Consider the following 47,284-nt stretch of genomic DNA (forward strand, 5'->3'; position numbering starts at 1 on the left):
GCACGGCCGTCGGGCTCGCCGATGTCGCGCCCGGCGTCCGGCTGGCCGGCTACGAGCCGGGCGCCGGCTGGGTGGATTGCCGGACGCGGGCCGCCGCGTCGCGTTCGGCCGTTTCCGTCAGTCGCTAGTTTCACCCTGTCATTCAACCTGCTTTATCCCCTTCGAAGGAGATTGGCCTTGAAGAAGCTTTCCTGGATTGACCTGCGCAACATCGGCGAGCTCGCGGACGAGATCACCGAGGAAGCGCTGCATGTCGGCGTGTCCGCATTCGTCGTGAAGGATGCGGAGCAGGCCGGGCGGCTGCCGCCGAGCGCGTGCAAGGTCGCGGTCGTCGATCGGCAGCCGGCCGATGCCGCGCTGCTCGAGCAGGTGCAGATCGTCCTCGTGAAGGATGGGCTGCCGGTCGATTTCGCGGTGCCGGACGGCGTCGAGCTCGGCGTGTTCATCGAAGTGACGGGCGAGGCGACGCTCACGCGCGCGTGCGAGCTGTCGGTGTCCACGCCGTGGCTGCTCGTCGAATTCCTGCAGGACCCGAGCAAGATCCCGCTCGAGATCCTGCTGGCGGCCGCCGATCGCGCGGCGGGCGAGCTGATCACCGTCGTCGCCGACCTGGAGGATGCCGAAGTGACGCTGAACGTGCTGCAGCGCGGCCCCGAAGGCGTGCTGCTCACGCCGACGCAGGTCGGGCAGGCCACGCAGCTCGTGTCGATCTGCAGCGACACGGTCGAGGATCTGCAACTCGAGGAAATCGAGATCGTCGGGCTCACGCACCTGGGGCCGGGAGAGCGCGTATGCGTCGACACCTGCTCGCGCTTCGAGCAGGACGAGGGCATCCTCGTGGGTTCGTATTCGACCGGCATGATCCTGATCAGCAGCGAGACGCACCCGCTGCCGTACATGCCGACGCGCCCGTTCCGCGTGAACGCGGCCGCGCTCCATTCGTATGTCGTCGCGCCGGACAACCGCACCCGCTACCTCGCCGAGCTCGAATCGGGCGCGGAGATCCTCGCCGTCAACGTGCAGGGCAAGGCACGCCGCGTCGTGGTCGGGCGCGCGAAGGTCGAGACGCGGCCGCTGCTGCTGATCGAGGCGAAGAATGCCGCGAATCGCGCGATCAACATCATTGCGCAGGACGACTGGCACGTGCGCGTGCTCGGGCCGAAAGGCAGCGTGCACAACATCACGGAGCTCAAGCGCGGCGACCGCATCCTCGGCTATACGCTCGATGCGCAGCGCCATGTCGGCTACCCGATCCGGGAATTCCTGCACGAGCAGTGATCCGCCTGCTTCGTTGACGATGCGATCGCCCGGTGCATCACGTGCCGGCGCGGTCGAACCCTGTTCAGGAGTGCTTTATGGAAAATGCGGCAAAACAGGTGCTGGATACGCTGTTCGGGCGGTGGTGCAGCCGGATCCTGTATGCGGGCACGCGGCTCGGCGTGTTCGATGCGGTCACCACGGATGCACCGGTTTCGTCGGCCGCGCTCGCGGCGACGCTCGACGTCGACGAACCGCTGCTGTACCGGCTGCTGCGTGCGCTCGCCGCGCTCGGGCTGCTCGACGAGGACCCGCGGCGCGGCTTCCGGGCCACCGCGTCGGGCGCGCTGCTGCACGCGGATGCCGCGAGTACGTTGCGCGATTTCGTGCTGTTGCAGGAGGGCCCCGAGCACTACGCGATCTGGGCGCACCTGCCCGACATGGTGCGCGAGGGGCAGCAGAACGGTTTCGTCCGCGAGTTCGGCGCGATGGCGTTCGACTATGCGAAGGATCACGAACGTTACCGAAGCGATTTCAAGCGCGCGATGTCGAGCTTCTCGACCGTGCAGTCGGAACAGGTCGTCGATGCGCTGCGCGACGTCACGTTCGCGCCGGGCACGCATGCGTGCGACATCGGCGGCGGCCAGGGGCACATGCTGTGCAGCCTGCTGCGGCGGTTCGGCGCGCTGACCGGTGTCGTGTTCGACCTGCCGGAGGTGATCGACGGCGACGCGGACGACTGGGCGCAGCGGATGGGCGTGAGCGCGCGCTGCAGCAAGGCGGGCGGCAACATGTTCGACGCGGTGCCGGCCGCCGACGTCTACCTGCTGAAACTGATCCTGCACGACTGGAACGACGACGAATGCGTGGCGATCCTCAGGCGGGCACGCGAAAGCGCCCGTGACGGCGCGCGCGTGTTCGTGATCGAGCGGGTCGTGCCGGCGCCGGGCGTCGCGCATTTCTCGAAGCTCTACGACATCCACATGATGTGTTGGGGCAGCGGCCGCGAGCGCACGCGGAACGAATACGACGCGCTGCTCGCCGCCGCCGGCTGGCGGCCCGTGGGGCTGCGCTCCGCGCCGGACGGGCAGATCGACGTGATCGAGGCCGTCGCCGCGTAGCGCGTACCTGGCATACCGGACGTGCGGGGCCCGTCAGGCGGCGGGCGCCTCGCGCGTCTCGAGCCAGGTCATCTGCGGCTTGAGGATCGCGAGCGTCGCGCGCACCGCCTTGTTCTCGTCGCGTTGTTCGATCGCGTCGAGCACCGCCTGGTGCGCCCGCATGTCCGGCTCGGGGATCTCGGCCTCGTCGAGTTCGACGAGGATGTCTTCCACGTTCGCGAGGATCGAGCCCGAGAAGTAGCGATACAGCGCTTCGAGCGCGTGATTGTGCGAGGCGGCGGCCACGGCGATGTGAAACGCGCGGTCGCGCTCGACGAACTTCTTCACGTCGCGCGACGCTTCGCGCTCGCCGCGCGCCTTCAGCAGCTTGCGCAACGTCACGAGATCCTCGTCGGTGCGCCGGCGCGCCGCGTAGCGCGCGCATTCCGTTTCGAGCATGCATTGCAGTTCGAGATGGTCGCTGCGCGCGGCACGATCGACGTTGCGCATCGTTTCGGCCGGATCGACGTTGCGGCGCACATAGGTGCCGTCGCCCTGGCGCACTTCGAGCACGCCGGAATACGCGAGCGTGCGAACCGCCTCGCGCACCGTGTTGCGGCCGACTTCGAGCTGCTTCGCGAGATCGAGCTCGGTCGGAATGCGCTGGCCGACGCGCCAGATGCCGGAAGTGATGTTGGATTTGAGGATCTCGATCGCGGAATCGACGAGCGAGTGTCGGGTGGCCGGGGGCAGGCTTGACATTAAGTGTGTCGCTTGAAACTTGAGGGTGTCGCTATCCTATCATCCGATCATTCATTTGGTCGTTCAGGATAACGATATTCAAACGTGACATTTTGTTAACGTCAGACGAATAAACCCGCGGCCGATCGATGCATGCCGCACATTCGTCGATTGCGTCCACCGGCATTTACCCGCGTCGCGTCGGCGTAAATGATTCGCATTCGCCGTTCAGTCGAGGTCGCCGTTGCAAGAGCGGCCCGACTCCGTACCCAAGGGCGCGACGTATCCGCCGACGCCCGTCTCCGCTTTCCGGATAACCCGACATGAATCGATCACACATCGGCCGCGATGCGCGGCCTGGATTTCCGTTGCCGTGCGCGGCGTTGCGGCGCGTGCCGGGCTGGGCGGCCGTACTGGCCTGCGCGGCGACGATGCCGATCGCCGCTTCGGCTGCCGCGCAAGATGCGCCGGACGCGGGCGAGCCCGCGGATGCGCCGCTGCTCGCGCCGATCGTCGTCGACGGGCGGCGCGAGACGGGCGTCGGCCTCGTGAACGGCATCGCGGCCGACGTGTCCCGCGCGGGCACCAAGACCGACACGGCGATCGTCGAGGTGCCGCAGGGTCTGTCGGTCGTCACGCGCGAGCAGATGGACCGGCAGGACGTGCACAGCGTCGGCGACAGCCTGCGCTACACGCCGGGCACGTACGCGGACTCGCGCCCTGGCGGCGTGCTCGAGAGCGTGTTCCTGCGCGGCTTCGGCGGGTTCGCGGCGGCGGCGATCAATCCGCAGATGCTCGACGGCCTGCCGCTGCCGAAAGGCGTGAACTGGGCCGCGAGCGTCGTCGATCCGTGGACGCTCGAACGCATCGACGTCTTGCGCGGCCCGGCGTCGGTGCTGTACGGGCAGGCGAGCCCCGGCGGCATCGTCGACATGGTCAGCAAGCGGCCGACGCGCGACGCGCAGCACCTGCTCGCCGTGCAGACCGGCAACCGCGATCGCGGGCAGCTCGCGTTCGATTTCAGCGGGCCCGTGACGCAGGACGGCACGTGGCGCTACCGGATCGACGGCCTCGCGCGCCGCGCGGACGAGCAGATCGACTATTCGCGGCAGCAGCGGATCGTCGTCGCGCCGTCGCTGACGTGGCAGCCGAACGCCAATACGAGTTTCACGCTGCTGGGTTCGTTCCAGCGCGATCCGCACAACAACTTCGCGGGCTGGCTGCCGGCCCTCGGCACGCTGTGGCCCGACGCGGGCCGGCGGATACCGACGCGCTTCTATCCGGGGCTGCCCGGTTTCGACACGTACGACCGCACGCAGGCGATGATCGGCTACGCGTTCGAGCATCGTTTCGACTCGACGTGGAAAGTCCGGCAGAACGTGCGCTATACGCATCTCGATGTCGACTTTGCGGGCGCGGCCGTCAATTTCGTCGCGCCCTACCTGGCGCCGGGCGTGCTGAACCGTTCGCTGTCGTGGTCGCGCGAGCACGTGAACCATCTCGCGCTCGACAACCAGGCGGAGATGCGCGTGATGACGGGACCGGTCGAGCATACGGTGCTGGCCGGGCTGTCGTACGAGCATGCGGTGGCGAACCTCGTCGGGTCGGGGTTCGGCGCGGCGCCGCCGCTCGATACGCGTGCGCCCGATTACGGGCAGCCGTTCGCGGCGCCGCCGATCGGGCAGCAGACGCGCCAGACTCCCGACCGGATCGGCGTCTACCTGCAGGATCAGGTGCGCTGGGATCGCTGGGTCTTCACGCTCGGCGGGCGCGAGGAATGGTCGCGCACGACGACCGACGACCTGCTGCGCTCAGCGAGCGTGCGGCAGAGCACGCGTGCGTTCACCGGGCGCGCGGGGGCCGTTTATCTGTTCGACAGCGGCTTCGCGCCGTACCTGAGCTATTCGACGTCGTTCGAGCCGGCGCTCGGCACGCGCTTCGACGGCCAGCCGTTCACGCCGACGAAGGCGAAGCAGTTCGAGGTCGGGCTGCGCTACCAGTCGCCCGACCGGTTGCAGAACGCGTCGATCGCCGCGTTCGACATTCGCCAGCGCAATGTGCTGACCGCCGATCCCGAGCATCCGTTCTTCAACGTGCAGACGGGCGAGGTGCGTTCGCGCGGGATCGAGCTGGAAGGGCGTTCGCGCATCTGGAAGCAACTGGACGTGATCGCGGCGTACACGTATCTCGACACGACGGTACAGGCCGATACGGACGCGGCCGTCGTCGGCAAGCGCGTGGCGGCGGTGCCGCGCCATCTGGCGTCGCTGTGGCTCGACTATGCGGTCGACCGGCCGGGCCTGCGCGGGCTGAGGGTGGGCGGCGGCATGCGCTATGTCGGGCGCAGCGCGGGCGACAACGTCAATACGTTCGACGTGCCGGCCGTCGTGCTCTTCGATCTCGGGCTGTCGTACGACCTGGGTGTCGAGCGGCCGGCGTGGAAGGGGTGGCGCGTCGCGGCGCACGTGAACAACCTGTTCGACCGGACTTATGTGTCGTCGTGTTTTTCGGCGGGAGGGTGCTTCTACGGCACGCGGCTGACGGTGACGGGGGATGTCAGTTATCGGTGGTGACGGGGCGGGTGACGATCAGGATGCCGGTGCGGGCTGTACGCATGCGGACGGCCCGGTTGCGGCGCCGCACGGATACACTGTCGCCTTCGCGGTACGCATCGCCACAGCCTCGCCCGTCATCCCTGGATTCGTGGAGAGATTGCCCATGAGCATCGTCGTTCGTCGAAACCGGATCGCCATCCCCCTGTGCCGGGTGCTGATCCCGGGCGTGTTGATCGCTTCCGTCGCCGGCTGTGCGGCGACGGCGGTCGAAGACACCGCCATTGCTCCCGATCTGCATGAAACCGTCGTCAAGGTGCCGGTCGACGAAGGCGGGCACACACGCGACATCGTCGCCACGACCTACATGCCGGACGGCCCCGGGCCCTTTCCGCTGATCGTGCTGAGCCACGGCAGCCCGCCCGAGCCGCGCGACCGGCCGAAGGTGGGACGCTACCGCGCGTTGCCGCAGATCCGGACGTTCGTACAGCACGGTTTCGCGGTCATCGTGCCGATCCGCCGCGGGTATGGTGCGACGGGCGGTGTCGACGAAGAGGATGCGGGGTCGTGCCGGCATCCCGATTACCTCGCTGCCGGCCAGCAGGCCGCGCGCGATGTGCTCGCGGCCGTGCGCTATGCGCAGACCTTGCCGCAGGTGGATCGAAGCCGCGTCGTGCTGGTCGGGCAATCGGCGGGCGGCTTCGCGTCGCTGGCGGCGGCAAGCTACGCGCCGCAGGGCGTGGTCGCGGTGGTGAACTTCTCGGGCGGGCGTGGGGGCAATCCGACGACGCATCCGGGCATGCCGTGCGATCCGCGGCAGATGGCCGACACGATCGGGCATTTCGCGAGCACGACGCGCGTGCCGGTGCTCTGGCATTACGTGCAGAACGACAAGTATTTCGCACCGGAAGTCGTGGCGACGTGGTTTGCCGCGTTTCAGGCGGCCGGCGGGCACGGGCAGATGATCGTCGAGCCCCCGTTCGGCAAGAACGGGCACGGGATGTTTGCGGTCAAGGACGCGATCCCGATCTGGTTGCCGCATTTCGAGGCGTTTGTCGAGCCGCTTGTCGCGATGAAGTAGGGGGGGTGGGGGGATCGGTTTGGGCCGGCGGGGATGACCGTTGGCGACCCGTTTCAGTCTTCCACTCCATTCGTACGAACGTCATGACTGACCTCAACAGCAGTCAATCCCAGCCTCGTTCACGCTCCAAATTACTCGACGGGGCGGCGCTTTCTGTTTGAAATTTATCAAACTGATCACCTACTATTGAAGATCGGCATGTCTTCTGCGAGGGGACGTGCTCCGCAAGCGACTTCCATCGCGGTGCCAATCGTGGAAGCCGCGTAACAAGGCGGCGAATGCCCGTCGCCGATCAGCTTCGCTTCATTGATTCGGGGATAACAAAACGCCACGTGCCACGACGGCACGAGAGCGGGCGTGCGCGTGCACATCGACGTGTTCGTTTGCGGCCAGCGTACGCGAGACGCTACGAGGCTCGAAAGTGAAGAAGGTGCTTCTCGCGGAACGTCATGCGATTACGCGTGACGGAATTCGGTACATACTTCAAAGAACTGGTGAGTATCAAGTTGCTCGCGAGTTGTCCGACGGCGATGCACTAATTGCGACAGCGAAAAATGAAACATTTGATGTTGCGATTGTTGACCTCACTAGCATTGGCGTCAGGTCCATCGAACTGATTAGCCAACTCGTCGCTTGTGCCCCGAAGATGCGGATACTCGCGCTATGCAGCAAGGCCGAACCGACTCGCGCAAAGTCAGTGTTCGGCGCTGGTGCGTCTGGCTTCGTCACGAAAGACAGCACCGCAGTCGAATTGGTCCAGGCAGTGCACGCCGTGCTTGCCGGGCACAAGTACATGAGCGCTCAGGTCGCCGAGCGCATGATTCGTACGATTGACCTCCCTCCCGATGCACCATTGCATGCGCGTTTGACTGTTCGAGAGAACGAAGTGCTCAAACGCCTCGCATACGGTGATGGCATCTCGGATATCGCCAAGGATCTGGGTCTGAATTCCAAGACGGTCAGTACATACAAGGCGCGCCTGCTCGCAAAGCTAGACCTCCGTAGTGACGCTGCGCTGATCCGCTACGCAGTTCAACAACAAATAATCGAGCCGGATTAACAGTGTCTCCTTCGAATCTGCACTGCCATCGGGTCCCGAACTGCCGTGGCATCAGCCGGAATCTATCTTTTGAGCCAGATCAAATGCGTCGTCCAGGCGTCGCGGCACCATCGCCCAAAAAACATACTCGGGGCATGTATGAACTGGTACAACACAATCGAAAAAGAACTTGATCATGTAAGTAACGCAATTCAGATCCTCGAAAAAAAGCGGGGCCAATTCCCGCCCGGAACCGTAGTCGGCGATCCGAAGTACTGGAGCATGAGACTCCAGGACATCCGTGACAGAGCCGAGCGGAACAACCAACGCATGCTCAAAGCCCGAGCGGACGACCTGCTTGCCGAGGTCGAAAAGCTTCAGCGTTAAGGCACGCAGTCGACTGGGCGTTGCGCATGGCTTTGCACAAGGTCTCTCGCGCGCCCTCGCGCTGCTCGTTGAGGAACCACTCACGTTCGAGTCTGGGCGTCCGGCAAGAACGGGAATAGCACGGGCCGCGGCTCAGTGATTGAAATTGGGCAATGCGCACTTCACCGGCACCATGAGCGGGTTCGATGTCCGAATGTATGGTCAACGTTGCGGGCGAATGTCGCTTCGTGGCCGAACGCGGCCGGCCGCCGCTCTGTGACGCATGACCGGCGCAGATCGACCCGAAGCGGCCACGCGTAGATTTCCAAAGCGGTCGTTTAGCGCGCGCTCGCCTGACAAATACCACTGTCGATGTGGCGAAGTACGCCGATCCCAACTCCGTTGGCACCGAGCGGTTGACTGGACCGAACACCGGGCTGGACCGTCGCAAGCTTGTTGCCGGCGCCCGCGTTGCGCTGGCCGGCGGTCGCATCGAGGGTCACGTTCGCGGCCTCTACCGGATGCGAAATGAGCACGAGGTGACTTGTCTTGGCCTCGACTGCCTTCGCGAGCGTGCGGCTTGCCACGAAACGCACGGGATCCGAATGGGTGGCGCGATCTTCTTTCGATACCATGAGCCGGCTTCGATCACTCCACCGATGTCGGATCAATATCAAGCCGATATCATTCGGATTACATATCTATTGCCGTATTCGCACGGCAACGGAAGCGTCGCCTCTTGCCCGTTCTCTAGATTTCCATCGAACGGGTACCCTGCGGTTTCCTGCGAAGATAAAGCGTTTGAGCGATCAACCCCAGAACGAGCGCGACGAGGAGCGCGGCTTGGGCACCGAGAAGCAGTGGCGACCTCGGATCGCTGACCAGCGGATGTCCGTCGGGCACACGCTTCAACGTTTCGGTCACCGTGGGAACCATCAGCACGAATGCGGTCAACGTCAGACAGAAGGTTTCCAGGTAGATACCGTCTCGACCGGGCAGGGGCAGATACGCAACGCCATATCCAGCCAGTAACAGCACGACGGCTCCGACTCCGATGACGTAGCCGGTACCTTGATGCGCTATGGCGAACACGGTCAGGGAACCAATCAACATGGTAACGAAGTACACCCTTCCGGCAACCGAGCGCGGAACGATCCTGCCGTAACGCGCGAACATGTACACGGCCATGGGGATCGCGGGTAGACTGCCGAGAGTGTGTATCCAGCCGAGCGGCGAAATTCCAAACATGGTTTCAATCCTTGCCTTGCGTGATTTCGTTGGTGATCGACGCTTACTTTAGGCTCACGAAACCCGAATTGACATGACTGAACCTGGGAAAAACTTGACCATTTTTCCGGATCGGGCGCTTGCTGGTCTTGCTAACGGTGATCTCCTGTCCCAGGTTCTTGCGCGTATGCGCATGACGGGCGACCGCATCTTTTCGTCGATGCTGCAGCCATTCGCGCAGTTGGACATGTCTGCGCGGGCGGCGCACGCGTACGCAGTCATGGAAGGCGTGGTGCAAATTTCCGGCGATGAGGCAGGCGCTTCCGAGATTCGGTCCGGCGAACTGCTCTTGTTGCCGCGCGGGCCTGGCAGCCTGCGCATTTCCGCCCTGGACCAACCGGCGAACGTCGTCGTCTGCCACTTCTGGTTTGATCCGGCGAGCCAGCCGGATCTGCTTCTGACGTTACCCGCCATGATCCACCTTCGCCAGGCGGAGACATGCGACTGGCTGCCGAACATCATGCAGTTTCTTCTGCATGAGGCGGACAATGACGAGGCGGGGTCCGCCTTGATGGTCTCCCGCATGATTGATCTCGTGGTGGTGCGTGCGTTGCGTGCCTGGGTTCATCATGGTCATGCATCGAACTGGTTGGGCGGATTGGCGGACAAGCGTATTGCCCGCGCTTTGAAGGCAATCCATGAGCAGTCGCCACGTGGTTTGACGATCGATGGTCTCGCTGCCGTCGCGGGCATGTCCCGCTCCAACTTTTGCGAACGTTTCAATGCGCTCGTTGGCAAGTCGCCGTTACGTTACCGCAATGAGTGGCGCTTGAGTGTCGCCCGCGACATGCTGGCGAAAGGTGACGCGCGCGTGGGCGAGGTTGGACGGTCGGTGGGTTACGAGTCGGAAGCCGCTTTCAGTCGTGCCTACAAGGCCTACTTCGGCCATGCCCCTCGAGAAGCGAAGCCATCCGTCACGCCCGCTGAATGACGGCGCTGCCCGCGACGCCATGAACGATACCGCGGCGAGAGTGCAAGACAGCCGCCCCGTGCCTGATTGTCGCGGACGCCACAGACGGAGCGTTTCAGCCAACCGCATCGGGACATCGAGCGAGGCAACTGTCGAAAGCCCGGCCCAATGTCGACCGGGGTTCTAAAAGGCACTTTTTATAACGCCCCCGTCGGCTCGCAACGCGGCTCCCGTCGTGGCCGCCGAAAGCGGACTGGCGATATAGGCCACGAGCGACGCAACCTCCTGCGGCGAACCAAATCGCTTGATGAGCGATGTGGGGCGGACTTTCTCGAAGAACTCCTGTTCGAACGCTTCAAACGATTTGCCCTCGGCGCTTGCAAGCGCCTCCACGAACTCGCCCACGCCACGCGATTTCGTCGGCCCCGGCAGCACGCTATTGACCGTAATTCCAGTCCCGGCAACGGCTTCGGCGAGCCCGCGCGACACGGCAATCTGCGCGGCTTTCGTCATCCCGTAGTGGATCATTTCGGCGGGAATCTGCACGCCGCTTTCGCTCGAAATGAAAATGATGCGCCCCCAGTCTGCACGCTTCATCGCGGGCAGAAACAGGCGAGCGAGGCGTACACCGCTCAACACATTGACGTCGAAGAAACGCGACCAGTCGGCGTCGGGGATCTCCTCGAACGGCTTGGGCTCGAAGATACCCAGGTTGTTGACCAGGATTTCCACGTCCGGATAACGCGTTGCCAGTTCATCAGCCGCCGCGGCTGTGGCGAGATCGCCCGCAAAACCCGTTACGTCGCTGCCCGTCTCGGCTTTCAGTTGCGCGACCACGTCATCCACTGATGACTGGGAGCGGCCATTCACGATCACGCGCGCGCCTTCCTGCGCCAACGTCCTGGCGATAGCGAAGCCAATGCCGGCGGTGCTGCCGCTGACCAATGCGAGTTTGCCTTGCAGATTCAGATCCATGATTCATTTCCTTTGCATGAGTGAGGTGGAACTGGCGGCATCGGCAGGTAGAAGCGGATGCCGACAATGAGGGATCAGGTCCGGGTAATGGACGCGCCACCGTCAACCAGTGATGCCGTACCGGTCACGAATGACGAATCGTCGGAAGCGAGATACAGCACCGACCGGGCAAGCTCTTCCGGCCTTGCAACGCGCTTGAGCGCATGCAGGCCCGTGACGAACGCCTGCGATTCGTGGGTGTCGTTCATGCCGCGATACATGTCCGTGTCGACAGCGCCCGGCAACACCGCGTTCACGCGCACGCCTTGCGCGCCGTACTCGGCGGCAAGTGCCTGCGTCAAGCCGATCAGGCCCGCCTTGCTCGCCGCATAGGCCGCAGTACCGGGAAACGCGAACGAGTAACCGACGAACGTCGACGTGAAGATGATCGACCCACCGCCTTGCTTCACCATTTCCGGAATCTGGTGTTTCGCGCCCAGGAAGGCGCTCGTCAGATTGGTCGACAGCGCGGCATTCCAGCCTGCTTTGGAAATACCGGTGCTCGGCCCCATCTCGCCGAGCGTACCGGCATTGTTGTAGGCAATGTCCAGGCGGCCGAACCGGCTCACCGCGAGCGCGACCAGCGCCTTCGAAAAGTCTTCCGATTGCACGTCACCCGCCAGGTATGCTGCTTCGCCGCCTTCGCTGACGATCTCCGCGGCGAGTGTTTCGAGTTCCGCCGCGCGCCGCGCCGCGATGACCACCTTGGCGCCTTCCTTCGCGAACAGCTTTGCCGTCGCACGCCCAATCCCTGCGCTGGCGCCTGTGACTATGGCGACTTTTCCTTTCAAGCGTTGCATTTTCAATCTCCTGATGCACTTCGTCGGCCAGTGCCCCATGCATTGGCGCGTTGAAAGCAATATAGGCCTCAGTTTTGATTGTGGAAAGGACCAAAATGTGCTTCTATCATTCAGCTTTTGTGAATGAACCGAGGTAATGATGGATCGTCTGCGCGCCTTCGAGGTTTTCGTGACGGTGGTGAGCCGTGGGGGCTTCGCGCGCGCCGCGGATGCGCTCGGCACGTCGCCCGCCAATGTCACACGCTATGTGAATGAACTGGAGGCGCATCTGGGCACGCGCTTGCTGAATCGCTCGTCGCGTACGCTTTCTCTTACCGAGGGCGGCGAGACGCTTTACGCCCGTTGCAAGTCGATCCTCGACGATGTCGCCGAGACGGAGGGGCTGGTCTCGTCGGCGTCGGTCGAGCCGCGCGGGCGGCTGCGCATCAATGCCCCCGTGAGCTTCGGTATTTTGTATCTGGCACCGTTGTGGCCCGAGTTCATGCGGAAATACCCGGGAGTCGAACTCGATGTTGGACTGATTGACCGCGTCGTCGATATCGTGGATGAAGGCTACGATCTCGCCATTCGCATCTCACGCGCCGGTTCGACCAGTCATGCGGCCCGCAAGCTGGCGACGTCGCAAAACATTCTGTGCGCATCGCCGGCCTATCTGGCTCGCTTCGGCGTTCCGGCAGCCCCGGCGGAGCTGGGCGGGCACCGCTGTATCGGCTACACGTATGCGTCCACCGGCGACGACTGGCAACTGATCGACGAGCGCGGCAAGCTTCATTCGGTGAAGGTCGACTGTCACATGCATACCAACAACGGCGATACGGCGCGTGCAGCGGCCCTTGCCGGACACGGCGTGATCCAGCAGCCCACTTTCCTGATCGGCAAGGATCTCGGCGAGGGCCGGCTCGTGCATGTGTTGCCCAGGTACCGCTTGCCGGATATCGACATTCTCGCGCTGTATCCGAGCCGTCGGCACCTGAGCGCCAGGGTGCGCGTCATGATCGATTTCCTGGTCGACGCGTTCAGTGGCGTGCCTCCCTGGGACCGGAACGACGGAAATTGGGCAGGTGCCGCGCCGGCGACGGATTGAAGACGCAGCCGCATCCAGTACATGCGCCAGCCATGTTCGGACGTTCGGGTTCAGGGCGTGCGCGATTGTTCTGCACCTTGGCGCACAGACATTCGGACGGCGGCCCCGGGCAGCCTTTGACTACTGCCGGCGAGTATCTGGGAGTGCCGTCGCTCGGGACCGTCAATAAAGTCGTCAATCCGCGGGACGGAGGCCTTGATCCATGAGAATTCTGGAGTGGTGGAATTATTTGGCTATACGAACTTTCAGGGCGAGTGAGGACACCTCTGTTTGCGACGCCTGGGGGGCGCATCACACCCTGTCCGATGCCAACGGCACATTCCTCGCCGTGATCCTGACCTGCGCGAACGCCAACGCTACTCGACGTCCGAGGGTACACGGCGGCTGTCCAGGTCCTTCAATGCCGGAAACGCGTCGCGGTCCCACGAGTGCAAGCCATACGACCTCCAAATGATATTGCGCCTGACGAATATTTCGAAGGTGGGTGTTCCTGGCGACAAGTTGCCCAGTCGCTGGCGTCGCTCAAAAAGCCATTGGACAACCGGGGGATAGCTGTCGATGGTTTCTGGCACGGCGATAGCCTCGCGCTCGACTATGAATAGATGGACATCGGGATGCGTCTTCGCCCACGATTCAAAATCACCTTTGCCGCCTAATGAACCTTTCCAGCGCTGGCAATAGACGCAGTCCTTTGCCGAATGCACGATCAGTACGATTGGCTCGCCCTTTCGCACTTTTGCCTGACGAATTCGATCTGCCCAAGAGAGCTTCGGTGATGGCTCCGGCGTGTTCGCGGTCGTTTCGTCGCCGGCTAGGACGACTTGCGGTGAAACAGGTGGCAACGACAATGACGCTGTAGCAACCCATGCCAGGAACGGGACCCACCTGCGACGTGCCATTTTGTGCTCCTGCGAAGAATCGCGGACGTCGATTGACGAAACGACAGGGTCCGCAACGCAAAATATAGTAGTGACTGCGTGTCGGTGATAGGAAACTTTGCACCTCTGTTCGTTCGTGTCGAGGCGCCAGCCATCCCCGCATGATCACCCCTCGCCAGGCATATGCGGCTACGCATGCAATCGGCCTCGGGGCCGCCGAACGCGCGGCATGGTCAAGATTGACTATTTACGTCTTGCGCGTCGTGGACGATAAATTCACTGACGCACGGCGAACACCAGACTTTGCGCCTGTTTGATCGGCGAAGACATCATGCGCGCTGCTCAGCCTCATCCGGTATCAATCGACTGCGAATAATGGAGTGGATCAGGGGACAGGGAAATCTGGCGACACCGATTGTCGTCGCAACAGGAATCGCAGTTGCGCTACTCGGCGGATGTGGCGGCGGCAGCGACGGTGTCGCATCATCCGGCAGTCAAAACGCAGCGGTCTCGGGAACGGTTGCCGGGGTTAATCCGGTGGCCGATGCGACGATCACCGACACCGGCGTTAACGGGAAGACCGCAACGACCCAGGGCGGGTCGAATGGAGCGTATACGTTGAATGTTGCCGGACTGTCGCAGCCAATCGCGCTCGTCGCGACTGATCCGTCCGGCCAAGTCAGCCCTCTCGTCATGGCGCTCGCCCAACTACCCGCGAGTGGACAGACCGCGATTGCGAACGTCACCATGCTGATCACGGCACTGGTCGCGTTGTTAACGCCCGATGGCAATCCGATGGATTTCGTCACGTCCGGGGCGCCGGTCGCGCTTGCCAATACGGTGATCGCGGCAAGCGTGTCGAATGCGACCAGCACGCTCGATACCTACCTCGCCAATCTGCTTGGTGCGGTCGGCTTGCCCGCAACCGACGATCCGGTGGCCACGGCATTCACGGCCGACCACACTGGAGCCGACGCACTGATCGATTTGCTGCACGACGCCTCCCTGGCGTGATTCGAATGCAGCGCGACGGCAGCTGATGGCGCTGAGCGCCGGGATACTTCATTTCGAGAGTTGCGCCGTAACGAAATCGACGAATACGCGCGCGCGCGTCGGCATGTTTTTTCCGAAAGCGTGGATAGCGTGCACGGGGACGCACGCGAGCGCCTGATCGGGTAGTACAGCCTGCAGCCTCCCGGCGGCGAGATCGTCCCGTACGGCAATTTCCAGTATTTGGGCGATACCCAGTCCGTTCAATGCCGCTACGCGCATTGCCTCACCGTTATCAGCGTCGAACCTGCCTTCGATGGAGCTGGACGTTCCATCGGCGAAGTTCAAGGGGTACGGTCGGCCATTGAGCCGGTAGCGCACATGCCGATGTGCAGCGAGATCCGCAGCAACACGCGGTGATCCCCGCTCGCGCAGATATGCAGGCGCCGCAACCAACACCAGCCGAAGACTAGTGATCGGCAGCGCATACAGGCCGCTGTCTTCCAGCCATCCCGCCCTGATCGCGATATCGATGCGATCGCGGATCAGGTCGGCATGATGGTCGCTGACGCTCACGTCGAGTGCGAGTTCCGGGTGGTTTGGCAGGAGTTCCCGCGTGACGGGATCGAGCAAAAAGCGACCCAGTTCGCCAGGCAGGCTTACACGCAGTCTTCCTGCTGCGGCGGCCGGCGATCGCAATACTTCTTCGGCGTCCTCCAGGCCGCGCATCAGCGGGGCAATGCGCTCATAAAACGCCTGACCTTCAATCGTCAGAACGGAGGCCCTGGTCGAGCGCTGGAATAACGTGACACCCAGGCGCTTTTCGAGCCTTGCCACGCTCTTTGACACGGCCGACGTCGTTGTACCCAAAGATTGCGCCGCAGCCGTGAACGAGCCCGTCTCGACGGAGCGAACGAACGCGGGAAAGCCGCTGAATTTATCCACGGACATGATGACAAAGTGGAAAGAGTGAAATGACCTGCGAGTGACTTCAACCCACCAGAAGCCGTTGCTAAATTCTGGCTCTACGCCGGACAGGTGGAATATGACGGAGAAAACATGAATCGACTCGCAAACAAGGTTGCTGTTGTTACTGGCGCAAATAGCGGAATCGGATTGGCCACGGCCAGGCTGCTGATTGAAGAGGGCGCGAATGTCATTATGGTGGGCCGACGTCCGGATGCCGTCGATGCGGCCGTGGCCGAACTTGGCGACCGGGCGATCGGACTGACGGGAGATCTCGCGAACCCGAAAACGCACGACGAAGTGGCCGCGCTAGTGTCGAGGCGCTTTGGAGGAGTTGACATATATTTCGCGAACGCGGGAGTGAATACTATCGAAGCATCGAACGAAGTGAGCGAAGAGTCCTATGATCGTCACTTCGCGACAAACACCAAAGCAATTTTCTTCGGGGTGCAGAATATCACGCCACTCATGAGAGATCGTGGTGCCATTCTATTGACGAGTTCGATCGCGAGTTCGAAAGTGTTCGAAGGACATGCTGTCTACGCGGGTACGAAGGCCGCAATCGAGGCCTTCGCGCGGAGTTGGGCTTTGGAGCTTCAGACGCGTGGCATTCGTGTGAATGTACTGAGTCCCGGGCCGGTCGACACGCCAATTCTGACGAAGCTGGGTATCGCGCATGACGAGCGGCCGGCGTTCGAGGCTGCCGTGGCAGGGCGTATTCCGCTAGGCCGCCTCGGACTTCCTGAAGAACTCGCACGCGCGGCGCTCTTTCTCGTGAGTGACGAGGGCAGCTTCGTCAACGGCGTCAACTTGCGTGTCGACGGTGGCATGTCGCTCAGTTGATAGTACCCGTGGCGCGGCTCAGTTCGCCGCGCTTTGGTAGGTCGCGACATAGCGAGCCCGAGCGATGATCTTCCCGTGCATTTGAAACGCAACGAGTGCAGGGCTAGATGCCGGGCTCACGTCGATATGCGGGACATCAAGTGCGTACGCGGTGACGATATAACGATGTGGCTTGCCTTGTGGTGGACACGGTCCGCCATACTTCGACTGGCCGAAATCGGTCAGCGTTTCGGTGACCCCGGGCGGCAGCAGATTCACGTTGCCGGAGGCGCCCTTTTGCAGAGACGTCTGCGAAGGCGGTATGTTGACAACAGCCCAATGGGTCCAACCGAGACCGCTCGTCGGCGCGTCGGGGTCATGAATCGTCACGACGATGCTGCGAGTAGCGGCTGGCGCGTTTGACCATGTCACGTGCGGTGACACATTCTCGCCGTGGCAACCGAATCCGCTGAACACTTGTTCATTCCTGAAACGGCCGTGATCCAGATCGGCAACTTTCAGCGCAAACGTTTCGGCGGTCGCGACGCCGGGCAGCGTTGCGAATAGCGCGCAAGCGCAAACAGCTTTTCGTGGCATGGGAAGGGATCGCATGGCAGGCTCCGGTGGATTGAAGGGCTCCACGCGCCGCGTGCGCACGTGGAGATAGCAGTCATGCTCGAAGAAATTCAGGTGCAGGTAACGCTTAACGACAGTGTCATGCACGGGATGCGCACCAGTCGCTTCCGGATACGGAAAGTGAGTCCGGATCGCGGAGGGTGATTATCAATTATCCGATATCGATTAGTAATCCCACGTAACAGGAACAAAGCGAAAGCTGTCGCCGTTCCTTGCAATGTGTCCGATGGATGGGAACGCGACGTGCGCTGCGGCAAGCAAAGCGCCCGTTTCCGCGGCTTCGTTGAACAGCGCGAGACGCACGTCCACTGCACCTTCAGGATCATGCTCGAAGCCATTCTGCCAATCCGGATTGTCGAAGTTGACTTCGAAAATCGCATCTCCTACGAACGTTAGCTTCTCGCCGTTTGATGTGACGTCCACGACGCAGTGCCCCGGTGTGTGCCCGCCCGTCACGCGCGCCGACACGCCCGGTGCGACTTCGACTGCCCGATCGAACTGCACGATATTCTCGCGGTAGAGTTCCACGAACTTCGCAGCAGCCTTGCGTAGCGCAGGCGGAACCGTCTCCGGCATCACCGTCTTGCTGAAGTCCGGTTTTTTCCAGAACTCTACTTCGGAGGCCGACACGTGGATGCGCACGTCCGGGCGTAGCCTGGCCTTGACGCCATCGACGTTCAAGCCGCCAACGTGATCCATATGCATGTGCGTAATGACGATGTCAGTGATTGCAGTAAGGTCGATACCTGCCGACTCCAGTCGCACTACTGACTTTCCGGCTCGCGTGAAGTATTCGAAACCATCACCCACGCCCGAGTCGATCAAAATGAGCTGCCCGCCGCTGCGCACGAGCGCAATATTCAGCGCCCAGTCGAACATGTCTCGTTGCAGGAAACGACCATCGAACCATTCGTTGCGATCCGCTTCGCTCACATTGGTGGACATGGTGGAGGTGGGCAGCGGTAGAACGCCATCGCTGATCAATACGACATCGATGTCACCCACGCGCACCGCGTAACGGGAAGGTACGAGTTCAGCTGAACCCTGTTTGCCCAGGTTGGAAGTAACGGGCTGCACATTGTGAGTTGTCTTGCTCATGATCCATTGTCCTATTGCTTCAGTTGGGGGGATCCGGTACACGCGGGGCGGTTCACCTGAGCGACCACGGGTTTTGCGCGTATCGCTTTGCTCGCAATTCAAGCGAGCGTGTGACGCATTGTAGTGAGGGACGGGCGAGCGCCGGTAGGATCGCGAGTGCGTATGCCATGTTGTCTGGACGGCAACAATCCAGGTCGTATAGCCTGCGAAATGCAATGCCAGCGACAGAACATCTGACTTAATTCGGGTTTTTATCTGCCAGATGCGTCGCGAGAAGCAAGTGATCGAACGGGCCCAAAATGGTGCTTGACGGCAAACTCGATGACGCGTAGCGGGCTGCTCGATCTTGCCATCCGACACGTGGACGAATCATGCACGCTGGCGCAGGGTCCGGGAAAGGTGGCCATAGTTCGCATCATGCATGATGTGTGCGGACCGCATAATTCAGTGTCAAAAAGCCTTCTCGGACGGACACGGACGGTTCTGCGCTCAAACCCTGCAATGCACGCGTCGATTGCTGTAAGGTCGAATGGCAGCTTCCGAAGGCGAATTGGTCGAACAAATTTCCAGATTTTTTGAACTACCTATAGGCTTAGCTCGAGAATTTCACCACTTGCAGCAGCCGAATTAAAGAAATCACGCATTTCTACCAACTTGCAAATCAGATCCGCTCGCTGCATTTCCAGAGTGTATGTCTCTCCTTGTGGCGTCCATCTGTAGATGAACCTGATCATCTCTTCCTCGCGCCCCCCAAGTTCGCAGATTTGATGCGCCAGTTCGCACGCGATCTGGCTAAGTGCAGCTGGTTCGGCCTCATCTTCCTCGAACTGATCGTATATCGTTCCGAGCGATGCGTTAACTCTGTACCAGAACCCTGACACGAACAGCCATTCCGAAGCGATTCCATCCAGAACGAAGACAGGCTCCTCAATATTTCCGGCGATAAAGAAGCGTGAACTCCTGGCGCTCATACACCACCATATTAATCCGTTGCTGACGTTCGATTGTCGTCGATTCAAGTCGTTGCGTCGACCGGTTGAATCCACCGCCGCCAATCGACGGATGCGGCCGACGGTTGCCGACCCGTTTCGGACAATCAAGGTTAAGCAACCCCTCGTCCGATCTTCGACTTACAACTGCCGCTCAATGGGCGATGCGACGAAAGAGGCTTCTGTCGGCACGGCGCCAGAGCGCAGAAAACCGCTGGGGGCCGCTTTGTTCGTTCGCGCGAGAGCCCTCAGCCTAAAAGACCGTACAGAGGCTTCTTTAAAACCGTGCCTTCTGGTCCCAAGGCGGTTCATCCCCGAACGTCTCGGCAAGATAGTCGACGAACCGACGCACTTTGAGCGGTATGCGCTGTGCGCTCGGATAAACCGCTTGAATCGCCAGATCAGCCGCGCGATAAGCCGGCAGTAGCGCCACAAGTTCACCACGCCGGAGATGCTCTCCGAACACGAAAGTTGGGCCATAAGCGATGCCGGCGCCGGCGAGGGCGGCGGCAAGTAGCATTTGCGTATTGTTAGCGGCCATCCGGCATGGTCCGTCGATGACGTGCGCGCGGTTTTTCGCATCGAGCAACGTCCAGTCGCCGGCCGACACCGCTTCGCTGAAAACCAGTCGCTGCGCACGTCGCAAATCTTCGGGCTTGCGTGGCGTCCCATGGCGCTCGAGGTAGGCGGCAGACGCACAGACGACCATTCGGCACGGTGCAATCCGGCGCATTACCAGTCCGGGGTCTTGCAGCCGTCCGATCCGGATTGCCACGTCGACACCCGTAGCCAGCAGGTCGACATAGCGGTCTCCGAGCACCACCTCCACGTTGACGTGCGGATGATCATCGAGGTATCGGGCAACAACCGAGCCCAGGTGCATCGCACCGAACGTAACTGGCGCCGCGACACGCAGTACGCCGCGTGCCGTACCTTGAGAATCACCAGCTTCCCGATTGGCCTCGTCGAACGCTTCGAGAATCCGCTTACTCCGCTCGTAGTAAGTCTGGCCGGCATCGGTCAGACTTAGGCGCCGTGTAGTGCGCTGGAGTAGCCGAGTATTCAGATCGGCCTCGATTGCGCTTACATGCTTGCCGGCCATCGCGGCCGATAGCCCGAAACGGCGCGCCGCAGCTGCAAAACTGCCTTCCTCTACAGCGGCGACGAACACGCCAAGACTCGTCAGTCGGTCCATTTTGGCACCCCATTCGATAACCGCATTATCGACTGAATGAACCGTTCCGGCAATTATCGAATTGACGACTTGAATCTACCATTCAGCCATGACCTAAAGGAAAGGGCGCGTAAATGAAGATCAGTTCGAACGGTACGCAGATTCATGTCGCGCAGCGCGGGGGAGGCGAGTTGGCGCTTGTATTCCTGCACTACTACGGCGGCTCGTCGCGTACATGGGACGGCGTAGCAAGTGAACTAGCCGATCGTTATCGGATAGTTGCCATCGATCACCGCGGCTGGGGATATTCCGAAGCGCCCGCTGATGGCTACCGGATTGCCGATCTTGCCGCCGACGCCGAAGGTGTCATCGAAGAGTTGGGTCTGCAGCGCTACGTTCTGGTCGGCCATTCGATGGGTGGCAAGGTTGCTCAGCTCATCGCGTCGCGTCGGCCAGGTGGGCTTGAGGGTCTAGTACTCGTCGCGCCGTCGCCCCCGTCGCCGATGCACCTTTCCGAGGAGCAACGTGCGACGTTGGCCGGCGCGTATCAGTCACGTGAGTCGGTCGAATTCGTTATCGATCACGTGCTCACCGCAAAATCGCTTGACGCTGCCTGTCGGGAGCGAGTCATCGAGGACAGCCTGAGGGGCGCACCGCAGGCGAAGGCGGCCTGGCCCAACATAGCCATGCGCGAAGACATCACCGCCGCGGCGGCGTCAATCGACGCGCCGACCGTTGTCATTTCCGGTGAGCTTGATCAGGTGGATCGTGTCGCAACGCTGCAGACGGAATTGATGCCTCGTATCCCGCATGCGCGGATGCACATTCTCCCCGGAATTGGACACCTGTCGCCGTTAGAGGCACCGGCCGAAGTGGCGCAACTCATTGCGCGATTCGTCACAGCGGTCGAAGACAAGTCCGCTGTGTACAGCGCGCCCGAGCAGGTCCCGGCCGCTTTCGATGCGGCGCTGAACGCTGGCGATCTTGACGCCCTGCTCGGCCTGTTTAGCAGTAAAGCCACAATGCGAATGACGGGCGGCGAGACGATACAGGAGAACCCTGCAGGGTTGCGCAACTGTCTGGCCCAGTTGCTGGAGCTACGCCCGCGTATTCACAACGAAATACGTCGTGTGATAACGAGCGGCGACATAGCACTCGTCCTGCTTGACTGGTCCCTGAGCGTGACGCTAGCGGACGGCCACGAACAGGAGCAACGCGGCACCGCTACGCAGGTTATGGAAAAGGGCCGCGACGGCGGGTGGAGACTGCGGATCTCTAATCCGCTCGGATTGAACTGAGCAGTTCTGGGGAATGACGCCATGAACAACCGACAGGGACACACATCATGAAGACACCCTCCATTATTGCGATTCCCATCCTGCCGTTCGGCATGGTCCACTGCCACCTGATCATCGGTGATGAGGCCTGTGTTCTCGTGGACACGGGCACGCCGGGCTCAGAGGGCAAGATTGAGCGGGCTTTGGCGAAGCACGGCCGCGGTTTTCGTGACGTCAGCTTGATCGTGGTCACACATGCGCATACGGATCATGCCGGCTCGGCTGCGCGACTGCGTGAACTGACGGGCGCACCGATCCTCGCGCATGCCGGAGATCTGGACTACTACGAGCGGCGCAAGGAGATGACATACTGCGTCGCCCATTGGTGGGGACGGCTCTTTTTGCGATCGGGCGTGCCCGGCGAGGCGTACCTTCCCTTCACGCCGGACATTCTGCTGCAAGACAATGCCAGTTTTGATCTAAGCCGCTATGGAATCGACGGCGTGGCCAGGCACACGCCCGGCCACACGGCTGGCTCCGTATCGGTTGAACTGGGCAGTGGCGACGCGCTCGTCGGCGACCTCGTCGCCTCCGGTGTACTTCTTGGGGGACTGATCCGCACGGGCCACGCCACACGGCCCCCGTTCGAGGATGATCCGCGGGCTGTCAGTGTTGAATTGATGGGCATGGTCGACGCTGGCATGCAGCGTTTTCACATGGGTCACGGCGGTCCGCTGCCCGCGAAAGAGGTGCGCCGACATGCTCTTTCATTGCGGAATCTGAAGCCTGGACGCAAATATGGGATGCAGACCATCGGATGTGCCTGCTCTGAGCGCAAGCTTGCTGAGTTTGTTGACTAAGGCATGGCTCGTCCTTAGCCCGTAGTCGCCGCCTGCATTCAGATCTGTTCGGCTTCGCCATCTTTCAGGAGTGGATTGTCATGCCTCTTGTTCATCCGAAATACAAAGTCGCCGTTGTTCAGGCAGCTCCCGTCTGGCTCAATCTTGACGCCAGCATCGACAAGACGGTTGAATTGATCAATGAGGCCGCCGCCAATGGCGCCAGGCTCATCGCCTTCCCGGAGACCTGGTTGCCTGGCTATCCATGGCATATCTGGATGGGCGCACCCGCGTGGCAGGTACGCCGCGGCTTTGTGCAGCGGTACTTTGACAACTCGCTGGACTACGACAGTCCGGAGGCCTCAAGACTTAGCGCCGCTGTCCAGCAGGCCGGGATCACTGCGGTCGTCGGCATTTCTGAACGAAGTGGCGGCAGCCTTTACATGGGGCAGTGGATCATCGGCGCCGACGGCAGGACCATCGCTGCACGCCGCAAGTTGCGTCCGACGCACGTCGAACGGGCCGTATTCGGCGATGGTGATGGCTCCGATCTGGCGGTGCATCGGGTTGAAGATCTGGGAAGGATCGGCGCATTGTGCTGTTGGGAGCATTTGCAGCCGCTATCCAAGTACGCGATGTATGCGCAGAATGAGCAGGTGCACGTCGCCGCGTGGCCAAGCTTTTCTAACTATGAGCCTTTCGCCCCGGCGCTCGGATGGGAGGTTAATAATGCGGCCAGCAGAATCTATGCGGTGGAAGGGTCGTGTTTCGTACTGGCTCCCTGTGCCGTTGTGTCCAAAGCGATGATCGACGAGTTGTGCGACTCCCCCGAGAAACATGACTTAAACCACGTGGGTGGCGGTCACGCTGTCATATACGGGCCCGACGGAAGCGCTCTGGTTCCGAAGCTGCGAGAGGACAGTGAAGGCATCCTGTACGCGGACATCGACCTTGCTGCGATTGTGGTGGCCAAGAACGCGGCGGATCCCGCAGGCCACTATTCTCGCCCCGATGTCACTCGCCTTCTGATTAATAAGAACCGTATGCGACAAGTAGAGGCTTTCGCGACACCCATCGACAGCAGCGAAATTGACCAAGAGGCGGATGCACAAAAAATAGGTGCGTAGACACGCCGTCACCGCTCGAAAGGCTACGGCCTATGGCATTGACCGACGACGAATTTCGTGGGTCGGGCGACCGTTAAATGAGAGAAGCCGGACGCTCAGATGTGGGGACGCATAGCTCGCCGGACGGCTGCTAGTGGCCGGCAACTGCCTCTGGTGACCAGCGCATACCGACCCAACTCAGCTGGGCGGTCTGGTATCGCCTCGATGGCCATTCCGGGCCGACCGCCACCCGCCGCGATTGAGCACCCGCGCCAGCACGTGTCCAGCCTGGTGGGTGAGCGTGATGTGCAGGCACGCGTGGTTGCTGCCTTGAAACCGGCCAGCCCGGCCAAGGCGTTCGCTTCACCCAAAGCCGCCGGGCGCGTGACCTCACACGTTGAAACTGCCCCACGACAGGATGCGCAAGCGGCACCGAAGAAAACGCACACCGCCGGACGCGCCGCCGCCCGACGTGATGCGACTGGCTTTCAGCGTAGGCGCCGCTGGTTGACAGCATTCCCATAATCGTCAATCCTTGTGTCCATGGAACATCGAGCCATCGCCATCGCGCTGATTATTCGCACCATTCTCCGAATGGTGGGTTAGCGCGTACTTGCTCGATAACGAAAACCCGCCGCCGAGGCGGGTTTTTCATTTCCGCTTCTAGGCTTGCCCACCCTGACCTGGAAAGGAAATCATCGTGTTCATGCACCGAAACCCATTCGACGCGCACGTACAGAGCCCCGCCCATCCTTCGGCGCCGTTCGATTACCTCAAAAAAATCCTGACCGCGCGGGTCTACGACGTCGCGATCGAAACCGATCTGGATTTCGCGCACAACCTGTCGGTTCGGTGTCGCAACGCGATCCATCTGAAGCGCGAGGACAAGCAGCCGGTGTTCTCGTTCAAGTTGCGTGGTGCGTACAACAAGATGGCGCAGATGCCAGCTGATGCGCTGGCTTGCGGTGTCATCACCGCGTCGGCCGGCAACCACGCACAGGGCGTTGCGTTCTGCGCGGCTCGCATGGGCGTGCACGCTGTGATCGTGGTGCCGCTCACGACGCCCCAGGTCAAGGTGGATGCCGTGCGCAGGCATGGTGGTTCGCGTGTCAAGGTCATTCAGGCCGGGGAGTCGTACAGCGACGCCTACGCGCACGCGCTCACGTTGCAGAAGGAGCGGAACCTGACGTTCGTGCATCCGTTCGACGACCCCGACGTGATCGCCGGCCAAGGCACGGTGGCGATGGAAATCTTGCGCCAGCATCAAAAGCCGATCCATGCGATCTTCGTGCCGATCGGCGGCGGCAGCCTGGCGTCCGGCGTGGCGACCTACGTGAAAGCCGTGCGACCGGGCATCAAGGTGATCGGCGTGCAGACGGAGGATTCATGCGCGATGGCGCAGTCGCTCCGTGCGGGTGAACGCGTCGAACTGGTGGAGGTCGGTTTGTTCTCGGACGGTACGGCGGTCAAACTGGTTGGACAAGAGACTTTCCGGTTATGCCGCGAACACCTCGACGACGTGGTGACGGTCGATACCGATGGCCTGTGCGCGGCGATGAGGGATGTGTTCCAGGATACGCGGAGCGTGCTCGAACCGGCCGGTGCCCTGGCCGTCGCAGGGGCAAAGCTGTACGCCGAGTGCGAAGGGATCGAGAACGAAACGCTCATCGCGATCACGTCCGGCGCAAACATGAACTTCGATCGGCTGAGTTTCGTTGCGGAGCGCGCGAAACTGGCTGTTGCGTAGAAACCGATACGCAGGCCGGTGCATTGTTTGAGAGGCAGGGCCACCGGCCCCGTTGTTTTTACGCCGCTTGGTTGTCCAGGTACGCTCGCACGGCCCGATACATGCCCTCACAATCGAAAGCAACCGACGGAAATCGACCCAATCCAGCCGGTTGCAACTCCTCAAAGAGGTGGCTGCCTTAGGCGGGATTACAGACGCAAATCCTTCGCCACTGCGTAGTTCGGTCGGGCGTGTTTCGTTTTACGGGGCATTTGCGTGTATTGAGACGGCCAGCAACGGCCGGTGAGCGATCTCCTCAGCCTCGGCGCGTGCGAGCCCGAGTGCTTGCAGCAGCACAGTTGCAGCGCGTTCCGGAAAGTCTTCGTTGCCGAATCCGAGTGCCGCAAACCCCTGCGCCATCGGGCTGGCCGGCGTGGCGAACTGCAAGTCCGCAGCAATCGCGGCGAGGACCGTGCCGCCTACCGAAAGGACTGACATCAGCGGATCCGCGACGCCGAACCGTCCGGCGGCGGCTCCTTTCTGCACGTCCCGCAGGAGCCTCTGACCGAGCCCGTGGCTCAGCGCGCGCGCGGATAAACCTTCCCGGATCAGGAATTGTCCCCACACCGGCTCGCGTCGCGCGCGCAGCAACGTGTGCCGGACCGACACCGAAATGACTTCGGCGGGATCCGACAAGTCTGCGGCGCACCTGTCGAGCGTATCGGCGAAATCCTCGAACACCCAGTCCACGAGCGCCGCGTAGATCGCGTCCTTCGATTCGAAGTGGTTGTAGAACGAACCGAAGCCGACATCCGCTGCCTCGGTGATCTCGTTGATCGCCACACCTTCCGCCCCTTTTTCCGCCATCAGCCTGAGTGCGGCCTCGAGCAACCGAGCGCGTGTTTCGCGTTTGCGACGGGCGCCGCGCGGTTCGCGCTCCAGGGCGGCGGCGTCAGGGATGGCCTCGGGGTGCTTGCCCGCTCGGGGCGTCGGTGAATTCGGCATGGCATTTCGGTTGTGCAGCGGAACCCGAGTATAGACTCAAACATCATAATTGACAAAATACTCAGTTATGAGTTGAATGTCAGATATCGGCCGAGCCGAGCCGGACGAATCGATGAATGGAGTGCTTGTGGAGACAAATACGCGGATGGATGCCCGGCCCGGCAGTGAGTGCGGTCCCGGTCGGGAAGTCGTCGAAGGCCTGCCTTTGAGCGTCGACGTGCTGGTCGTCGGCTTCGGGCCGGTCGGCGCCGCGGCAGCCAATCTGCTCGCGCGCTACGGCGTGAACGTGCTCGTCATCGACAAGGCGACCGACATCTACATGGCCCCCCGGGCCATCGCCCTCGATAACGAAGCGTTGCGCATCCTGCAACTCATAGGCGTGACGGAGCACGAATTGGAGACCGTGGCGATCCCTTGCGTGCGGATGCGTTCGCCGCTGCTGGGAGAGTTCGGCAAGGCCAACACGCTGGGCAGCATCGACGGACATCCGAAGCTCGTGACGTTCTATCAACCGGACCTCGAGCGGTGCCTGCGTCGCCGTCTGCAGCAGTACGACTGCGCGCGAGTGGCGCTCGGCGTCTCGTTGCACGGCATCGCGTTAGGGCAGGAGTCAATCGAGGCGACGCTGGACCTTGGGCAGGGGCATACACGCATCGTCCGGGCCCGTTACCTGGTCGGCGCCGACGGCGCGAGCTCGCTCGTCCGTCAATTGATCGGGCAGGCATTCAAGGGCAAGACCTTCGCCGAGGACTGGCTCATCGTGGACGCTCGCAACGTGCCGCGCCCGATCGATCACGTCGAATTCATTTGCGATCACCGGCGGCCGATTCCGCACATGACAGCGCCGGGCGCGCGCGAGCGTTGGGAATTCATGCTGCGTCCTGGCGAGACGCGTGAAGAGATGGAGTCCGACGCGCGCATCCGCGAACTGCTCGCGCCGTGGGGCAATGTCGACGACATGGTCATCGAACGCAAAGCGGTTTACCGCTTTCACGCGAGGACGGTGAATGCGTTCAGCCAGGGGCGCGTGTTCCTGGCCGGCGACGCGGCGCATATTACGCCGCCGTTTGTCGGGCAGGGGCTTGTCGCGGGGCTGCGCGATACCGCCAATCTGTGCTGGAAACTCGCGTCGGTCATACACGGGCACGCAGCGCCGCAAATTCTCGCCACGTACGACCAGGAACGGCGGCCCCATGTGAAGGCGATGATTCGCTTCGCGAAACTCATGGGGAAGCTGGTGATGCCGCGCAACGCTGGAGTGGCGTTCTTCACGCACGGCCTGATGTGCGCAATGCGGCTCGTGCCGAAGTGGCGCGCTTATTTGGAAGAACTGGAGATCAAGCCCAGGAACGTCTGCCGGCGCGGGCTCTTCGTCGCAGGCTGCACGAAGTCCCGATTGGTGCGTGGCGCGGTCTTGCCACAGGGCTGGGTGCGTGGCGCCGACGGTCGGACCTGCCTGAGCGACGATGTACAGGGCTCGGGCCTCACGTTGATAGGGTTCGGTCGCGACGCAGCCGCGGCGCTCAATGATGAGACGGCCGCGGCGTTTGCCGCCGCCGGCGGAACGGTCATCCAGATCTCGCATCGCGGGCAGCGGCTGCATCTCGCGCCGAGCAGTAGCTGGGAGGACCTTGAGGGCGTGTTCCTGCCGCGCGCCGTGCCGTTCGGCTGGGCCGCCATGGTCCGGCCCGACCGGGTGATCGTCCACGACGGGCCGGCGAGCGAAGCGAATCGCCTGGTTTCCGAGAGCCTGGCTCTGCTCGGAACGCCGATCGACGCAATGCCGCCCGTCACCGAACCTGCTCAATTTTTCGTCTGAGGCTTACGTCATGCAACTGACCACACCGCAACCGGCTCGCCATCCGCGCCCCACGACCAAAGCGTCCGCGCTGGCGTACCTGATCTTCGATCGCCCGGATCTCGTCAAGGCCGAGGAGTTCCTGAATGACTTTGGACTTCGTACCGTTTCGCGCGACGACGACCGGATGTTCCTGCGCGGCACCGGGCCGACGCCATTCTGCTATGTCGTCCGAAGAGCGCCCAAAGCCCGCTTCGTCGGCTTCGGCCTGCGCGTGAATCGCATCGAAGACCTGCGTGCGCTGGCGCGCGTGCCCGGTGCTTCGGAAGTCGAAGCATCGGACTGGCCGGGCGGCGGCCACCGGGTGCGTCTCGTCGATCCGTCCGGGTTCCGCGTCGATGCCGTGTTCGGACAAGCGCCGGCCGCGACGTTGCCGCACCGGCCGCCTCTGCCGCTCAATACGGCAGACGCCGCCGTCCGCATCAACGACACGCAGCGCCCGCCGTCGGGGCCACCGGAGGTTATCAAGCTCGGGCACGTGGTGCTGGAGCTGGCGGATTTCCAGCAAACCTGCGCGTGGTACACGCAGCATTTCGGGTTCATTCCGAGCGACGTGCAGCTGCTGCCCGACGGTTCGCCCGCGGTGACGTTCATGCGGCTCGATCTCGGTGCGACACCGGCGGACCATCACACGCTCGCGCTGGCGCAGGGTTTCGCGCCGCTCTACAGTCATAGCGCCTACGAGGTCGTGGACGCCGATGCGGTCGGCATGGGCCAGCGCGTATTGCGCGACCAGGGCTGGACGCATGCATGGGGCATCGGGCGGCACATCCTCGGCAGCCAGATCTTCGACTACTGGCAGGATCCGTCGGGCGACAAGCACGAGCATTACTGCGACGGCGACCTGTTCACGGCCGAGGTGCCGATGGGGGTCCATGCGGTCAGCCGCGAAGCGATGTCCCAGTGGGGGCAGGCCATGCCGCGCAGCTTCACGAAACCCAAATTCACGCTGGCCAGCGTGGCCGCGCTCGTCCGCAGTCTCCGGTGGAGTCCCGACGTGACGGTCGGCAAGCTGAAAACGCTCGCCAAGCTGTTCGCGTGACGCGGCGCCGATTCGTCCAGATATTCGAGGCACATTCATGTCATTGCACATTCTGCATTACCAGCATCAAGGCCGCGCCCGGTGGGGCGTGATCCGACAGGGCGCGATCACGCCGATTCCGGGTGAGTTCGAAACGACGGCCGACTTCGTGCGCGCGAACCGGATCGAGGAATTGGCCGCCCTGTCCGGGCCGACGATCCCGGAATCGGAGGTGGCGTGGCTGTCGCCTGTCACCCGCAATCAGCAATTCGTGTGTCAGGGCGCTAACTACCGGCAGCACATGATTGAATCCGGCATGGACCCGGACGCGAAGACGTTCAACATGATTTTCACGAAAGCGACGAGCTGCGTCGTGCCCGCCGATTCGCACGTCATCCGGCCACGGCAGGTGCGCTTTCTCGATTACGAGATCGAACTGGGGCTGGTGATGAAGCGCGACATTACCGCCCGCCAGTCGATTACCAATGCGAATCTGCACGAGTACCTCGCTGGCATCGTCATCGTGAACGACTACTCGGCCCGCGACGTGCAGATCCCGCAGATGCAGTTCTACAAGGGCAAGAGCTACCGGACGTTCGGACCGGTCGGCCCGTACCTGTGCATGCTGGAGGCGCGCGACATCGCGAAGCTGCGCAGGCTGGACCTGACGCTGACAGTCAATGGACAGGTCCGGCAGAAGGATACGACGGCCAATCTCGTCTACGGGCCCGCCGAGACGCTGACTGAACTGTCGGGCGTGCACGACCTGCATGTCGGTGACCTGATTGCGACCGGCACGCCGTCCGGCTGCGCGCTGAGCGTTCCGTCGCAGGCGAAACAGCGCATCGCGGCGTTGCTGCCCGAGGCCGCCAAATGGCGCATGTTCATGAAGATCCAGGCGGGCAGGAGCCAATATCTGCGGACCGGCGACATTGTCGAAGCGCGCATCGCCAGCGCGGACGGGCTGATCGATCTCGGCGTGCAACGCAATTGCGTCGTGGATGAAGTCGCATGAACGGAATCGCCAATCAAGCGGACGTCATCGCGATCGAGGCGAGCGGCCCGCCGGCGGATTTGCCGGCCAGCACGTACGAGATGATCTGCCGCGGTGCCGCAATCGATCCGTCCGCACCCGCGCTGTCGTTCTTCCTGCGTGCCGACGATCATCGCAACGCTGCGCGCTGGACCTATCGCGAACTGGTTCGCGACATCACGCGCACCGCGAACTTCTTTACCCGTCTTGGCGTGCGTCGAGACACGGTGGTCGCCTATATCCTGCCGAATCTGCCCGAAACGCATTTCGTGATCTGGGGCGGCGAGGCTGCGGGCATCGTTTGCGCAATCAATCCGCTGCTGGAGTCGGCCGCAATTGCCGAATTGCTGAATGCGGCGCAGGTGGAGGTACTGGTGACGCTGGCGCCGTTTCCCGGCACCGATCTGTGGCCGAAGGTGCAGCCGGTGCTCGAGCGGGTCGGCACGCTCCGGCATTTGGTACTCGTGAATCTGGCCGATCGCGTGCGGGCGCCCAAGCGATTCGTGGCGCGGCTGCTGCAGCTCCGGGAATGCGCGAGGTTGCACGGCCCAGGCGGCGTCCGGAGTGCGGTGCCGAGACGAATCGGAATCCACGACTTCGGCCGGTCGTTCGCGAGCGAGTCGGGGACGGCGCTCGACAGCCGCCGCCGCTTCGATCCCGAGGATCACTCGTCGTACTTCTGCACCGGCGGCACGACCGGCTTGCCGAAGATCGCGATGCGCCGCCACGGCAACGAAGTCGCGAATGCGTGGAGCGTCGGCCAGTTCTTTGGCGCTGGCATTGGGCCCGGCAAGACGATCTTCTGTGGACTGCCGCTGTTCCATGTCAATGCCGTGCTGGCGACTGGGCTCGTGCCGTTCTCGCGCGGCGCCCACGTCGTCCTGGGCACGCCGCAGGGCTATCGCGGCGACGGCGTCGTCAAGCGCTTCTGGGAGCTGGTCGAACACCATCGCATCAACTTCTTCAGCGGCGTGCCGACGCTCTATGCGTCGCTTCTCGACGTCCCGATCGGCGACAGGAACGTCGGTTCGCTCGAATACGGGCTGTGCGGCGCGGCTCCGATGCCGATCGAAGTGTTCCGCACGTTCCAGGAGCGGACCGGGATCCGGATTCTCGAAGGCTACGGACTGACCGAGGGGGCATGCGTCAGCAGCGTCAACCCGCCGCTCGGGGAGCGCCGTCTCGGATCGATCGGGTTGCGCGTCCCAGGTCAGGTGATGAAGGCGATCGTCGTCGACGACGACGGCCTTTATGTCCGCGACTGCGTTGCGGACGAAGTTGGCCTGCTCGTGATCGCGGGCCCGAACGTCTTTGCCGGCTATGTACAGCCCGAACAGAACAAGGATCTCTGGCTGGAGCTGGGCGACGGTCGCCGCTGGCTGAACACGGGCGACCTCGGGTGTTGCGACGGGGACGGCTATTTCCGCCTCACCGGCCGCAAGAAGGATCTGATCATTCGGGGCGGCCACAACATCGATCCGGCGACGATCGAGGAGCCGCTGCATCGCCATCCGGCGGTTCAGATCGCGGCGGCGATCGGGCGGCCTGATGCGCATGCCGGCGAGTTGCCGGTGGCCTACGTGCAGCTCAAGGCGGGCGCGCGTGCAACCGAACACGACCTCGCGGAATTCGTGCGTAGCGAGATCGGCGAGCGTGCCGCGTTGCCGAGGCAAATCCGGATCGTCGATGCGATGCCACTGACTGCCGTCGGCAAGATCTTCAAGCCGGAATTGAAGCGGCGCGAGACGGCCGACGCGCTTCGCGCCGCACTCAACGAAGCCGGCATGACCCATGCCCGCGTCACTGTCGAAACCGATGCATCGCGTGGTGTATCAGCGCATGTCGCACTTGCGGATCCGGCGCTCGAGGAGCAGGCAATTGCGGTGCTGGGACGCTTCCCGTTCGCATTCACGATCCAGGCAACAGGGCAGTCGCCATTGGATCTACAAGCGGATGGCGGACCTGCCGAACTTGAGCGGAGCCGATAAAGCCAACGTCGAGCGCGCTCGCAACAACTGATTGAATTGCGACATTGCCGCATCGCAGATGTGGGCGGTGTCGCCCCAAAGGATCAGGGCGGGAAGACCATGGTTGCGATTTCGTTTCTCCAGCAGTCACTAATTTAGTAGTTCAAATTGAATGAAGGAGGAGTGCAAGGCGAAAGTGTATCGCCTGAGTCGTTTGAAGTATCAATAAAGCCATAGACCACAGGCGGTGGAGATCCGAGAAGGACGTCCCGCGAAGCAGGTCGATTCAACAACGGAAGGAGACAGGATGGAATTCAGGAAAACATTCAGAATGCTTGTCGCGGTGACGCTTGTGTGTGCGGCGTCGATTGCCGGCCACGCGAACGCGCAGTCGAGCGGCAGCATGCAACTGGGGATCGGCTGGTTGCATGTCATGCCGCAGGGGAATGCGGACCCCATCGTCGTCGAAAGTGTCGCCGGTGCACCGATGAATCAGCGGCAAACCGGGACCGGAGCTCACGCCGGTGCATCGGACGCCGCGAGCTTGATGGCGGAGTACTTCGTTACCGATCATATCGGTGTCGCGTTCCTGGCCGGCACGCCGTTTACGACCGACCTGATCGGCAACGGCTCATTGGCCTCGTTCGGGGTGATCGGCAAAACGAAACCGCTGGCGCCCGTACTTGAAGTCAGATATCACTTCTTGGCGACCGACGCCAAGTTCAGGCCATTCGTCGGACTGGGTGTCAACTACACGTGGTACTCGGACACACGCATCGTTAATACGGCGTTCCTCAACGCGACTTGCGGGCCGGGCTGTTCGACCCGCGCGTCGTTGAGTTCTTCGTGGAACCCGACGTTCGAGCTCGGTGCAAACTATGCGCTCAGCAAGCATTGGTCGATCAACGCGTCCCTGTCCTATATCCCGTTGTCGACCACGTTGACGACGAATGCCACGACAGCGACTGGCGTCGATATCGTGACCAAGATGCGCATCAGGGTGAATCCGCTCGTGACACATCTCGACATCGCTTATACGTTCTAGCGTTCGCGGAAGCGCATCGGCCAGCGATGGCTCTTCCCTACTTTCCATAGGAGTGGATCGTTGGCGGACTGTCCGCTGTCACGTGTCAACACAACGCTCGAGTGTCCGACATCACGTTTTGACGACCGGCCGCTCGTGGCCGACTGCCGCCCGACGCGGTCGGCCGTAGCCGACCCTCAACGGACGCTCGCTTCCCTCCGAAGCGGTCGTTTCACTCGCCTCGCGGCGCAATGATTCGTTCAACCTTCAATTAATCCAACAGCACTCGGTATCGTCCGGCTAACGTTGCGGTCAATCTTCCGACATCGTTCAGTTCATCGTCGTGCAGATAAGTGTGCATTCCAAGCTGCTGCGCCACGACCAGATTCGCAGGCGTGTTGTCCACGAAAACGGCTTCCTCTGGGCCGATATGTAGTTCACGCAATGCTCTCTCAAAGATCGTTGGGCTCTGTTTTCCCACACCATGCTCGGCCGACACGATTACTGGATCGAACAATTCATCGAGTTGTTGAGATTTTCTCAGGCAATCGAGCCTGTCTTTTTTATTGTCCGTGATGATCCCAACGGCATAGCGCTTTCTGAGGTCACGCGCCAAAGCAAACATGGCATCGTTCGTGGGCGTGCTCAGGAATGCCTGTTCGAGTAGTGAGAAATCGAGCTCATGCTCAATTAACTTGCATACATAAGACCAGATAGCCTTATGTGTCGTTCTCCCGAGGATCAAGTCGGCGTTGTAGTATGAGAAAGCTTTCTGGATCAGTTCGTAATCTACGCCAGAAGCATGGCTTAGATATTTGTTGGTCGTGAGTGAACCAGTCTTATCTGTCGTGAGAACTCCGTCGTAATCAAAGAAAATCGCTTTTATCACGCTCGCTCCATTTGATGTTGCCGGCAGAACATGGTGGGTGTCTGCTTAGGTTCGTCGCCGTCGATGTAGCTTCGCGCGTCTCTTTGTGGAGGGCCACCCGACTATGCAAGAAGCATATCGCGACACAATCATGGCAGTCCCACTGTTCCACAGAGGTTGATCAATCCGTGCACCGGTCAGCTTGGCACGATTATTACGCCAGGCCAACGTTTTTGATATTGCTTCTGTTCAATTCGCTTTCGATAGGTGTAGACGTTTACACGCGCCGGGTTGCGCCGAACCACCATTGCAAAAAGATCGTCAAGCCCATACGGTGCAATGACGTTAATCGAGTCGTCTTCTAGTAGCGTTAGTCCGACCGATGTCGCGAACTCAGGCCACGACGCGACAGCGTGTTCCAACGATACAAACGGCGAAACCGGATGACCAAAAGCTGCTTCGAACCATGTGTGCACGGCGGCCTGATTGGTGACCTCCCAAGGATATTCAGGATATTGCGCCGTGAGGCTGTGCTGGATTTCGGCATCGCGAATCGACGACAAATCGGACGGGTCGAAGTAGGCTAAATCGACGTCGGCTAGGCATGTCGGAGTCGCATATCCGTGGAGCGAGTCCCAGACCAAATTGCGAATGGCCCCTGCGCCAATGCACCAGGATTTCAGGCCCATTGCACGTGACGCCGAGAGAGCCGACATACACCAAGATGACTGCCGGGCTATTTCGACTAATCTTTCATTGAGACTCATCGCGGATCTACGTGGCCTAAACGAGCAGCTCGGATCAGATTGTCTCCAAATCCAGCAGCACTGTCGAGTGACAGAAACTGGCCGAACGCGGCCTGCCGCCGCTCCGTGACGCATTACCGGCGCAGATCGACCCTGAAGTGACCTTCGGCTTGCTCAAATGCGGATATTTCATTTTTCGTCGCGCCGCACGCTTAGCGCCCCACACGAATGTGAGCGTCACGCGAGAAATCGTATGTCTTTAGCACCGGACGGATAGCGTCGATTAGTTTATCCGTGTGGACGCTCGTCATATAGATGGACGCCTTGCCACCATCGACTGTCACTTCATCACCATCCAGCTCGCCCAACTTCGTCTCCCTCGCTACCGATTCCAGCTCGTCTTCCAGCTGGTGTAGTCGCGTCAAATCGAGGCTGCCATAGTCCACGGCGATCACAATTTGATTGCTTTCAGCAAGGGGCGCCGCACATGTTGGCTTTCCGAAGACGAGAAACAGGAAAAGTACAGCGCACTGGATCAGCAAACGTTGGTTCATATATTTTTCGTTAATCAAGCATGACGAGGCGCAGCGGCGGCGGCCCTCGATTGTCAACGATTCTGACCTCCAGGCCGAACGGCCGAAATTGCCGGGCTCGGCCGGCGGCAGCCCACCCGAAGTGTACATTCCCCGTGCCAGACCGAATGACCCAAGCTCACTCGTCAACGGCCGATTGCATCGCCATGTTCAAGAACATCGCCGAATGATTTCGAGGTCCTCAACACGCTCGACGGAGTAGTGTCCGTCGTGGCTGTCGATGTGATACACATCGACCTTCAGCGGCGTTCCCGGCCGGACCGTTACCTCATAATTTTCCCCGGATTTGGGGGTGAAGCGAAAGGCGTTATCGTATTGGTCTAGTCCCGGAACGGAAACGCGCAGCGTCAGCAAGTGATCCGCTTGCATCCTGAGTTCGAAGTAACTTTGGTCGATATATTTATCGGCGATCGGCATTCCCAGCCGCGGCTGCTGTCGATGTGTCGAAAAGAGAATGATCGTGTGGTCGTCTTTGAAAGGAATACCCGCCACGCCAATGGGTTCGCCGCCCAGTGGATCGCTCGGCACGTAGCAACCTGGCAAAGGAGGGGGGTGATAGAGGTAGAACGTACCTTCGCCGATTTCACGGAAGCGAACGTTTGCAGTCGGCACGCCTGGCGGTGGCATGTAGTTTGTCGTTACACACCCTGTCACCGACAAGGAGATTGCAAACATCGCCAATCGAATCACGAGTTTCGCCGCTGATGTTTTAACTTTCATTGGTGCGCAACCTCGTGTTTTACCTCTACCGTGCCGCTATAAGCATTGGGGATCGCCCACCGTTTGCCGGTTTGTGCTGTGAGAATCATCCGATCGGATTCCGACGCAGCCGAGTAGAGGATAAAGAATCGTGCGCCAGAAGGGACGATGAAGTAGGTTTGTCTGTAGTGGCCCTTCACGAAGGTCGATCCGTCAGTGCTCTCGAATGACTCGACGTTGCTGACAACGCGCTTGTCGGCATCGAGGAACATGACATACGGCTTCAGCACCGTTGCCAGTGGCAACCACGTACTCGAAAACCAAGTGCGGACGCGCAAAGTGGTCGCCTTGGACTGTTGATCCAGGGAGAACGGAGCATAGACCCCAAGACCGTCTGGAAATCGAGCCACCGGGGAGGTGCCTGCGTCGAAGTCAATCGTCCTTGCCTCGTTCAGTGCAAGTGGCTGATAAGACATCTCTGCATAGCTCTTCACGCCGACCCGTGATTCAACCAAGGGCGTGGCCACAAGTTGCCGGGTTGCACATCCGCTAAGCGCTGCACAAATTAATCCGATTCCAATCCAGAATTGCCGTTTCACGTCGTTCCAAAAATCAATTTCCCAATAGATCCTTGTTTACGACAATCAGAGGCGGTTCTTTAGCTCAAACGCGTGGATGAGCGATGTCCACCGCGAAAAGACCGGAACTCGATGTGCGGTTACTGACGCAAAACGGACGTCCCACCTGTCTCGGCAACCGTCTCGCCTTGGCCGGCTGCTGCCTTCCGCAGTTGCTTGCGGTAGGCCAGCGCAGTGACCCGAAATCGACCCATAAGAGACAGATGCAATTCCTGATATCGGCCGCGCGCAGCAACGTCGGCCGACGGGAAGTGGGCGCGTTGCGCCTCATGACCAACCCCTTTCACTCGGACGCCTCGTCGATAGCCTTCAGAATCATTTGTTGGTCGTCAATTACGCTCTCATCTCCGGAAAAGCGGGACATCTCCATATGTCCGTCGTCGAACACGTCGATCTCGATACGCTCACCTGGCACGGTTATCGAGATCAGAATGGTGTCTGGGCGATGCCGGCCCAATGTATAAAAGAGGTGGCGATCGTCGAGGTTACTAAGCAATTCGTACAAGGCGTGCGTCATATATCCCCGCCAAGATCAGCAGCTAGCCGTGAGAACCGAGCTGAAACAAAGCTGCAAAAATAATGGCAGTGAAGAACGCCAGCGCCGTCGCCCCTTGGATTCTGGTTCGCCGTACCATTTTGGCCGACACAATATCTTCTGCAGACATGTTGTAGCAGAACTTGTACCACCATCTCCAAGCCCTTGATCTGCAATAGAAGGCCAATATTCGCTCTGGACGAAATGCCATGATTGCGGATATCGCGGCGCCGTAAGCGATCACGACAAAGCCGAAAATGGCGCGGTAGGTCGATTCGTTCACGTAGCTGTCTCAGGTCGACATAGCGAGGAAATAGGCGGAACGTCCGAAATTCGATCAACGAACCCATGCTGTCACAATCTAGACTATCGACCGCAACTGGCTTGTCGGGGTTTGCACTACGTTGCGGGTTGTGCCAGCACCGCTAGGCCCAGGTGCTAGGATATCGCTCGCATCCGGCTAACCACCAAGGTTTTTCTTCGAGATTGTCGATGATCCAGGAACGGATGGCGAAGAGCCGTTGTTGGCGCCGACTCCCGTCATTGCCCACCCATCCCGGCATCGCCAAACCCTGAAGATCCGTTTTTGCGGAACCCGATCCACCCGATGATGATAAAAGCCGTGTTCTTCGACGTCGGCGAAACGCTGATCGATGAAAGTCGAGACTGGAACGAGTGGGCCGACCATCTCGAGGTGCCGCGACGGGTGTTTCATGCGTTGCTCGGCGCGGTCATCGCGCGTGGTCAGCATCATCGTCGCGTGTTCGATCTCGTGCGGCCGGGTGTCGACTTCGCCGCATCGTGCCGGGAGCGCGAGGCGACCGGAAGCACTCATGCGGTGACCGTGAAAGATCTCTACCCCGACGTCGTGCCGTGCCTGAAACGACTGCGCGAAACCGGCGTGCTGGCCGGCATGGTTCCAGTGTTCTTGCGGCGCGGCCCATGGGCGATCATTCGGTCCGGTTCCGGGCGGTTCGCGTCTCCCGTGCACGCGATCGACAGCCTTTCCGCGCTTCCGGCGTTACTGTCCGGAAGTTTGGGGACATAACAACCAGCCGCCAGCTCGCCATTCCCGCCCAAACCCGACCCCGCCCAAACCTTCCGCCCCCGCCCCCACATCCCGTGGCCGATTTTGTCACCAGGTGGGCCGAATATGACAATGGAAACCGGCTCGCACGGCATTAGGATGGGTCACCTCGCCGCCCGGAGCTGGCCGGTTTTGCCGTATCGGCCCCGTGGCGCGCCTCATTCACCGCCTGATTTGGAACATCGACCATGAGCTATAACGCCCCCGTCAAGGACATGCTGTTCGTGCTGAAGGAACTCGCGGGCATCGACACCGTTGCGCAACTGCCGGGCTTCGAGGACGCCGGTTACGACACGGCACAGGCCGTGCTCGACGAGTCCGCGAAATTCTGCGGCGAGGTGCTGGCGCCGCTGAACGTCGAAGGCGACCGCAACCCGAGCAGCTGGAAGGACGGTGTCGTGACCGCGACGCCGGGTTTCGGCGAAGCATTCCGCCAGTTCGTCGAAGGCGGCTGGCAGGGGCTGCAGCACCCGTCCGAATACGACGGCCAGGGGCTGCCGAAGCTGATCGCCACGCCGTGCATCGAGATGCTGAACGCGGCGAACCTGTCGTTCGCGCTGTGTCCGCTGCTGACCGACGGCGCGATCGAGGCGCTGCTGACGGCCGGCACCGACGAGCAGAAGCAGCGCTACGTGCCGAAGCTGATCTCGGGCGAATGGACCGGCACGATGAACCTGACGGAGCCGCAGGCGGGCTCGGATCTTGCGCTGGTGCGTTCGCGCGCCGAACCGCAAGGCGACGGCACGTACAAGGTGTTCGGCACGAAGATTTTCATCACGTGGGGCGAGCACGACATGGCGGACAACATCGTCCACCTCGTGCTGGCACGCACGCCGAACGCGCCGGAAGGCGTGAAGGGCATTTCGCTGTTCATCGTGCCGAAGTTCCTGGTGAACGAGGACGGCTCGCTGGGCGAACGCAACGACGTGCACTGCGTGTCGATCGAGCACAAGCTCGGGATCAAGGCGAGCCCGACGGCGGTGCTGCAATATGGCGATAACGGTGGCGCGATCGGCTACCTGATCGGCGAAGAGAACCGCGGCCTCGAATACATGTTCATCATGATGAACGCGGCGCGCTTCGGCGTCGGGATGCAGGGGATCGGCGTGGCCGACCGCGCGTACCAGAAGGCCGCGGAATTCGCGAAGGAGCGCGTGCAGAGCCGCCCGGTGGACGGGTCGGCCAAGCAGTCGGTGACGATCATCCATCACCCGGACGTGCGCCGGATGCTCGGCACGATGCGCGCGCTGACCGAAGGCGCACGCTCGCTGGCCTACGTGGCCGCGGCGCACAGCGACATTGCCCACCGCCATTCGGACGAGGCGACGCGGGCGCGTCATCAGGCAATCTACGAATATCTGGTGCCGGTCGTGAAGGGCTGGAGCACGGAGATGGTGAACGACGTGGCGAGCCTGGGCGTGCAGGTGCACGGCGGGATGGGTTTCATCGAGGAAACCGGCGCGGCGCAGTATTACCGCGATGCGCGGATCCTGGCGATCTACGAAGGCACGACGGCGATCCAGGCGAACGACCTGGTGGGCCGCAAGACGCTGCGCGACGGTGGTGCGGTGGCGAAGGCGCTGATCGCCGAAATCGGCGAGACTGTCGCGGCGCTGGGCAAGCTGGACGGTGCGGCGGCCGCATCGATGAAGGAGCGGCTGGAGAAGGGCGCGAAGGCGCTGTCGTCGGTGGTGGATTACGTGCTGGCGAACGCGAAGCAGGACCCGAACGCGGTGTTCGCGGGCAGCGTGCCGTACCTGAAGCTGGCGGGCGTGGTGCTGTGCGGATGGCAGATGGCGCGTGCGCTGGTGGCCGCGCAGGCGAACCGCGCGAGCGACCCGGCGTTCTTCGGCGCGAAGATCGCGATCGCGCAGCTCTATGCGGAGCAGGTGCTGGTGCAGGCAGGCGCGCTCGAAGCGTCGATCGTCGGCACGAAGGGCAACGAGGGCGTGCTCGCGTTGACGGAAGACCAGTTCTGACCGGCTGACGGTCGGGACGCAGGAGGAGACAGGATTTTGACCACACAGGACTTGCTCGCGCAGTACGGCCCGCGCGAATCGATGGAATACGACGTCGTGATCGTCGGCGGCGGCCCCGCCGGGCTGTCGGCGGCGATCCGGCTCAAGCAGCTGGCCGCCGAGAAAGGCACCGAGATCGGCGTGTGCGTGCTCGAGAAAGGTTCCGAGATCGGCGCGCACATCCTGTCGGGCGCGGTGATGGACCCGCGCGCGATCACCGAACTGTTCCCCGACTGGAAGGAACGCGGCGCGCCGCTCGACGTCGAGGTGACGGAAGACCGCTTCCTGTTCCTGTCCGAGAAAAGCGCCGTCACCACGCCGAACTGGGCGCTGCCCGCCAACTTCCAGAACCACGGCAACTACGTGATTTCGCTGGGCAACGTCACGCGCTGGCTGGGCCAGCAGGCCGAGGCGCTGGGCGTCGAGATCTTCCCCGGCTTCCCGGCTGCGGAGATTCTCTATAACGACGACGGCTCCGTGAAAGGCGTCGCGACCGGCAACATGGGCGTTGGCAAGGACGGCGAGCCGACCGAGAACTTCCAGCTCGGCATGGAGCTGCACGCGAAGTACACGCTGTTCGCCGAAGGCTGCCGTGGCCATCTCGGCCGCCAGTTGATCGCGAAGTTCAAGCTCGACGCGAACGCCGATCCGCAGGCGTACGGGATCGGCATCAAGGAGCTGTGGGAAATCGATCCGGCCAAGCACAAGCCGGGCCTCGTGATCCACACGGCCGGCTGGCCGCTGAAGTCCGACACCTACGGCGGCTCGTTCCTGTATCACATGGACAACAACCAGGTCGTGGTCGGCTTCGTGGTGGGCCTGGGCTACACGAACCCGTACCTGTCGCCGTTCGAGGAATTCCAGCGCTACAAGACGCACCCGTCGATCCGTGCGTTCCTCGAAGGCGGCAAGCGCGTGTCGTACGGCGCGCGCGCGATCACGGCGGGCGGCCTGCTGTCGCTGCCGAAGACGGTGTTCCCGGGCGGCGCGCTGATCGGCGACGACGCGGGTTTCCTGAACGCGTCGCGGATCAAGGGCAGCCACGCGGCGATCAAGACCGGCATGCTGGCCGCCGACGCCGCGTTCGACGCGGTGCAGGCGGGCCGCCAGTCGGACGAACTCAACGCGTATCCGGATGCGTTCAAGCAGTCGTGGCTGTACACGGAGCTGTACCGCGCGCGCAACTTCAAGCAGTGGATGGCCAAGGGCCTGTACCTCGGCACGCTGATGGTCGGGCTCGAGCAGAAGGTGATGGGCGGCAACGTGCCGTGGACGCTGCATCACAAGCACGCGGATCACGAGATGCTGAAGCCGGCGTCGCAGTGCGAGCCGATCGAGTACCCGAAGCCGGACGGCAAGCTGACGTTCGACCGGCTGTCGTCGGTGTTCATCTCGAACACGAACCATGAAGAGAACCAGCCGGCGCACCTGACCTTGAAGGATGCAAACGTGCCGGTGAACGTGAACCTGCGCACGTATGCGGGGCCGGAGGGCCGTTTCTGCCCGGCGGCGGTGTACGAGTTCGTGAAGAACGACGATGGCAGCGATCGCCTCGTGATCAATGCGCAGAACTGCGTGCACTGCAAGACCTGCGACATCAAGGACCCGACGCAGAACATCGTGTGGGTCACGCCGGAAGGCGGTGGCGGGCCGAATTACCCGAACATGTAACGCAACGTATCCCCGCGCCTGCGGGCGCGAACGAACCGGAGTGAGACGATGAGCAATGCAGCGAAAGAAGTCGTGGTGGTGAGCGGTGTCCGTACCGCGATCGGTGATTTCGGCGGCAGCCTGAAGGATTTCTCGCCGACCGACCTCGGGGCGAAAGTCGTGCGCGAAGTGCTGTCGCGCGCGAACGTGTCGGGCGATGCGGTCGGGCATGTCGTGTTCGGCCACGTCGTGAACACCGAACCGAAGGACATGTATATCGCGCGCGTCGCGGCGATCGACGGCGGCGTCGCGCAGCACACGCCCGCGCTGACCGTGAACCGCCTGTGCGGTTCGGGCCTGCAGGCGATCGTGTCGGCCGCGCAGACGATCATGCTCGGCGACGCCGACGTCGCGATCGGCGGCGGCTCGGAAAACATGAGCCGCGCGCCGTACACGGTGCCGGCCGCGCGTTTCGGCCAGCGCATGGGTGACGGCAAGCTCGTCGACATGATGCTCGGCGCACTGCACGACCCGTTCCAGACGATCCACATGGGCGTGACCGCCGAGAACGTCGCGGCGAAGTACGGCATCACGCGCGACGCGCAGGACGCGCTGGCGCTCGAATCGCATCGTCGCGCGGCGCGCGCGATCGCGGAAGGGCGCTTCAAGGACCAGATCCTGCCGATCTCGATCCGCACGAAGAAGGGCGAGGTCGCGTTCGACACCGACGAACACGTGCGTCACGACGCGAGCGCGGACGATTTCACGAAGCTGCGCCCGGTGTTCAAGAAGGAAGACGGCACGGTGACGGCCGGCAACGCGTCGGGCATCAACGACGCGGCCGCGGCCGTGCTGATGATGAGCGCGGACGCCGCGCGCGCGCAGGGCGTGAAGCCGCTCGCTCGGCTCGTCGCGTATGCGCACGCGGGGGTCGATCCGGCATACATGGGCATCGGCCCCGTGCCGGCCACGCAGAAGGCGCTCGAACGCGCGGGCCTGAAGATCACCGATCTCGACGTGATCGAGGCGAACGAGGCGTTCGCCGCCCAGGCATGCGCGGTCACGCAGGAGCTCGGCCTCGATCCGGCGAAGGTCAACCCGAACGGGTCGGGCATCTCGCTCGGTCACCCGATCGGCGCGACCGGTGCGCTGATCACGGTCAAGGCGCTGTACGAACTGAAGCGCATCGGCGGGCGTTACGCGCTCGTGACGATGTGTATCGGTGGCGGCCAGGGGATTGCGGCCATCTTCGAGAACATCTGATAATCGACCGCTCAGCACCCGAACACACAGGAACTACATGGCCATCGAAATTGTCGGCGTCGTGGGCGCCGGAACCATGGGCAACGGCATTGCGCAGACCGCCGCCGTTGCGGGACTCAACGTCGTGATGATCGACGTCAGCGACGCCGCGCTCGAGAAGGGCGTCGCGACGCTGAAGGGCAGCCTCGAGCGGCTCGTGTCGAAGGGCAAGCTCGACGCAGCCATACGCGATGCGGCGCTGGCGCGCATCACGACGTCGACCGACTACGCGCAGCTCGCGTCGGTCGATATCGTGATCGAAGCCGCGACCGAGAACGTCGAGCTGAAGGGTCGCATCCTGAAGCAGATCGAGGCCGTCGCACGGCCCGACGCGATCATCGCGACCAACACGTCGTCGATCTCGATCACCGCGCTCGCGGCGCCGCTCGCCGATCCGGCGCGCTTCGTCGGCATGCACTTCTTCAACCCGGTGCCGCTGATGCCGCTCGTCGAGATCATCCGCGGGCTGCAGACGAGCGAAGCGACCGCGTCGGCGGTGCGCGAGCTGACCGAGCGTTTCGACAAGTCGCCGATCGGCGTGCGTAACTCGCCGGGCTTCGTCGTGAACCGGATTCTCGTGCCGATGATCAACGAGGCGTTTTTCGTGCTGGCTGAAGGCATCGCGTCGGCCGAGGAGATCGACGCGGGGATGAAGCTCGGCGCGAACCACCCGATCGGGCCGCTCGCGCTGGCCGACCTCGTCGGCCTCGACGTGTGCCTCGCGGTGATGGACGTGTTCGTGAAGGACTTCGGCGACCCGAAGTATCGGGCGTGCCCGCTGCTGCGCGAGATGGTGACCGCCGGGCGCCTGGGGCGCAAGACGGGGCGCGGCGTGTACGACTACAGCAAGTAAGCAGCGCACCGGGAAGTCTTCAACGCGGGTGGCGAGTCGTGCCGGATGGAGGTGTTCATCCGGTGCGGTTCGCCACCCGCGTTTTTCATTGGGGGCGGGCAGGAGAGGTGCGTTGCCTTCGAGACCGCTGCGTCAGCTTGAGCCTTGACAATTCTTGAGAATCACGCGGTTTCGTCTGTGCAACCATCATCCGTGCCTGTCGAACAGGCCCGCCATGTGCGGCATCGAGAAGCGGTGCGTTCGGCTGGGAACGCGCGCAAGCGGGGATGAGCGTCGACCGTACTCCGTCGAAAGATAAAAGACAGCTGACGCGGCAACGTGAGCGCCGTCGAGCGTTTGCCTGGTTCTCCCCGAACATTCGCGCGGCAACCCCGACACGACAGCATCGCAACGGGACCGGATCCGCGGTGGTGCGTCGCCGAGCGCGCGCGCCATTGACAACGCGGTCGCAACACGCGAAGCTGCGCGCGACCGGCGCATCGGTACGGTCCCGGACGTTCGCGCGCTGGATTTCAGGCGAAAGTCCGGGGCGGAATCGCGCTCGGCCGATCAACGCAATCGAATGACGACAAGATGAAAATAAAAACAGGCCTTTTCGGGGTGTTGCTGTCCATCGCGACCGCAACGGCATATGGATTGGGCGTGCAGAGCGCGCCTGCGGAGCCGGCGGTTTCCACGCCAGCGGCGAATCCGGTCATTAACCTGACGCCCGCACAGATCAGTGAACGTGCGCGCGCATATATTGCGCAGATCGGGGTCGATCCAGACTCGGACAACGGGCAGATCCTGATCGCGTGGTTCACCCGAATCGTGCAGGAACCCGGTTATCTCGCGCGATTGACGACACTGCGCAGCAGCTCGCCCGGGTTGGTCGACACGATGCTGCCGCCGGCCGCGCGGCTGAAGGCCCTGCGGGTGACGGCGGATATGGCGCGCGGATCGCGGAACAACTGCGCGATGCCGGACATCGGCGGCAAGGATCTGGCGGCGCTGGCGAAGACGCTCCCGTCGAAGTCGCTCAAGGGTGTGCTGGAGATGATGGACATCCTGTTGAATCGCGATGGCACGGCGTCCGGGGATGAGCATTACACCGTGGCCGAGTTGCTCGACGTCGACGCACGCATGAATACGATCGAGCTGCCGGCGTCGCTTTCGAAGCCCGGCGCGTCGAAGTCCTGCGAGGCGATTGCGTTTGCCGTCGGTATGATCGACAAGCTTCCGGAGCCGGAACAGCAACGCATCACCTACGAACTCTTCAAGATGATTTCCGGCGGCAAGTCGGCGAGCGAGACCGTGCTGGCCGATCCGGACGCGTATCTGGACGAAGTGTTCGACGAGCGGCGCCTGCAGGAGGCGATTCGCAGCCAGTTGCCGCCGGACGGTAGCCGGCCGCTGCCGTATTCGCGCTTGATCGTGGACGGCGAATGGGTGAACAAGACGACGCCGAAGGCCGCAGGGCCGTATGTCGACACCTACGTCAATAGGCGCAATAACGGCGTGGTCGCTGAATTGATGACCACGCGCGATGGTTCCGGCGCGACTGACTGGTCCTACTTCGGGTTGACGTCGGGTATCGCGGAACTCATGGGCCAGAGCGTTCAAGGCCGTTTCGATGCACAGCGGCTCGGCATGCTGAAAGATGCGTCGGCAATCGCGGTGGCGAACGCGCCTTTGGCCGAGGGCAAACGCATCGAGTTCGCTCTGCCCCAACCGTCGAGCCGCGGCCAACTGACCCGGCGATGCGAGATCGGCAAGACCGAACCGGCGTCGACGATCTTCGGGACGTTGACCGGCAATGCCGTCAATCTCGACTGCAGCGAGGTACGCAAGGATGGGACGACGTCTCGGGTTCGTTCCGCATGGCTGGCCGACTACGGGATCGAATTGAGCAAGACGATCGATGACGAGGCCGGCAGAACCGACGTCATCATCAAGAACGTCACGATCGTGAAGCCATGAGGCCGGTGGGCAAACCTCGGCCGCGCGTTCCGGCGGTGCGGCGGTTCAACTGCGTCGGGCCCGCGCTGAAACGGTCGGTCGGAGCCGCAGGGCTGATGGCGGGGCTGACCATCGGGTTCGGCAGCGCCGCTGCGCCTCGGCCCGGGCGGTTGCCTGCCGCGATGCCGGCAATGCAACGCGCCGGGTCCGTTTCCGTCCACGACGACACGACGCCATGCGTAGTGACGCTGAACGCGGGGTTCGACAGCCTCCTGCTGAAGGACAAACCCGCGCAGATTCGCAGCCTTTGCCGGCAGGAAGCCGAGGCCGGCAACCTGACGGCCCGCGCGCTCTACGGACAGATGGTGCTGCATGGCTACGCGGCTCGACCGGACCTGAAACGCGGGATGACGATCCTCGAATCGGCGGCGAGCGACGGTTCGACGCCGGCCAGGCGCGCACTCGGCTACCTCTACTACGACGGTGTCGCGCTGCCGCGGAACTCTGCGGCGGCATACGCGTGGTTCGCGTCGGCGGCGCGCGACGGCGACGCGGCGTCGGCCAACCAGCTCGGCGGGATGCGCGCGGACGGCGACGGGCAACCGGCCGACAACGCTGCCGCCTACCGGTACTTCGTGAAGGCTGCCGAGGGCGGGTCGGCGGCGGGCGCGGCGAACGCGGGGAAATTCGCGCTGGCGGGGCGCGGGGTGGCGCGCG

General features: G+C 62.3%; 43 protein-coding genes and 2 pseudogenes. 26 read left to right on the plus strand and 19 right to left on the minus strand.

Annotated elements, in window-relative coordinates:
* Window positions 1-177: 177 nt before the first annotated feature.
* Both DPV74_RS14820 and DPV74_RS14825 read left to right on the plus strand, forming a co-directional pair.
* Entirely contained in the window at window positions 178-1,278 is a 1,101-nt protein-coding gene (locus DPV74_RS14820; protein ID WP_021164176.1) for a 3-dehydroquinate synthase II family protein, read from the plus strand.
* 77 nt (window positions 1,279-1,355) lie between these two features.
* On the plus strand, window positions 1,356-2,378 hold the full coding sequence (locus tag DPV74_RS14825; RefSeq protein WP_091923042.1) for a methyltransferase: 1,023 nt from the start codon (window positions 1,356-1,358) through the stop codon (window positions 2,376-2,378).
* Between the two features lie 33 nt (window positions 2,379-2,411).
* Here DPV74_RS14825 and DPV74_RS14830 read toward each other — a convergent pair whose 3' ends face one another.
* The gene (locus DPV74_RS14830; protein ID WP_021164174.1) at window positions 2,412-3,119 is read right to left on the minus strand and encodes a FadR/GntR family transcriptional regulator; all 708 of its coding nucleotides are present in this window, start codon (window positions 3,117-3,119) and stop codon (window positions 2,412-2,414) included.
* A 302-nt stretch (window positions 3,120-3,421) separates the two neighbouring features.
* On the opposite strand from DPV74_RS14830, the gene DPV74_RS14835 reads away from it, so the two are divergent.
* From DPV74_RS14835 to DPV74_RS14850, 4 genes are all read left to right on the plus strand, one after another.
* Window positions 3,422-5,671 (plus strand): TonB-dependent siderophore receptor, encoded by a 2,250-nt coding sequence (locus DPV74_RS14835; protein WP_240439977.1) that lies wholly within the window; start codon window positions 3,422-3,424, stop codon window positions 5,669-5,671.
* Between the two features lie 145 nt (window positions 5,672-5,816).
* The gene (locus tag DPV74_RS14840; RefSeq protein WP_053077897.1) at window positions 5,817-6,731 is read left to right on the plus strand and encodes a S9 family peptidase; all 915 of its coding nucleotides are present in this window, start codon (window positions 5,817-5,819) and stop codon (window positions 6,729-6,731) included.
* 421 nt (window positions 6,732-7,152) lie between these two features.
* Window positions 7,153-7,791 carry a response regulator transcription factor gene (locus DPV74_RS14845; protein ID WP_060152681.1) on the plus strand — a complete coding sequence of 213 codons (639 nt, stop codon included), beginning with the start codon at window positions 7,153-7,155 and terminating at the stop codon, window positions 7,789-7,791.
* A 138-nt stretch (window positions 7,792-7,929) separates the two neighbouring features.
* Window positions 7,930-8,157, plus strand: a complete 228-nt coding sequence (locus DPV74_RS14850; protein WP_091923046.1) for a hypothetical protein — start codon at window positions 7,930-7,932, stop codon at window positions 8,155-8,157.
* A 317-nt stretch (window positions 8,158-8,474) separates the two neighbouring features.
* Here DPV74_RS14850 and DPV74_RS14855 read toward each other — a convergent pair whose 3' ends face one another.
* Together DPV74_RS14855 and DPV74_RS14860 are read right to left on the minus strand one after the other, a co-directional pair.
* The gene (locus DPV74_RS14855) at window positions 8,475-8,771 is read right to left on the minus strand and encodes a hypothetical protein (RefSeq protein ID WP_060225615.1); all 297 of its coding nucleotides are present in this window, start codon (window positions 8,769-8,771) and stop codon (window positions 8,475-8,477) included.
* A gap of 115 nt (window positions 8,772-8,886) precedes the next feature.
* The gene (locus DPV74_RS14860; RefSeq protein WP_091923048.1) at window positions 8,887-9,384 is read right to left on the minus strand and encodes a hypothetical protein; all 498 of its coding nucleotides are present in this window, start codon (window positions 9,382-9,384) and stop codon (window positions 8,887-8,889) included.
* A gap of 73 nt (window positions 9,385-9,457) precedes the next feature.
* On the opposite strand from DPV74_RS14860, the gene DPV74_RS14865 reads away from it, so the two are divergent.
* Entirely contained in the window at window positions 9,458-10,354 is an 897-nt protein-coding gene (locus DPV74_RS14865) for an AraC family transcriptional regulator (RefSeq protein ID WP_091923051.1), read from the plus strand.
* Window positions 10,355-10,516: 162 nt separating this feature from the next.
* On the opposite strand, the gene DPV74_RS14870 is transcribed toward DPV74_RS14865, so the two are convergent.
* Window positions 10,517-11,308 carry an SDR family NAD(P)-dependent oxidoreductase gene (locus DPV74_RS14870; protein ID WP_059552955.1) on the minus strand — a complete coding sequence of 264 codons (792 nt, stop codon included), beginning with the start codon at window positions 11,306-11,308 and terminating at the stop codon, window positions 10,517-10,519.
* A 74-nt stretch (window positions 11,309-11,382) separates the two neighbouring features.
* A complete protein-coding gene (locus DPV74_RS14875; RefSeq protein ID WP_091923054.1) occupies window positions 11,383-12,147 on the minus strand; it encodes an SDR family oxidoreductase in 765 nt (254 codons plus the stop codon).
* Window positions 12,148-12,286: 139 nt separating this feature from the next.
* Here DPV74_RS14875 and DPV74_RS14880 point away from each other — a divergent pair, with 139 nt between their 5' ends.
* On the plus strand, window positions 12,287-13,231 hold the full coding sequence (locus tag DPV74_RS14880; protein WP_059552967.1) for a LysR family transcriptional regulator: 945 nt from the start codon (window positions 12,287-12,289) through the stop codon (window positions 13,229-13,231).
* A 356-nt stretch (window positions 13,232-13,587) separates the two neighbouring features.
* On the opposite strand, the gene DPV74_RS14885 is transcribed toward DPV74_RS14880, so the two are convergent.
* On the minus strand, window positions 13,588-14,130 hold the full coding sequence (locus tag DPV74_RS14885; RefSeq protein WP_143066156.1) for a hypothetical protein: 543 nt from the start codon (window positions 14,128-14,130) through the stop codon (window positions 13,588-13,590).
* A gap of 354 nt (window positions 14,131-14,484) precedes the next feature.
* On the opposite strand from DPV74_RS14885, the gene DPV74_RS14890 reads away from it, so the two are divergent.
* The gene (locus DPV74_RS14890; protein ID WP_134320060.1) at window positions 14,485-15,123 is read left to right on the plus strand and encodes a hypothetical protein; all 639 of its coding nucleotides are present in this window, start codon (window positions 14,485-14,487) and stop codon (window positions 15,121-15,123) included.
* 48 nt (window positions 15,124-15,171) lie between these two features.
* Here DPV74_RS14890 and DPV74_RS14895 read toward each other — a convergent pair whose 3' ends face one another.
* Entirely contained in the window at window positions 15,172-16,050 is an 879-nt protein-coding gene (locus tag DPV74_RS14895) for a LysR family transcriptional regulator (RefSeq protein ID WP_059621676.1), read from the minus strand.
* Between the two features lie 108 nt (window positions 16,051-16,158).
* On the opposite strand from DPV74_RS14895, the gene DPV74_RS14900 reads away from it, so the two are divergent.
* Complete coding sequence (locus DPV74_RS14900; RefSeq protein ID WP_091923059.1) at window positions 16,159-16,908, plus strand: SDR family NAD(P)-dependent oxidoreductase; 750 nt, start codon at window positions 16,159-16,161, stop codon at window positions 16,906-16,908.
* A gap of 18 nt (window positions 16,909-16,926) precedes the next feature.
* Here the strand turns inward: DPV74_RS14900 and DPV74_RS14905 are convergent, their stop codons facing one another.
* The 4 genes from DPV74_RS14905 to DPV74_RS14920 form a co-directional block, all read right to left on the minus strand.
* The gene (locus tag DPV74_RS14905; RefSeq protein ID WP_091923061.1) at window positions 16,927-17,499 is read right to left on the minus strand and encodes a YbhB/YbcL family Raf kinase inhibitor-like protein; all 573 of its coding nucleotides are present in this window, start codon (window positions 17,497-17,499) and stop codon (window positions 16,927-16,929) included.
* A 189-nt stretch (window positions 17,500-17,688) separates the two neighbouring features.
* Window positions 17,689-18,621, minus strand: a complete 933-nt coding sequence (locus DPV74_RS14910) for an MBL fold metallo-hydrolase (RefSeq protein WP_091923064.1) — start codon at window positions 18,619-18,621, stop codon at window positions 17,689-17,691.
* A gap of 584 nt (window positions 18,622-19,205) precedes the next feature.
* Entirely contained in the window at window positions 19,206-19,592 is a 387-nt protein-coding gene (locus tag DPV74_RS14915) for a hypothetical protein (protein ID WP_091923066.1), read from the minus strand.
* A gap of 295 nt (window positions 19,593-19,887) precedes the next feature.
* Window positions 19,888-20,805, minus strand: a complete 918-nt coding sequence (locus DPV74_RS14920) for a LysR family transcriptional regulator (protein ID WP_059475360.1) — start codon at window positions 20,803-20,805, stop codon at window positions 19,888-19,890.
* 113 nt (window positions 20,806-20,918) lie between these two features.
* Between DPV74_RS14920 and DPV74_RS14925 the strand changes: the two genes are divergently transcribed.
* The 4 genes and pseudogenes from DPV74_RS14925 to ilvA all read left to right on the plus strand — a co-directional run.
* Window positions 20,919-22,082: an alpha/beta fold hydrolase gene (locus tag DPV74_RS14925; protein ID WP_119337472.1), complete on the plus strand. Its 1,164-nt coding sequence runs from the start codon at window positions 20,919-20,921 to the stop codon at window positions 22,080-22,082.
* 47 nt (window positions 22,083-22,129) lie between these two features.
* Window positions 22,130-22,921, plus strand: coding sequence for an MBL fold metallo-hydrolase (locus DPV74_RS14930; RefSeq protein WP_059475362.1), 792 nt, complete (start codon window positions 22,130-22,132; stop codon window positions 22,919-22,921).
* Between the two features lie 80 nt (window positions 22,922-23,001).
* On the plus strand, window positions 23,002-24,027 hold the full coding sequence (locus tag DPV74_RS14935) for a carbon-nitrogen hydrolase family protein (RefSeq protein ID WP_091923070.1): 1,026 nt from the start codon (window positions 23,002-23,004) through the stop codon (window positions 24,025-24,027).
* Window positions 24,028-24,712: 685 nt separating this feature from the next.
* Window positions 24,713-25,750 (plus strand): annotated as a pseudogene (gene ilvA, locus DPV74_RS14940) (threonine ammonia-lyase, biosynthetic); the annotation flags it as partial.
* A gap of 243 nt (window positions 25,751-25,993) precedes the next feature.
* Here the strand turns inward: ilvA and DPV74_RS14945 are convergent.
* Window positions 25,994-26,737: a TetR/AcrR family transcriptional regulator gene (locus DPV74_RS14945; RefSeq protein WP_059520440.1), complete on the minus strand. Its 744-nt coding sequence runs from the start codon at window positions 26,735-26,737 to the stop codon at window positions 25,994-25,996.
* Window positions 26,738-26,882: 145 nt separating this feature from the next.
* Between DPV74_RS14945 and DPV74_RS14950 the strand changes: the two genes are divergently transcribed.
* From DPV74_RS14950 to DPV74_RS14970, 5 genes are all read left to right on the plus strand, one after another.
* Window positions 26,883-28,556 carry a bifunctional 3-(3-hydroxy-phenyl)propionate/3-hydroxycinnamic acid hydroxylase gene (locus tag DPV74_RS14950; RefSeq protein WP_091926144.1) on the plus strand — a complete coding sequence of 558 codons (1,674 nt, stop codon included), beginning with the start codon at window positions 26,883-26,885 and terminating at the stop codon, window positions 28,554-28,556.
* Between the two features lie 10 nt (window positions 28,557-28,566).
* Entirely contained in the window at window positions 28,567-29,637 is a 1,071-nt protein-coding gene (locus DPV74_RS14955; RefSeq protein ID WP_091926145.1) for a VOC family protein, read from the plus strand.
* Between the two features lie 37 nt (window positions 29,638-29,674).
* On the plus strand, window positions 29,675-30,631 hold the full coding sequence (locus tag DPV74_RS14960) for a fumarylacetoacetate hydrolase family protein (RefSeq protein WP_091926148.1): 957 nt from the start codon (window positions 29,675-29,677) through the stop codon (window positions 30,629-30,631).
* The gene (locus tag DPV74_RS14965; RefSeq protein WP_091926150.1) at window positions 30,628-32,637 is read left to right on the plus strand and encodes an acyl-CoA synthetase; all 2,010 of its coding nucleotides are present in this window, start codon (window positions 30,628-30,630) and stop codon (window positions 32,635-32,637) included. The genes DPV74_RS14960 and DPV74_RS14965 overlap by 4 nt, the downstream gene beginning before the upstream one ends.
* A 286-nt stretch (window positions 32,638-32,923) precedes the next feature.
* Window positions 32,924-33,661 carry an OmpW family protein gene (locus DPV74_RS14970; RefSeq protein ID WP_091926153.1) on the plus strand — a complete coding sequence of 246 codons (738 nt, stop codon included), beginning with the start codon at window positions 32,924-32,926 and terminating at the stop codon, window positions 33,659-33,661.
* A 250-nt stretch (window positions 33,662-33,911) separates the two neighbouring features.
* On the opposite strand, the gene DPV74_RS14975 is transcribed toward DPV74_RS14970, so the two are convergent.
* The 7 genes from DPV74_RS14975 to DPV74_RS15005 all read right to left on the minus strand — a co-directional run bounded on the left by DPV74_RS14975 (window position 33,912) and on the right by DPV74_RS15005 (window position 38,002).
* A complete protein-coding gene (locus DPV74_RS14975) occupies window positions 33,912-34,529 on the minus strand; it encodes an HAD-IA family hydrolase (RefSeq protein ID WP_059693523.1) in 618 nt (205 codons plus the stop codon).
* A gap of 176 nt (window positions 34,530-34,705) precedes the next feature.
* Window positions 34,706-35,275 (minus strand): nucleotidyltransferase family protein, encoded by a 570-nt coding sequence (locus DPV74_RS14980; RefSeq protein WP_081066056.1) that lies wholly within the window; start codon window positions 35,273-35,275, stop codon window positions 34,706-34,708.
* 191 nt (window positions 35,276-35,466) lie between these two features.
* Window positions 35,467-35,808, minus strand: coding sequence for a hypothetical protein (locus DPV74_RS14985; protein WP_091926160.1), 342 nt, complete (start codon window positions 35,806-35,808; stop codon window positions 35,467-35,469).
* 189 nt (window positions 35,809-35,997) lie between these two features.
* Window positions 35,998-36,567 carry a hypothetical protein gene (locus tag DPV74_RS14990; RefSeq protein ID WP_134319481.1) on the minus strand — a complete coding sequence of 190 codons (570 nt, stop codon included), beginning with the start codon at window positions 36,565-36,567 and terminating at the stop codon, window positions 35,998-36,000.
* Window positions 36,564-37,145: a hypothetical protein gene (locus DPV74_RS14995; RefSeq protein WP_134319480.1), complete on the minus strand. Its 582-nt coding sequence runs from the start codon at window positions 37,143-37,145 to the stop codon at window positions 36,564-36,566. The genes DPV74_RS14990 and DPV74_RS14995 overlap by 4 nt, the downstream gene beginning before the upstream one ends.
* 322 nt (window positions 37,146-37,467) lie before the next feature.
* Window positions 37,468-37,701, minus strand: a complete 234-nt coding sequence (locus tag DPV74_RS15000) for a hypothetical protein (RefSeq protein ID WP_059585612.1) — start codon at window positions 37,699-37,701, stop codon at window positions 37,468-37,470.
* Window positions 37,702-37,723: 22 nt separating this feature from the next.
* Entirely contained in the window at window positions 37,724-38,002 is a 279-nt protein-coding gene (locus DPV74_RS15005) for a hypothetical protein (protein ID WP_162923042.1), read from the minus strand.
* 339 nt (window positions 38,003-38,341) lie between these two features.
* Here DPV74_RS15005 and DPV74_RS15010 point away from each other — a divergent pair, with 339 nt between their 5' ends.
* The 7 genes and pseudogenes from DPV74_RS15010 to DPV74_RS15040 form a co-directional block, all read left to right on the plus strand.
* Window positions 38,342-38,767 carry a hypothetical protein gene (locus tag DPV74_RS15010; RefSeq protein WP_134319478.1) on the plus strand — a complete coding sequence of 142 codons (426 nt, stop codon included), beginning with the start codon at window positions 38,342-38,344 and terminating at the stop codon, window positions 38,765-38,767.
* 227 nt (window positions 38,768-38,994) lie between these two features.
* Window positions 38,995-40,785, plus strand: coding sequence for an acyl-CoA dehydrogenase (locus DPV74_RS15015; RefSeq protein ID WP_119337474.1), 1,791 nt, complete (start codon window positions 38,995-38,997; stop codon window positions 40,783-40,785).
* 81 nt (window positions 40,786-40,866) lie between these two features.
* Complete coding sequence (locus DPV74_RS15020) at window positions 40,867-42,495, plus strand: electron transfer flavoprotein-ubiquinone oxidoreductase (protein ID WP_091921537.1); 1,629 nt, start codon at window positions 40,867-40,869, stop codon at window positions 42,493-42,495.
* Window positions 42,496-42,543: 48 nt separating this feature from the next.
* Window positions 42,544-43,737 (plus strand): beta-ketothiolase BktB, encoded by a 1,194-nt coding sequence (bktB, locus tag DPV74_RS15025; RefSeq protein ID WP_059494025.1) that lies wholly within the window; start codon window positions 42,544-42,546, stop codon window positions 43,735-43,737.
* 37 nt (window positions 43,738-43,774) lie between these two features.
* Window positions 43,775-44,629, plus strand: coding sequence for a 3-hydroxybutyryl-CoA dehydrogenase (locus DPV74_RS15030; RefSeq protein WP_091921545.1), 855 nt, complete (start codon window positions 43,775-43,777; stop codon window positions 44,627-44,629).
* Between the two features lie 573 nt (window positions 44,630-45,202).
* A complete protein-coding gene (locus DPV74_RS15035) occupies window positions 45,203-46,588 on the plus strand; it encodes a hypothetical protein (protein WP_063803102.1) in 1,386 nt (461 codons plus the stop codon).
* Window positions 46,589-46,758: 170 nt separating this feature from the next.
* Window positions 46,759-47,284: pseudogene (locus DPV74_RS15040) on the plus strand (SEL1-like repeat protein); the annotation flags it as partial.

It is taken from the genome of Burkholderia sp. HAN2018 (assembly GCF_024704855.1).
Lineage (GTDB): Bacteria > Pseudomonadota > Gammaproteobacteria > Burkholderiales > Burkholderiaceae > Burkholderia > Burkholderia cepacia.

Excerpts from the sequence above, each read along its gene's own strand:
- DPV74_RS14920 (WP_059475360.1), bottom strand. The coding sequence starts at position 20,805 with ATGGACCGACTGACGAGTCTTGGCGTGTTCGTCGCCGCTGTAGAGGAA.
- DPV74_RS14835 (WP_240439977.1), top strand. The coding sequence starts at position 3,422 with ATGAATCGATCACACATCGGCCGCGATGCGCGGCCTGGATTTCCGTTG.
- DPV74_RS15020 (WP_091921537.1), top strand. The coding sequence starts at position 40,867 with ATGGAATACGACGTCGTGATCGTCGGCGGCGGCCCCGCCGGGCTGTCG.
- DPV74_RS15000 (WP_059585612.1), bottom strand. The coding sequence starts at position 37,701 with ATGACGCACGCCTTGTACGAATTGCTTAGTAACCTCGACGATCGCCAC.
- DPV74_RS14925 (WP_119337472.1), top strand. The coding sequence starts at position 20,919 with ATGAAGATCAGTTCGAACGGTACGCAGATTCATGTCGCGCAGCGCGGG.
- DPV74_RS14990 (WP_134319481.1), bottom strand. The coding sequence starts at position 36,567 with ATGAAAGTTAAAACATCAGCGGCGAAACTCGTGATTCGATTGGCGATG.
- DPV74_RS14840 (WP_053077897.1), top strand. The coding sequence starts at position 5,817 with ATGAGCATCGTCGTTCGTCGAAACCGGATCGCCATCCCCCTGTGCCGG.
- DPV74_RS14945 (WP_059520440.1), bottom strand. The coding sequence starts at position 26,737 with ATGCCGAATTCACCGACGCCCCGAGCGGGCAAGCACCCCGAGGCCATC.
- DPV74_RS14825 (WP_091923042.1), top strand. The coding sequence starts at position 1,356 with ATGGAAAATGCGGCAAAACAGGTGCTGGATACGCTGTTCGGGCGGTGG.
- DPV74_RS14970 (WP_091926153.1), top strand. The coding sequence starts at position 32,924 with ATGGAATTCAGGAAAACATTCAGAATGCTTGTCGCGGTGACGCTTGTG.
- DPV74_RS14860 (WP_091923048.1), bottom strand. The coding sequence starts at position 9,384 with ATGTTTGGAATTTCGCCGCTCGGCTGGATACACACTCTCGGCAGTCTA.
- DPV74_RS14905 (WP_091923061.1), bottom strand. The coding sequence starts at position 17,499 with ATGCGATCCCTTCCCATGCCACGAAAAGCTGTTTGCGCTTGCGCGCTA.
- DPV74_RS14930 (WP_059475362.1), top strand. The coding sequence starts at position 22,130 with ATGAAGACACCCTCCATTATTGCGATTCCCATCCTGCCGTTCGGCATG.
- DPV74_RS14890 (WP_134320060.1), top strand. The coding sequence starts at position 14,485 with ATGGAGTGGATCAGGGGACAGGGAAATCTGGCGACACCGATTGTCGTC.
- DPV74_RS14980 (WP_081066056.1), bottom strand. The coding sequence starts at position 35,275 with ATGAGTCTCAATGAAAGATTAGTCGAAATAGCCCGGCAGTCATCTTGG.
- DPV74_RS15015 (WP_119337474.1), top strand. The coding sequence starts at position 38,995 with ATGAGCTATAACGCCCCCGTCAAGGACATGCTGTTCGTGCTGAAGGAA.
- DPV74_RS14875 (WP_091923054.1), bottom strand. The coding sequence starts at position 12,147 with ATGCAACGCTTGAAAGGAAAAGTCGCCATAGTCACAGGCGCCAGCGCA.
- DPV74_RS14865 (WP_091923051.1), top strand. The coding sequence starts at position 9,458 with ATGACTGAACCTGGGAAAAACTTGACCATTTTTCCGGATCGGGCGCTT.
- DPV74_RS14870 (WP_059552955.1), bottom strand. The coding sequence starts at position 11,308 with ATGGATCTGAATCTGCAAGGCAAACTCGCATTGGTCAGCGGCAGCACC.
- DPV74_RS14915 (WP_091923066.1), bottom strand. The coding sequence starts at position 19,592 with ATGAGCGCCAGGAGTTCACGCTTCTTTATCGCCGGAAATATTGAGGAG.
- DPV74_RS14910 (WP_091923064.1), bottom strand. The coding sequence starts at position 18,621 with ATGAGCAAGACAACTCACAATGTGCAGCCCGTTACTTCCAACCTGGGC.
- DPV74_RS14830 (WP_021164174.1), bottom strand. The coding sequence starts at position 3,119 with ATGTCAAGCCTGCCCCCGGCCACCCGACACTCGCTCGTCGATTCCGCG.
- DPV74_RS14880 (WP_059552967.1), top strand. The coding sequence starts at position 12,287 with ATGGATCGTCTGCGCGCCTTCGAGGTTTTCGTGACGGTGGTGAGCCGT.
- DPV74_RS14895 (WP_059621676.1), bottom strand. The coding sequence starts at position 16,050 with ATGTCCGTGGATAAATTCAGCGGCTTTCCCGCGTTCGTTCGCTCCGTC.
- DPV74_RS15035 (WP_063803102.1), top strand. The coding sequence starts at position 45,203 with ATGAAAATAAAAACAGGCCTTTTCGGGGTGTTGCTGTCCATCGCGACC.
- DPV74_RS14960 (WP_091926148.1), top strand. The coding sequence starts at position 29,675 with ATGTCATTGCACATTCTGCATTACCAGCATCAAGGCCGCGCCCGGTGG.
- DPV74_RS14900 (WP_091923059.1), top strand. The coding sequence starts at position 16,159 with ATGAATCGACTCGCAAACAAGGTTGCTGTTGTTACTGGCGCAAATAGC.
- DPV74_RS15030 (WP_091921545.1), top strand. The coding sequence starts at position 43,775 with ATGGCCATCGAAATTGTCGGCGTCGTGGGCGCCGGAACCATGGGCAAC.
- DPV74_RS14950 (WP_091926144.1), top strand. The coding sequence starts at position 26,883 with ATGGATGCCCGGCCCGGCAGTGAGTGCGGTCCCGGTCGGGAAGTCGTC.
- bktB (WP_059494025.1), top strand. The coding sequence starts at position 42,544 with ATGAGCAATGCAGCGAAAGAAGTCGTGGTGGTGAGCGGTGTCCGTACC.
- DPV74_RS14985 (WP_091926160.1), bottom strand. The coding sequence starts at position 35,808 with ATGAACCAACGTTTGCTGATCCAGTGCGCTGTACTTTTCCTGTTTCTC.
- DPV74_RS14935 (WP_091923070.1), top strand. The coding sequence starts at position 23,002 with ATGCCTCTTGTTCATCCGAAATACAAAGTCGCCGTTGTTCAGGCAGCT.
- DPV74_RS14965 (WP_091926150.1), top strand. The coding sequence starts at position 30,628 with ATGAACGGAATCGCCAATCAAGCGGACGTCATCGCGATCGAGGCGAGC.
- DPV74_RS14885 (WP_143066156.1), bottom strand. The coding sequence starts at position 14,130 with ATGGCACGTCGCAGGTGGGTCCCGTTCCTGGCATGGGTTGCTACAGCG.
- DPV74_RS14855 (WP_060225615.1), bottom strand. The coding sequence starts at position 8,771 with ATGGTATCGAAAGAAGATCGCGCCACCCATTCGGATCCCGTGCGTTTC.
- DPV74_RS14955 (WP_091926145.1), top strand. The coding sequence starts at position 28,567 with ATGCAACTGACCACACCGCAACCGGCTCGCCATCCGCGCCCCACGACC.
- DPV74_RS14850 (WP_091923046.1), top strand. The coding sequence starts at position 7,930 with ATGAACTGGTACAACACAATCGAAAAAGAACTTGATCATGTAAGTAAC.